This window comes from Arcicella sp. GW822-FHT02H01, assembly GCF_058802005.1.
Genome location: NZ_JBXANT010000001.1, coordinates 2,663,600 through 2,721,270 on the forward strand (window position 1 = coordinate 2,663,600; position 57,671 = coordinate 2,721,270).

At 36.1% G+C, this 57,671-nt stretch carries 42 protein-coding genes (1 of these 42 cut by a window edge); 24 read left to right on the plus strand and 18 right to left on the minus strand.

Translation table 11 applies throughout. The features are described 5' to 3' along the window. The first annotated feature begins 115 nt into the window (after nt 1-115). The 3 genes from AC1RNE_RS11395 to AC1RNE_RS11405 all read left to right on the plus strand — a co-directional run bounded on the left by AC1RNE_RS11395 (nt 116) and on the right by AC1RNE_RS11405 (nt 5,932). Nucleotides 116-1,156, plus strand: a complete 1,041-nt coding sequence (locus AC1RNE_RS11395; protein WP_492801084.1) for a sensor histidine kinase — start codon at nt 116-118, stop codon at nt 1,154-1,156. A gap of 296 nt (nt 1,157-1,452) precedes the next feature. After that, entirely contained in the window at nt 1,453-1,872 is a 420-nt protein-coding gene (locus AC1RNE_RS11400; protein ID WP_492801085.1) for a hypothetical protein, read from the plus strand. 187 nt (nt 1,873-2,059) lie between these two features. Continuing rightward, nucleotides 2,060-5,932, plus strand: coding sequence for a T9SS type A sorting domain-containing protein (locus AC1RNE_RS11405; RefSeq protein WP_492801086.1), 3,873 nt, complete (start codon nt 2,060-2,062; stop codon nt 5,930-5,932). Between the two features lie 94 nt (nt 5,933-6,026). Here AC1RNE_RS11405 and prfA read toward each other — a convergent pair whose 3' ends face one another. Next, nucleotides 6,027-7,103 carry a peptide chain release factor 1 gene (prfA, locus tag AC1RNE_RS11410; RefSeq protein WP_492801087.1) on the minus strand — a complete coding sequence of 359 codons (1,077 nt, stop codon included), beginning with the start codon at nt 7,101-7,103 and terminating at the stop codon, nt 6,027-6,029. Nucleotides 7,104-7,331: 228 nt separating this feature from the next. On the opposite strand from prfA, the gene AC1RNE_RS11415 reads away from it, so the two are divergent. Continuing rightward, on the plus strand, nt 7,332-7,598 hold the full coding sequence (locus AC1RNE_RS11415) for a hypothetical protein (RefSeq protein WP_492801088.1): 267 nt from the start codon (nt 7,332-7,334) through the stop codon (nt 7,596-7,598). Nucleotides 7,599-7,756: 158 nt separating this feature from the next. Next, on the plus strand, nt 7,757-8,335 hold the full coding sequence (locus AC1RNE_RS11420; protein ID WP_492801089.1) for a hypothetical protein: 579 nt from the start codon (nt 7,757-7,759) through the stop codon (nt 8,333-8,335). Between the two features lie 118 nt (nt 8,336-8,453). On the opposite strand, the gene AC1RNE_RS11425 is transcribed toward AC1RNE_RS11420, so the two are convergent. After that, nucleotides 8,454-8,894, minus strand: a complete 441-nt coding sequence (locus AC1RNE_RS11425) for a hypothetical protein (RefSeq protein WP_492801090.1) — start codon at nt 8,892-8,894, stop codon at nt 8,454-8,456. A 291-nt stretch (nt 8,895-9,185) separates the two neighbouring features. Here AC1RNE_RS11425 and AC1RNE_RS11430 point away from each other — a divergent pair, with 291 nt between their 5' ends. Together AC1RNE_RS11430 and cobA are read left to right on the plus strand one after the other, a co-directional pair. After that, nucleotides 9,186-11,291 (plus strand): ferredoxin-like domain-containing protein, encoded by a 2,106-nt coding sequence (locus AC1RNE_RS11430; protein WP_492801091.1) that lies wholly within the window; start codon nt 9,186-9,188, stop codon nt 11,289-11,291. A 90-nt stretch (nt 11,292-11,381) separates the two neighbouring features. Beyond that, complete coding sequence (gene cobA / locus AC1RNE_RS11435; RefSeq protein ID WP_492801092.1) at nt 11,382-12,173, plus strand: uroporphyrinogen-III C-methyltransferase; 792 nt, start codon at nt 11,382-11,384, stop codon at nt 12,171-12,173. A gap of 69 nt (nt 12,174-12,242) precedes the next feature. Here cobA and ruvB read toward each other — a convergent pair whose 3' ends face one another. Continuing rightward, nucleotides 12,243-13,268, minus strand: coding sequence for a Holliday junction branch migration DNA helicase RuvB (gene ruvB, locus AC1RNE_RS11440; RefSeq protein ID WP_492801093.1), 1,026 nt, complete (start codon nt 13,266-13,268; stop codon nt 12,243-12,245). Between the two features lie 239 nt (nt 13,269-13,507). On the opposite strand from ruvB, the gene AC1RNE_RS11445 reads away from it, so the two are divergent. From AC1RNE_RS11445 to AC1RNE_RS11455, 3 genes are all read left to right on the plus strand, one after another. Beyond that, on the plus strand, nt 13,508-14,212 hold the full coding sequence (locus tag AC1RNE_RS11445) for an MIP/aquaporin family protein (protein WP_492801094.1): 705 nt from the start codon (nt 13,508-13,510) through the stop codon (nt 14,210-14,212). A 291-nt stretch (nt 14,213-14,503) separates the two neighbouring features. Further along, nucleotides 14,504-17,626 (plus strand): PAS domain S-box protein, encoded by a 3,123-nt coding sequence (locus tag AC1RNE_RS11450; protein ID WP_492801095.1) that lies wholly within the window; start codon nt 14,504-14,506, stop codon nt 17,624-17,626. 295 nt (nt 17,627-17,921) lie between these two features. Further along, nucleotides 17,922-21,107 carry a PAS domain S-box protein gene (locus AC1RNE_RS11455; protein ID WP_492801096.1) on the plus strand — a complete coding sequence of 1,062 codons (3,186 nt, stop codon included), beginning with the start codon at nt 17,922-17,924 and terminating at the stop codon, nt 21,105-21,107. Nucleotides 21,108-21,134: 27 nt separating this feature from the next. Here AC1RNE_RS11455 and AC1RNE_RS11460 read toward each other — a convergent pair whose 3' ends face one another. Together AC1RNE_RS11460 and AC1RNE_RS11465 are read right to left on the minus strand one after the other, a co-directional pair. Further along, nucleotides 21,135-22,298, minus strand: coding sequence for an acyl-CoA dehydrogenase (locus tag AC1RNE_RS11460; protein WP_492801097.1), 1,164 nt, complete (start codon nt 22,296-22,298; stop codon nt 21,135-21,137). A 155-nt stretch (nt 22,299-22,453) separates the two neighbouring features. Continuing rightward, a complete protein-coding gene (locus AC1RNE_RS11465) occupies nt 22,454-23,575 on the minus strand; it encodes a trans-sulfuration enzyme family protein (protein WP_492801098.1) in 1,122 nt (373 codons plus the stop codon). Between the two features lie 221 nt (nt 23,576-23,796). Between AC1RNE_RS11465 and AC1RNE_RS11470 the strand changes: the two genes are divergently transcribed. The 4 genes from AC1RNE_RS11470 to mazG all read left to right on the plus strand — a co-directional run bounded on the left by AC1RNE_RS11470 (nt 23,797) and on the right by mazG (nt 28,658). Next, on the plus strand, nt 23,797-25,245 hold the full coding sequence (locus tag AC1RNE_RS11470; protein WP_492801099.1) for a Gfo/Idh/MocA family protein: 1,449 nt from the start codon (nt 23,797-23,799) through the stop codon (nt 25,243-25,245). 370 nt (nt 25,246-25,615) lie between these two features. Then, nucleotides 25,616-26,995: an AAA family ATPase gene (locus tag AC1RNE_RS11475; RefSeq protein ID WP_492801100.1), complete on the plus strand. Its 1,380-nt coding sequence runs from the start codon at nt 25,616-25,618 to the stop codon at nt 26,993-26,995. After that, nucleotides 26,967-27,644 (plus strand): RloB family protein, encoded by a 678-nt coding sequence (locus AC1RNE_RS11480; protein ID WP_492801101.1) that lies wholly within the window; start codon nt 26,967-26,969, stop codon nt 27,642-27,644. The genes AC1RNE_RS11475 and AC1RNE_RS11480 overlap by 29 nt, the downstream gene beginning before the upstream one ends. Before the next feature lie 207 nt (nt 27,645-27,851). Beyond that, complete coding sequence (gene mazG, locus AC1RNE_RS11485; protein ID WP_492801102.1) at nt 27,852-28,658, plus strand: nucleoside triphosphate pyrophosphohydrolase; 807 nt, start codon at nt 27,852-27,854, stop codon at nt 28,656-28,658. Between the two features lie 168 nt (nt 28,659-28,826). Here the strand turns inward: mazG and AC1RNE_RS11490 are convergent, their stop codons facing one another. Both AC1RNE_RS11490 and AC1RNE_RS11495 read right to left on the minus strand, forming a co-directional pair. Next, nucleotides 28,827-30,215 (minus strand): alpha-L-fucosidase, encoded by a 1,389-nt coding sequence (locus tag AC1RNE_RS11490; RefSeq protein ID WP_492801103.1) that lies wholly within the window; start codon nt 30,213-30,215, stop codon nt 28,827-28,829. Between the two features lie 276 nt (nt 30,216-30,491). Further along, nucleotides 30,492-31,352: a glycoside hydrolase family 16 protein gene (locus AC1RNE_RS11495; RefSeq protein ID WP_492801104.1), complete on the minus strand. Its 861-nt coding sequence runs from the start codon at nt 31,350-31,352 to the stop codon at nt 30,492-30,494. A gap of 175 nt (nt 31,353-31,527) precedes the next feature. Here AC1RNE_RS11495 and uvrB point away from each other — a divergent pair, with 175 nt between their 5' ends. From uvrB to AC1RNE_RS11530, 7 genes are all read left to right on the plus strand, one after another. Continuing rightward, the gene (gene uvrB, locus AC1RNE_RS11500; protein ID WP_492801105.1) at nt 31,528-33,558 is read left to right on the plus strand and encodes an excinuclease ABC subunit UvrB; all 2,031 of its coding nucleotides are present in this window, start codon (nt 31,528-31,530) and stop codon (nt 33,556-33,558) included. A 196-nt stretch (nt 33,559-33,754) separates the two neighbouring features. Continuing rightward, nucleotides 33,755-35,185, plus strand: a complete 1,431-nt coding sequence (locus AC1RNE_RS11505; RefSeq protein WP_492801106.1) for an amidohydrolase — start codon at nt 33,755-33,757, stop codon at nt 35,183-35,185. A 139-nt stretch (nt 35,186-35,324) separates the two neighbouring features. Next, nucleotides 35,325-35,666 carry an arsenate reductase gene (locus tag AC1RNE_RS11510; protein WP_492801107.1) on the plus strand — a complete coding sequence of 114 codons (342 nt, stop codon included), beginning with the start codon at nt 35,325-35,327 and terminating at the stop codon, nt 35,664-35,666. A 1-nt stretch (nt 35,667) separates the two neighbouring features. Then, entirely contained in the window at nt 35,668-36,162 is a 495-nt protein-coding gene (locus AC1RNE_RS11515) for an MOSC domain-containing protein (RefSeq protein ID WP_492801108.1), read from the plus strand. A gap of 471 nt (nt 36,163-36,633) precedes the next feature. After that, complete coding sequence (locus AC1RNE_RS11520) at nt 36,634-39,201, plus strand: TonB-dependent receptor (RefSeq protein ID WP_492801109.1); 2,568 nt, start codon at nt 36,634-36,636, stop codon at nt 39,199-39,201. Nucleotides 39,202-39,777: 576 nt separating this feature from the next. After that, nucleotides 39,778-40,575 carry a Rossmann-like and DUF2520 domain-containing protein gene (locus AC1RNE_RS11525; protein ID WP_492801110.1) on the plus strand — a complete coding sequence of 266 codons (798 nt, stop codon included), beginning with the start codon at nt 39,778-39,780 and terminating at the stop codon, nt 40,573-40,575. Next, a complete protein-coding gene (locus tag AC1RNE_RS11530; protein ID WP_492801111.1) occupies nt 40,572-41,087 on the plus strand; it encodes a KdsC family phosphatase in 516 nt (171 codons plus the stop codon). Before AC1RNE_RS11525 ends, AC1RNE_RS11530 begins: the two co-directional genes overlap by 4 nt. A gap of 216 nt (nt 41,088-41,303) precedes the next feature. Here AC1RNE_RS11530 and trpB read toward each other — a convergent pair whose 3' ends face one another. The 4 genes from trpB to AC1RNE_RS11550 all read right to left on the minus strand — a co-directional run bounded on the left by trpB (nt 41,304) and on the right by AC1RNE_RS11550 (nt 44,478). Further along, a complete protein-coding gene (gene trpB / locus AC1RNE_RS11535; protein ID WP_492801112.1) occupies nt 41,304-42,494 on the minus strand; it encodes a tryptophan synthase subunit beta in 1,191 nt (396 codons plus the stop codon). After that, nucleotides 42,491-43,138, minus strand: coding sequence for a phosphoribosylanthranilate isomerase (locus AC1RNE_RS11540; RefSeq protein ID WP_492801113.1), 648 nt, complete (start codon nt 43,136-43,138; stop codon nt 42,491-42,493). The genes trpB and AC1RNE_RS11540 overlap by 4 nt, the downstream gene beginning before the upstream one ends. Before the next feature lie 190 nt (nt 43,139-43,328). Continuing rightward, complete coding sequence (locus AC1RNE_RS11545) at nt 43,329-43,787, minus strand: MaoC family dehydratase (RefSeq protein WP_492801114.1); 459 nt, start codon at nt 43,785-43,787, stop codon at nt 43,329-43,331. 310 nt (nt 43,788-44,097) lie between these two features. After that, nucleotides 44,098-44,478, minus strand: coding sequence for a DUF6249 domain-containing protein (locus AC1RNE_RS11550; RefSeq protein WP_492801115.1), 381 nt, complete (start codon nt 44,476-44,478; stop codon nt 44,098-44,100). Nucleotides 44,479-44,607: 129 nt separating this feature from the next. Between AC1RNE_RS11550 and AC1RNE_RS11555 the strand changes: the two genes are divergently transcribed. Together AC1RNE_RS11555 and AC1RNE_RS11560 are read left to right on the plus strand one after the other, a co-directional pair. Next, entirely contained in the window at nt 44,608-45,195 is a 588-nt protein-coding gene (locus tag AC1RNE_RS11555) for an RNA polymerase sigma factor (protein WP_492801116.1), read from the plus strand. A gap of 30 nt (nt 45,196-45,225) precedes the next feature. Then, nucleotides 45,226-45,702 carry a hypothetical protein gene (locus AC1RNE_RS11560; protein WP_492801117.1) on the plus strand — a complete coding sequence of 159 codons (477 nt, stop codon included), beginning with the start codon at nt 45,226-45,228 and terminating at the stop codon, nt 45,700-45,702. 302 nt (nt 45,703-46,004) lie between these two features. Here the strand turns inward: AC1RNE_RS11560 and AC1RNE_RS11565 are convergent, their stop codons facing one another. Further along, nucleotides 46,005-47,453, minus strand: coding sequence for a rubredoxin (locus AC1RNE_RS11565; protein WP_492801118.1), 1,449 nt, complete (start codon nt 47,451-47,453; stop codon nt 46,005-46,007). Nucleotides 47,454-47,909: 456 nt separating this feature from the next. On the opposite strand from AC1RNE_RS11565, the gene AC1RNE_RS11570 reads away from it, so the two are divergent. Continuing rightward, on the plus strand, nt 47,910-48,308 hold the full coding sequence (locus tag AC1RNE_RS11570; RefSeq protein ID WP_492801119.1) for a hypothetical protein: 399 nt from the start codon (nt 47,910-47,912) through the stop codon (nt 48,306-48,308). 102 nt (nt 48,309-48,410) lie between these two features. Here AC1RNE_RS11570 and AC1RNE_RS11575 read toward each other — a convergent pair whose 3' ends face one another. From AC1RNE_RS11575 to AC1RNE_RS11600, 6 genes are all read right to left on the minus strand, one after another. Further along, entirely contained in the window at nt 48,411-52,040 is a 3,630-nt protein-coding gene (locus AC1RNE_RS11575) for a molybdopterin-dependent oxidoreductase (RefSeq protein WP_492801120.1), read from the minus strand. Nucleotides 52,041-52,516: 476 nt separating this feature from the next. After that, nucleotides 52,517-53,374 (minus strand): ABC transporter ATP-binding protein, encoded by an 858-nt coding sequence (locus AC1RNE_RS11580; RefSeq protein WP_492801121.1) that lies wholly within the window; start codon nt 53,372-53,374, stop codon nt 52,517-52,519. A gap of 52 nt (nt 53,375-53,426) precedes the next feature. Continuing rightward, the gene (gene ntrB, locus AC1RNE_RS11585; protein ID WP_309923695.1) at nt 53,427-54,215 is read right to left on the minus strand and encodes a nitrate ABC transporter permease; all 789 of its coding nucleotides are present in this window, start codon (nt 54,213-54,215) and stop codon (nt 53,427-53,429) included. Between the two features lie 73 nt (nt 54,216-54,288). Further along, on the minus strand, nt 54,289-55,497 hold the full coding sequence (locus AC1RNE_RS11590; RefSeq protein ID WP_492801122.1) for a CmpA/NrtA family ABC transporter substrate-binding protein: 1,209 nt from the start codon (nt 55,495-55,497) through the stop codon (nt 54,289-54,291). Nucleotides 55,498-55,726: 229 nt separating this feature from the next. Beyond that, the gene (locus AC1RNE_RS11595) at nt 55,727-57,346 is read right to left on the minus strand and encodes an alginate export family protein (protein WP_492801123.1); all 1,620 of its coding nucleotides are present in this window, start codon (nt 57,344-57,346) and stop codon (nt 55,727-55,729) included. A 234-nt stretch (nt 57,347-57,580) separates the two neighbouring features. Then, a protein-coding gene (locus tag AC1RNE_RS11600; RefSeq protein ID WP_492801124.1) for an MFS transporter crosses the window boundary here: on the minus strand, nt 57,581-57,671 show its 3' end. 1,205 nt of this gene lie beyond the right edge of the window; the window shows 91 of its 1,296 coding nt (coding positions 1,206-1,296); its start codon lies beyond the right edge, outside the window — the gene reads right to left on this strand; it ends in the stop codon at nt 57,581-57,583.

A 57,671-nucleotide genomic window follows, 5' to 3' on the forward strand; every position in this document is an offset into this window, starting at 1 on the left:
TTCATAAATTTAATACGAATTATCGCTAAAAAACACCAAACTTGCATATTGATTGATGCTTTTATTACTTTAATTGAGCACAAATTATATTTTTAAAAACGAATTCGGCTTTGTCATGCTTCTGAATCCCAAATTGTTAGCTACTTTATTGGCTATCGTTATTGCAGCATTTATTACTTCTTTCCTTTCTTTTCTGCCTGAATCGAATGGTAATGTTTTATTTGTCAGTTTTGTTGCTTCGTTGATTGTAGCAGGAATTCTTATCTACTTCGTATTAGATTATTTGGTTTTTCAAGAAATCAACAAGATGTATGATTCTATCAATCGTTTAAAAATCAAAGATTTTGGTGTCACTCGAAAGAAGTTATATAAAAACAATAACCCATTGAAGAAACTGAATGACGAGCTGTTTGTATATGTATCCAAAAAAGAGCAGGAAGTAACCGAACTTAAGCGTCTGGAAAAGTATCGTCGTGAATTTCTGGCGAATGTTTCACATGAATTAAAAACGCCGATTTTTGCTGCACAGGGCTTTGTACACACATTGTTGGATGGTGCGATGGATGATGAAAATGTTCGTGAACGCTTTTTGATAAAGGCGGCTAAAAGTTTAGATGGACTGGATATTCTGGTAAAAGATTTATTGACGCTCTCGCAAATGGAAACAGGCGACATCAAAATGCACCGAGAGCGAGTGGATATTAAACAAATAACCAAAGAAGTATTTGAACAGCTAGAAGGCAAGGCGAAAGCGAAAAACGCTACCTTACAAATTAAATCGCCACAGCCACTCGTTTGGGTAAAAGCCGATTCGCAACGTATTGGGCAAGTGATAACAAATTTGGTAGAAAATGGCATTAAATACGGCAATGAAAACGGAACAGTCATTGTAAATTTTGAAGAAGATAAAAAAGACTGGAAAATATCGATTAAAGACAACGGCCCTGGTATCGCTCCAGAACATTTAAATAGAATTTTTGAGCGATTTTATAGAGTAGACAAAGCCAGAAGCCGTTCGGATGGTTCATCTGGCTTAGGCTTAGCCATTGTAAAGCACATTTTAAATGCCCATAGAACCAAAATTTCAGTAGCCTCAAAGCCTGAAAAAGGCACAACTTTTTCGTTTAAGTTAGAGAAATCAGAGGTTGTGGCTTAGGTATATAAATTTATTATTTTTCAAACAAGAATCCTTTGTTCTGCTCTTAACGAGTAAAGAACATTATCCTTATATTTCAATAAAAAAACACCTAAAAACTTATTTCATAAGCATATTTATTGTATATTAGAGGTAATAATGTAGCTACGTAGTTCACCGACACCAAGATACCTGTTTTGCCTGTCTTTTTATCCCCTTTTAAAAAATTTAATGGATTACTCATCAACAGTTCTATATACTGATGAGGTAAATATCATTATGCTTAAATTTTAACAACCTAAATTTTATCATGTAACATGAAACGAAGAAAATTTCTTGGTATTCTTGCCATATTGCCACCTATACTTTTTTCCTGCGGGAAAGATGAATTCCCCAATCGTCCAACTATTATTACAGGAAAAGTAATTGACGAAAACAATATGCCTGTCGTTGGATTAAAATTTCAATTTGGAGAATATTATTTAAAAGGCATTTCTCCTATTCCTACCTTCTCTACAACTGGAGAAACCAATAAGGATGGCATTTATACTATTTCATATATAGTTCCTAGTGGAGATACCGTATTTAAACCATTAGGTGATATAAACTATGATTTAACAACTCAATATAATATTTACGTTTGGAAAAATAATAAATATGAGCAAGTGGGAAATCCAGTCGGGCCAATAATCTACGGAGAAACAAATACTTTTAACTTTCAGCTTAGAAAAATATAAATTTATGAAAACAAAAATCTACTATTCCCTATTTCTTGTAGGGATAAATATTTTATTACTATTTTTTCTTTCTTTTAATTCCTACGCCCAAAGTGACAAAGAGACAAAAGAAGCCCTAGCAAAAATAGACACCTCAAGTTTTAAAGGGAAAGGATTTCTAAACAAAGCACAGTTCATAAAGTCAATTTTGGCTCCCCTACGGTCTCAATCTAAAGAAAAAGATAAGGACGGCACCTCTATTTTAAATTTAAATACAAGGTATTTTAATCTACTTACTACTATTGTAGCCAATGCTGATCTAAACGATAAACCCAAACCGAAAAAGATTGAGACAATCCAAAAGTTCTCTCGGGACCAAATCACTGAAAGTAATATTATTCCCATTGGTATTATCAATGCTGATGCCCTTTTATTGACAGAGGCTCAGATAAATGATAATATTAAGGCTAAAAGTGAGAATAAGAAAGCCGATTCAAAAGATTATGAAAATGTTGAAATAATTGCAACTGGATTACTTCAGGGAGAAATCTTTCAAGGTAATGTGAATTTTCAGATTAGTCCAGACTTAGTTCAAAGTAATATTAATAATAAAATTGAGCATATAGAAATTGATTTTCAAGATGGCAAAGGATATAGATTTTTTGAATTTAAAGAACAGCTAATTCCTTATCAGTTCACAACGATTGGCGATGTTGCGATTGCAATAAAACTGGTAACCAAGCGAGGGACTTTTTTAACTTATAATATATTAACAATACATCAATTAGAGCGTCCACAGCCCTACATGAGTAAGAAAACTGTAAATGCTATAAAAGTAGTTCAAGAGTCTATCAAAAGTGGACGAGTTGAACAAAATGTGGTAGGAGGAGAATATCAAATATATACAGGTTGCGATGGCGTATTTGATAAACCGATTATTATAGCAGAAGGGTTCGATATCGGCCAAGACGTTAACATTAGTGATTTGGTTGCCAAATATTATCCCTATCTCTATGCTTTTCGTAACCATGGATATGATTTAGTATTTGTTAATTATTCTGATGGTCGTGACTATATGCAGAACAATGCAGAAGTTTTAAAAAGAGTAATAAATGAAGTTAATAGTCAGAAGGTAGGAAATAACAAGCTAGTAGTGATAGGCGAAAGTATGTCTGGATTAATAGCAAGATGGGCATTACGTAGTATGGAAAATGCAGGGCAAACACATAATGTTAGCCATTATATAGCATATGATACCCCTCATCAAGGTGCCAATGTTCCGCCAGGATTAGTTGCTCTTGGACGACAATTTTATGGTCATACAGGAAATTTTTCTCCTTCAGCTTGGTTACTAGCACCAGAAGTACAAGCAATTTACTCCCCAGCAGCAAAACAGCTGTTAATTCATCAAAGTTCAACATTGGAAAAAGACCCATTATTTGACTCTTTCCGACAGGATTTAAACAATTTGGGAAATGGCGGTTATCCAAACCAAGGAGGCATTAGAAATATTGCTTTAGTTAATGGCTCTTTAAGTGGCACTCCTAATGGTAACTATACTAATGGTACTTTAAATCCAGGAGATAAGATTTTAGATGTTGATGTTGTAGGTATTCTCTGTAATAGTTTTATAGATGCTTGGACAAATCAGGTAGGACAAAACACTAAAGTATATGATGGAGATGCTTTTGGAGTTTGTGTCATTTCATTTAGCTCATCTTATGTCAATTTTAATCGGAATCTTGATAGAACTCCTGGTGGGCGTACAGTTATGGGCTTAGGATATGGATTTCCGGTTTATAGTACTACCAATCCAGCTTTTAGTTTTGTCCCAACTTTTAGTTCGATAGATTATCGGGGGTCATTAGTTAATGATAATGATTATACTTTCCCTATTAGAGGTTCTATTGTTAATGCATCAACTTATCAAACAATTAATACAAGCTTGACTCCATTTGCCGCTATTTATGGTAACGATTATAATGACGAGCATACTATAATAAGACGTGATCAAGAAGCATTAAATACGTTAGCACTTAGAGAGAATTTCGGCATTACAAATACTGAGGCAGTATTAGCGAATTGTTCTTTACCTATTCCATCTGTAGTTATGCAGACAGGAACCTATTTTAAGGTAGGCAGAAAAAATAATGTTCTTCCAAGTACGCTATGTAAAGTATCAAGAGGCTATAAATTTACACCACCAATTATGACTATTGATCTTATAATACCAAATAGCAATACAACAAGTAACTACGTACAGTCTATAAGAATTACAGGTGGAAATTTATCCAGTCCACTTATTTTACAAGTAAATTCGTGGAATATGGCAACATTTAATTACACGAATTTATCTACTGGTACTTATACAATTACTACAGTAAGAAGATTTTATGGGAGTAATACTCAAGAGTCAACGAATTCAACTACAATACAAATTTCAGGTGGTTGCAGACTAGAAGCAGGTAATTGTCCTGAAGATAATGAAGAGGGAGCTGAAATAGGAATTTTAAATGATGTAAATCTACCATGCTATGCTAGCAAATATAATGGTATTTGGGTAGCATCACTTGAAGATGGAACATTTATATCCCGAAGTAGACTAATTGCAAATGGAATGAATACCACTGCTGCTAATTGTTTTGCAGAAACTGATCCAAGTAGTAATGTAAATAATTGCAATTATACAGAAGGGCAATTATTAACAGATTGGTTTGGTGAACTTGTAAGAGCCTACAAATGTGGTACAAAATGGTATGCCATGGCTGATGGTGGATTATTTAAACCAAAATCTTGGCTAGAAGCTACTGGTTTTTCAACATCAGCGAGCAGTTGTTTTGAACAAGAAGATCCTCGCCCTGTAGGTTGTGCAGCGGGAACATGTACTTCTCCAACACCAACAATTACAGCAAATCCAACTAGTATAACTACTGGGCAAAGTGTTACATTAACAGCAAGTGGATGTAGTGGAATAATTACTTGGAATAACGGAGCAACAGGCATTTCTAGAGCAGTAAATAGTGCAGGAACTTATACTGCTACCTGTACAAATTCGGGATGTAGTGTTAGTAGCTTAGCTTCTATAACTGTATCATCTGCAACTGTAACTAATTGCAATTACACAGAAGGACAACTCCTAACAGATTGGTTTGGTGAAATTGTTAGAGCATATAAATGTGGCACAAAATGGTATGCTATGGCTGATGGTGGGTTATTTAAACCAAAATCTTGGTTAGAAGCTACTGGGCGATTTTCAACATCAGAGACCAATTGTTTTGAACAAGATGACCCTCGTCCAGCAGGTTGTGCAGCAACATGCACTTCACCAACACCATCAATTACAGCAAATCCAACTAGTATAAGTGCTGGACAAAGTGTTACATTAACAGCAAGTGGATGTAGTGGAACTATTACTTGGAATAACGGAGCAACAGGCATTTCTAGAACAGTGAATAGTGCAGGAACTTATACTGCTACTTGTACCAATTCGGGATGTAGTGTTAGTAGCTCAGCTTCTATAACTGTATCGTCTGCAACTGTTAATTGCAATTATACGGAAGGGCAATTCCTAACAGATTGGTTTGGTGAAATTGTTAGAGCTTATAAATGTGGCACAAAATGGTATGCTAAATCTGACGCAGGGTCATTTAAACCAAAATCTTGGTTAGAGGCTACTGGGCGATTTTCAACCTCAGAAAGCAATTGTTTTGAACAAGATGACCCTCGTCCAGCAGGTTGTGCAACAGGTAATAGTATTTCTATTAATAATCCTAGTAGTAGAAAGGCTATTATTTCAGAAACACTTGACGCTTACCAAAATCAGGAAACTAGTGATAGACTTATTGTGTCTCCTAATCCTACAGATGGAAAAGTAAAAGCTGAATTTAGTATAGCTGAAGCACAAGCTATTCGTTTATCTGTAATTGATATTCAAGGAAAAATTATTAGTATTCACGACAAAGATGCTGATATAGGATACAATGTATTGGAATTAGATTTGCAACATCTGGCCTCTGGTACTTATTTAATTCAACTACATTTAGGAAACAAACAATTGGTAACTAAGATTATTAAATTATAATAGTTGATACGTCATAAATTTCGACCAAATTTATTTTAACAAAAAAATCCACTTAGTCTTAAGTGGATTTTTTTGTTAAATGTAAGCAAGTATTTTACAACGCTCCTGCTCCCTCTTTCAATTTCTCAGCGTTTTCTGCAATTCTTAATTGTTCAATAAAATCACCAATTTCACCATCCATTACCACTGGTAAGTTATAAACAGTATACCCAATACGGTGGTCGGTTACTCTACCTTGTGGATAATTGTAAGTACGGATTTTATCAGAACGGTCACCAGAACCAACCATCGAACGACGGTCGCCAGCAATAGATTCTTGTTGTTTGGCTAATTCAATATCATAAAGTCTCGAACGTAAAACGGTCATAGCCTTTTCAAAGTTTTTAATCTGCGAACGCTCATCTTGACACTGTACCACTAAACCAGACGGTAAGTGAGTAACCCTTACGGCAGAATAAGTAGTGTTTACCGACTGCCCACCTGCACCAGACGAACAGAATGTGTCTTTACGAATATCGTTCATATTAATCTGTACGTCAACTTCATCAACCTCTGGCAAAACAGCTACAGTAGCTGCCGAAGTGTGGATACGCCCTTGAGATTCTGTAGCTGGTACACGTTGCACACGGTGAACACCTGATTCAAATTTCATTTTGCCATATACATCTTCTCCTTGAATGTTAGCAATGATTTCTTTGTACCCTCCCGATGATGCTTGGGTATAGTCCATCAATTGAAATTGCCATCCTTGGTTAGCACAGAAACGTTGGTACATTCTGAATAAGTCTCCTGCAAAAATCCCTGCTTCGTCTCCTCCCGTTCCAGCACGAATCTCCATGATAATGTTTTTAGAATCGTTCGGGTCTCTAGGAATCAACATTTCCTTGATGACTTTCTCGTATTCTTCTTTCTGAGGTAACAATTCTTCTAATTCCATTTTAGCTAAAGCACGAAATTCTTCGTCTTTTTCTGTAGCTATTACGTCTTTTGCCCCTTCAATATTCGAGAGGATATTTTTGTACTCATTATATTTTAAAACGATCTTTTCAAGGTCTTTATATTCCTTACTGATTGTTTTATATTTCTTCATATCCGATACTACTTCGGGTTGCGTCATTTGCTGAGCAACCTCTTCAAATCTTTCACGGATGGCCTCTAATTGTTCTAACATATTTTTTCTTATTTCGGAAAGTTCAACAGCTTGATATTAGCAATTATAACCGAATAATGCGGCTAACTAAAAATCAGGGTGCAAAGATACAAAATTCTTTATATTGAATGGGGGTAAATGTTTATCTGATTGTCTTTTCCTTAGATACCCAAGTAAATAGCGCTACACTTATATTAAACCTTTTTCGTTATTTAATCTCTAAGTACTATAATTTAAACTCCAAACGTCATGAAAAAGCTAAAAATTCATAAAACATTTCAATTGCTTTTTTTGTCATTAGCAATTATTTTGTTGGTAGCGTCTTGTGGGCCATCTTATGTTCGAGTTGATAGTCGCCGCCCTAATCCATACAGGTATGGGTATACATATCCAAATTATCCTAGATACCGTTATGTAGTACCTCCGCCAAGGCGAGTAATAGTAGTACCAAGAAATGTTCCGCAAAGACCATATCATGGTAACGGACGATATAATGGTAGAAGAGGACGAAACTAAAATTATCCAGAGAAATAAAAGGAAGTCGTGATGCTTATCACGACTTTTTTCATGTTTCAGCCTTATCTTTACACAAATTTAGCAGATTACTTTCCAAAGACAATATGAAACACCAACATCCATATTTTACTTTTTTTACAACAACCTTTTGCTTGTTTATGATGGCTAATCTCTTTTTAAGCAGTTGTGATTTTAAGCGAATCGATACTACAGCCGCTGTTAAAGAATTGCATGAACGAGAAGTAAAACGCATTACTCCTGGGCAGTTTACGGCACAAGTAGACGAATGGGGAAGTATAATTGTAAAAAAACTCAATGCTGATTTAGCCAAAAATCTACAAGATGCTACCTTGAAAGACTCGCTAGCGAAAGCATATCGCGTAGAAATTACTTCGGGAAGCCCCTTGAGATTAAAGAATCCTGCTTGGGATAAGAAAATCAATGAAACGCTAGATGCTTATCAATATAATGTAGCACATAACATTGCTCAAATTGATAATATCCAAAAATCTGAAGACGAAGCATTCTTTTATTATACCTCACCCATTAAAGGCAATCAGTCTTTAACAAAACTTAGCAAAAAGCAATTAACTGATATTGGCAAACAAGCTAAATTGGATAGTTTGGAGTTGAAAAAAGAAGGGGATTTTCTGGGATTATGGGTTATTAAATTTTCAAAGAAAGAGGTAGTAAGACTAGCCGACCCAAAACATTTGAAAGTATTAAGTGAAAAATAGCAAAGCCTAATTAACCAAAAGGGGTATCCAAATCGATTTGGATACCCCTTTTGGTTAAATTATTATTTTGGTATGTCGTTAAGCTGTCTAATCACACGTTGCCCTCTCCTGATTTAAATTATCTACGACGACGTCTCTTTGCTTTTACTTTCCTCGTGCTTTTTGTAACTTTCACCACTTTGGGTCTAGTCTTTTCTTCTAACTCCATAATTATCGAAGCTGCATTTTCTTTGCTCGTTTCATAAGCATCATTCAATACTTTATTAGAAGCCTGTAGTTTGGTATAATCTTCTAACAAATGGTTATATTTTAAAACGATTGGCTCTATCACCTCTTTAAAGTCTGTTTGGCATTTCACCAACTCTTCGTCTTTCTTTTTACTTTGACCTTTCAAAGTAAAATTCAAACTACTTAATTCGGCATTCTCTTCATGGAGTTTTGAAAGTTGAATTCCTTGTCGACGATTTTGGTCTTGTAATTCAACAAGCTTCTTTGACTCAGTACAAGCAAAAAGGCTAATCGTTAGAAAAGCCATCATAACAAATAAACTTTTTTTCATTTTTATATTTAGGGTTAATTTGTGTCTAATAGACCTACAAATATAGTATAATTCTCATTAGTATTTTATTGTCTTATTAATAGCTATTGCAACCAAAGACTATTTGTTAATTTTTAGAAAGCCAATAATTATGAATGCTTTAGCCACGAAAACAAACATTTTTTTATAAAAAAACCTTGATTGCCGAACTTTCTTGATTAATTTTGCCTTAAATCTATATAATTAATAGAGTAATAGATGTGCTTTTGACTTCTCCTTTGGAGGGAAAAAAGGCGAAAACGACCAGATATCATGCAAAGTTTCAGAACTGAACTCGAAAATCCACTTGTAGAGAAAGATATTATTGACTTGGCTCGCAAAATAGAATTATTCCGTGAAGGGAAAATTCACGAGGAAAAATTCCGTAGCCTTCGTTTGGCAAGAGGTGTGTATGGCCAACGCCAACAAGGTGTACAGATGGTTCGTATCAAGCTGCCTTATGGAAAAATGACTTTCAAACAGTGGAAACGTATTGCTGATATTTCAGATGAATATTCTACAGGAAATCTTCATTTAACTACTCGTCAAGATATACAAATTCACTTTGTTTCTTTGGATAGAACACCTGAATTATGGTCGAAATTAGAAGAAGATGATATCACGCTTCGTGAGGCTTGTGGAAACACTGTTAGAAACGTAACGGCTTCACCTTCTGCGGGTATTGACCCTAAAGAACCTTTTGATGTTAGCCCTTATGCAGATGCTACTTTCCGTTATTTCTTAAGAAACCCGATTTGTCAGGAAATGGGTAGAAAGTTTAAAATAGCTTTTTCAAATACCGACGAAGATACTGCCTTAACTTATATGCACGACATGGGTTTTATTCCTAAAATCCAAGATGGGCAACGTGGTTTTAAAGTAGTATTAGGTGGAGGATTGGGTGCACAACCAATGTTAGCTAAAACGTCGTTTGACTTTTTGGCTGCTGACCAAATCATTCCTTTCTTAGAAGCAACATTAAGAGTGTTCGACCGTCACGGTGAAAGAAATTCTCGTCATAAAGCACGTATTAAATTTTTGATTCAAAAAATTGGTTTTGAAAAACTAACAGAATTGATTCAAACAGAATGGATAGCTCTAAAAAGTAAATCGGTTGAAGTAGATGTAGAAGCAGGCAAATGGACTGTAACAGCGGATGAAATGCCTTCTAAAACTGCTTCAGAAGTAACGATTACTAATCAAGAAGCTTACGATTTATGGAAAGCAACCAATACTTTTGAACAAAAGCAAGCTGGTTTCTATGGCGTGTATGTAAGAATCCTGAACGGAAATATTCACTCAACGACTTCACGTTCTTTAATCGAACAATTAGACGGATACATTGCTGATGACGTAAGAGTAACCATCAACCAAGGTTTGATGTTGAAATTCGTTCCAGAAGCTAATCTACCTTATGTATATTCAGTATTAGAAGCACATGGTTTTGCAGCGGCAGGTGCTAATTCAATGGCAAACATTACAGCTTGCCCTGGAACAGATACTTGTAATTTAGCGATTTCAGATAGTACCAACATTACTTCTAAACTAGAAGCTGTTATTACTGAAGATTTTCCTGAATTGATTCATAATAGCGATATTAAAATCAAGATTTCTGGTTGTATGAACTCATGCGGACAGCATGGTATGGCCAATATTGGCTTCCACGGCTCGTCTCTGAAAGCGGCTGATAAGCGTGTTTTACCTGCCCTACAAGTATTATTAGGCGGTGGAACAGTAGGTGATGGCGTTGGTCGTGTAGCTGATAAAGTAATTAAAGTGCCTTCAAAACGTGGTCCACAAGTATTAAGAGTAGTATTGAATAATTATGAAGAAAATGCCCTAGAAGGTGAATACTTTAATAATTATTATGACCGCCAAGGTGAAAAATACTTCTATAACTTGTTGAAACCTGTGGCTGATTTAACTACGTTGAAAGAAGATGATTTTATCGACTGGGGTGCATCTGAACAATTCCAAACAGAAATTGGTGTTGGTGAATGTGCCAGCGTAATTATAGATTTAGTAGCAACATTATTGTTGGAGTCTGTTGAGAAAATGGAGTGGACAAGAAATGCTTACGAAGAAAATCGTTTGGCAGATTCAATCTACCACGCCTACAGCGTGTTTGTGAGTGCGGCTAAAGCTTTGTTGTTAGACAAATCAGTAAGTGCATCTACACAAAGTGGTGTAATTGACAAATTTGACGAGCATTTTGTGGCAACAGGTGAAATTTCTTTGAGTGGTCAAACATTTAAAGAATTGGTTTTACAAATCAATCAAAACGAACCTTCACAAGAATTTGCAACCAAATATGTAGAAGATGCTGAGGCGTTCTTGGCATTGGCAAAAGCTTATCGTGACCAATTGACTTTGGCATAATTTACCTTATTTGAAATCAATCATCAATGGTGAGTGGATAGGCGTTATTCTGAGCCCTATTTATTCACCATTGTATTTATATAGATAAAAATGACTGGTTTAGAACATTTCAATACTTTAGACCCCAAGCCTAAGCTAACAGTAGTAGGTGCAGGGCCGGGTGACCCAGATTTGATAACTGTTAAAGCCATCAAGGCTTTGAAGGATGCAGATGTGGTGTTGTATGATGCTTTAATTGCTAATGAATTATTAGATTATTGTAAGCCCGAAGCAGAAAAAATATACGTAGGCAAACGTCCGGGTGAAAGCCATTCCCAAGATGCCATTAACTTTTTGATTGTTGAAAAGGCATATATGTATGGCCATGTTGTACGTTTGAAAGGCGGTGACCCTTTTATTTTTGGGCGTGGCATGGAAGAAATAGAATATGCTAAAGGCTTTGGATTAGAAACGGCATACGTTCCGGGGATTTCATCATCGGTAGCGGCTGCGGGTTATGCCAATATTCCTTTGACTACCAGAGGCGTAAGTGAAAGTTTTTGGGTAGTTACAGGCACTAAAAGTGATGGTTCATTATCAAATGACTTATTGATGGCTTTACAAACAAGTGCTACAATTGTTGTACTGATGGGTATGAATAAGTTGAGCATGATGGCTGAAATTTGCAAGACGATAGGAAAGGGAAATCTCCCAGTTGCCATCGTACAAAACGGTACAAGCAGTCAGCAAAAAATTGGCATTGGCGTAGCAAAAGACTTGAAAGAAATTGCTGAAAGCAATCAATTGTCAAATCCAGCCGTCATTATTTTGGGCGAAGTTGTAAAATATGCCAGCTTGACGGAATTATCGACATTATCAAACAATACTAATAGTAATCTGTAATCATATTATCACAAAAAAATCTCTCAACACGCCAAAAGCATATTGAGAGATTTTTTTTGTGTAATAGTTTTAAAACAATTCGCCAGTGCGGTATTTAGGCACAATGCCCAAATGTACATAGGCTCGTTCTGTGGCTTCTCGTCCACGGGAAGTACGTTTTAAAAATCCTTCTTGAATCAAAAACGGTTCATATACTTCCTCAATGGTTTCAGCTTCTTCTCCACAAGCCGTAGCAATGGTTGATAATCCCACGGGGCCACCTTTGAACTTTTCTACAATCGTTGTTAAAATACGAATATCCATTTCGTCTAGCCCATTTTGGTCAACATCCAACGCTAGCAATGCCATTTCTGCAATTTCTATCGTGATAATACCTTTGCCTTTTACTTGGGCAAAATCGCGTGTTCTACGCAACAGGTTATTGGCAATACGCGGTGTTCCTCGACTACGGCGAGCTATCTCAAAAGCTCCAGCATCATCGATAGGTGTATTTAAAATCTGTGCTGAACGCTTAATGATGCTTGTTAGTAATTTAGCATCATAATACTCTAAGCGACAGTTAATACCAAATCTAGCTCTTAGGGGCGAAGTAAGCATCCCTGCACGGGTGGTCGCACCAATTAACGTAAAAGGATTAAGCGAAATTTGCACACTTCTGGCATTTGGGCCAGAGTCTAACAGGATGTCAATCTTATAATCCTCCATGGCTGAATATAGGTATTCCTCCACGATAGGATTGAGCCTGTGGATTTCATCAATAAACAATACATCAAAGGGCTGTAGGTTAGTTAGCAAACCTGCTAAATCAGAAGGTTTGTCTAATACAGGCCCAGAAGTAATTTTGATATTAGCTTTTAGCTCGTTGGCAACGATATTGGATAAAGTGGTTTTCCCTAACCCTGGAGGGCCATGCAAAAGAACATGGTCGAGGGCTTCTTCTCGTAAACGAGCAGCCGTTACAAATACCTGTAGGTTTTCAAGTACTTTATCCTGTCCAGCAAAGTCATCAAAAGAAAGCGGTCTTAATGCTCTTTCGATTTCTTTTTCCACCGACGAAAGTGTTTCTTTATTTCCTTTTAAATAATCTTCTCTCATATGTTGATGGAAGCTAATTGAAAAACAGTTGGCTATAATCTTATGTTTTTCAATTAATTCCCTTTGATTGATTCATTCCGAATGTTCAAAAATACGCCATTTTCTAATCTGATAAAAACATTCTGAAAAGGCTTTAGCTTTTAACCTTTTTTGAGCATGATATTAGAAAATTTTACCTTAATTTGTACAATTATTTCTTGACAAAAAACCATTAATTATATTAACTTATAAATTTAGCAATGAATTCAGCACTTTTAGGTGAGTTTGTCGGTACGGCAGTATTAATTTTTTTAGGGAATGGTGTTGTCGCCACTGTATTATTAAAAGGCTCGAAAGGTGAGCACGGCGGTTGGATAGTCATTACAGCAGGTTGGGCTTTTGCAGTAACAATGGGTATTTTTGTTTCTACTAAATTTGGAAGCCCAGCAGCTCACTTGAATCCAGCTGTTACGATTGCCGAAGCTGTAAAGTCTGGCGATTGGTCTAATGCCGTTGGGTTCATCATTGCTCAAATTTTAGGCGCATCCCTTGGTGCTACTTTAGTATGGCTACAATATTTACCACATTGGGCTATTACTGAAGACAAAGGCTTGAAACTAGCCTGTTTCAGTACAGCACCAGCTATTAGAAGTGCCTTTCCCAATTTTCTTGCTGAATTGCTTGCTACCGCAGTAGCCATTATTGCCTTGGGGTCATTTGGTACTATTGAAACAGGCTTAGGGCCTTTTGTCGTAGGGATTTTGGTGTGGTCAGTCGGACTTTCTTTAGGTGGAGCAACGGGTTATGCCATCAACCCTGCTAGAGATTTAGGTCCCCGAATAGCCCATGCTATTTTACCCATTGCAGGCAAGGGTTCTTCTGATTGGTCTTATGCGTGGGTACCTATTGCGGGACCTATTGCTGGAGCCATAATAGGTGCTCTAATTTTAAATTGTATAAAATAAACTTTGCTTGGTAATTCTTGTTATTTAATGTGTGGCTCAATTTATGCTATCAATTATTATAGGTTATTTGCTTATGGTAATTTCGTAAAAGATAAAATATTGATTATTAGCTAGAAGGTATTCCAATCAACATATTATATTTTTATATCATTGGTCTTTTGTTTTATGTAAGATTGATAAAAAAGCATTATCTTACTGTAATAATTTTGAATCAACCTATTCTTTCAAATTGAATAAGAAATTATATAGTTTTCTGCTAAAAATTTATTTGCCTGACCATTAATTAGTAAGATGAAAAACATGTTAAAAGACGAAGTACAAAGCAAAAATTTTGAAGAGTTTAGTCATCTTACAAATTTGGCTTCTTTACTTTGTGATGTGCCTTTGGCCTACATAACACTTTTTGATGAAAATTTAGCATACCCTACTAACACGCCTCATATTGATAGTAACGAGCAATCGTTTGCATCAAACTTATTATTACTTTGTAAAGAAGTAATCAAATCAAAATCAAGTATTATTATTGAAGATACCCTAAAGCATCCATCTTTCTTTAGTGGTATATTACCATTTGCCGAAACTGCGATACATTTTTATGCAGGTTTTCCGATAAATAATGCACAAGGGAAAACCTTGGGAGTTCTTTCTTTATTAGGATATGAAGCAAAAACACTAGGTAAGAAGCAGGAGGAAGCCATAGAAAGTTTGTTAGCTGAAATTGCTAATAAACTCACCAATAATACAGTGCTTGATAGTTATCATTCTTTCGTTAAAAGTTCGCCTGATTTAATTGCGACCTTAAATACAGACTTGAAATTCACTAATGTCAATACTTCATTCCATCAGGTATTAGGTTGGCAACATAACGAAATTATAGGAAAATCAATAGATGAGTTAATTCATGCAAACGATAAAATAGCAAGCATCAATAGCTTAAAAAATATTTTATTTACTGATGGTTCTGGTCAGCTCATCAATCAAATTAAAGCGAAAGAAGGTGGCTATAAAACAATTGAATGGCTGGTGCTTTCTAATGCCAATAGCAGTTTAAATATCTTTGGTAAAGACCATAGTAAATTACAACAAAGTGAACTAAACGTTGCTAGACTTACTGAAGTACTGGATGTTACTAATAATGTAGCACGTATTGGTAGATGGGAAATAGATATAGAGAAAAAGACTTTCTTTTGGTCGGCAATTACGCGGGAACTACACGAAGTTGAACCTGATTATGAACCTACTTTTAAAGAATCATTGTATTTCTTTAGAAATGGAAAAAGTAGAAAGGCTATTATAAGAGCCATTATTAAATCCGTTAAATATGGCGATGATTTTGACTTAGAGGTACAAATCATTACACAGAAAGGGTTAAAAAAATGGGTAAGGGTTACAGCAAAAACGATTATTGAACAGCATAGATGCGTTCGGTTGTATGGTACTTTTCAAGATATTCATGAGAAAAAGGTAAAGGATAAACAAATATCTTTGAGCGAAGAAAGGTTCAGACAAACCTTTGATAATGCTGCAACAGGTATGTTTATTGCCGAACTTGCCACGAGTACCTTTATCGAAGTAAACGAAGCTTTTTCGGCTATTACTCAATATGACAAAACAGAACTTTTGTCATTAAATATCAGAGACTTAATACATCCTGATGATTTAAAGATGAGTGATGATTTCTTTTTAAAACTCTTGTCAGGAGTATCGTCCGTTATCTCTTTTCAGAATCGTTACATTACTAAAAATAATACAAACGTTTGGGTTGAGCTAGTAGCAACCATCGTCAGAGACCATAAAGGCAAGCCCCTTAATGTAATTGGGCAAGTACAAGATGTTAGTGCTAAAAGAACGTGGGAACGCAAACTGTTATTAAGTGAGGAAAAACACCGAGGCTTTTTTGAAAACTCACAAGGATTGATGTGTACGCATGACCTTGAAGGAAACTTTCTCACTGTTAACCCCGCTGGGGCAGCACTATTAGGTTATAAGACGGAAGAATTTTTGACTAAAAGTCTATTTGATATTACCCCTGAAAGGACTAAAGATAAAATACAAAGGTATCTTGAAACAATTGCGGTCAATCATTCATATAAAGGATTAGTAAAGGTTGTTCATAAAAATGGGTCGTTTAGAACTTGGCTATCAAATAATGTACTAGCTGAATTATTGGATGGCAGAAAATATGTTATCGGAAACTCTGTCGATATGACAGAACGCATTAAAATGGAGCGTGAGCTAATAGGTGCCAAAGTATCGGCAGAGAGGAATGCCCATGCTAAGGATGTTTTTCTAGCCAATATGAGCCATGAAATACGCACGCCGATGAATGCCATTACAGGTTTTGCTAATCTATTAAAAGAAACCAAATTAGATTCTGAACAAAAAGAGTTTGTATCAAATATTAATACTGCGGCAGAGAATCTTTTAGGAATAATTAATGACATTCTGGATCTTTCTAAAATTGAATCGGGTCATTTAATCATAGAGTCTGTTCCTTTTAATCTCCATGAGTTGATTAAAAACGTAAAAGCAGTACTTACTTATAAAGCACTTGGCAAAGGGTTAGAATTAGATTGCTTTGTTCCTGATAATATTCCAGTAACCGTAATCGGAGACCCTACAAGGCTCAATCAAATTTTTTTAAACCTTACCAATAATGCTATCAAGTTTACCGAAAATGGTTCGGTAAAACTAGTATTGGAATTGCAATCAGAAACGGACGAGGAATATTCAATTTTATTTAAAATCATTGATACGGGTATCGGAATACCTCAAGATAAACAAGTCATCATTTTTGATCGTTTCGCGCAGGCAAATTCAGATACTACCCGAAAATATGGTGGAACAGGCTTGGGATTAAGTATTTCGAAACTATTAATAGAAAAACAGAAAGGCAATATTTTTGTACAAAGTGAGCCAGATAAAGGGTCGACGTTCTATTTTAACCTAACTTTTAAGAAGGTAAACGATACTGTAGTCTTTAAACAAGAAACACATCTCTTGCCGATAGACCCTACTCATAAAGTAAAAATATTATTAGCGGAAGACAACGTATTGAATCAAAAGCTTGCATTGAAAGTATTAGAACGATTTGGTTTTTTTCCTGATTTGGCTGAGAATGGAAAAATAGCGGTGATGAAGGTACAAAAGCAGGAATATGATGTAATTTTGATGGACTTACAAATGCCTGAAATGGACGGGTATCAAGCGACAAGTTATATTAGGAATACCCTTAAAAATAATACGCCCATTATTGCCCTGACGGCACATTCATTAATTGGCGAAAAAGAAAAATGTATGGCTGTTGGTATGAATGATTACATCACTAAACCTTTTTCACCAAAAGATTTGTTCAATAAAATAGTTGGCTTTATTAATGTTAAAGTACATGATAAAGTAAAAGTGTTAGGATAAAATTTTATACTGTGTTTAAATGGCATGAATAATGCTAGTATTGACATAGGTTTTTTATCAAAATTTGACAATCACTAAAATGAAGAGTAGTTAATAAATGATATGAATCTTTGTTCATAATTTTTTAGCGTAAACAGCAAATTAATTTTTGTTTTTTGCATAAATTTCTTTGCAAAATACGAAGTCATACGTTGGAATAGTTACTATTTTTGACTAATTGTTAGCGCAGTTTGATAGTATTTACTAACAATATCCATTGTCGACTCCTTATTATTTTATTAAATATACTTCGATCATGGAGAAAAATGTATTACCCATACCAGCAAATGAAGATTTGCGGTTAAAGGCATTAGATGAGTATAATATACTTGATACTTTGCCCGAAGAAGAGTTTGATAGGCTTACAAAATTAGCATCAGTAATATGCGGAGTACCTATTTCTTTGATTTCGTTAATTGATAAAGATAGACAATGGTTTAAGTCTAATGTAGGTTTAGACGCTAGCCAAACAGCTAGAGATATTTCATTTTGTCAGTACACTATTGTAGGAGATACAATTTTTGAGGTAGAAGATGCTCTTTTAGATGATAGATTTAAAAATAATATATTAGTTAATGAATACCCCAATATTAGATTCTATGCTGGTTATCCCCTGATTGACCCTGATGGATATGCCCTTGGATCGCTCTGTGTCATTGATGATAAAGTAAAAAAACTCAATGAAGATCAGCAATTAGCATTAACAATTCTAGCGAAGGAAGTAGCGGCACAGCTTGTGGCGAGGAAAGAAAGAATGGTGCTTAAAAACTACGAGAAGCTATTCTTAGAGTCGAGAGACATGATTTGTATTGCAAAAATTGAAGGATATTTTAAAAAAATAAATCCTGCATTTTGCAAAACGTTGGGATGGGATGATGTGGATTTAATTGATAAATCATTTTTTGATTTTATACATCCTGCTGATATTGAGGCAACAAAACAGGAAATTGATAAACTAGAAGAAAACACTACTAGCTCATTGAATTTTACCCATCGTTTTAAAACAAAGCTAGGCGGTTATAAATTCTTGGAATGGGTAGCTACACCAGATAGAGAAACAGGAACAATTTATGCCATTGCCAGAGATATTACTGACTATAAAAGACTAGAAGTTGAAGTTGAGAAACTTTCTGAAATTCAGAATATTATTCTGGATGGTACAGAATATTCCATCATTTCTGTTGACCCTCATACTAGCGTCATTAAAACATTCAATCGGGGTGCTGAATTGATGTTGGGCTATAAAGCCGAGGAAGTGATTGGTAAAGTTACCCCTGAAATTATTCATGATAAAAGCGAAGTAGAAAAGCGAGCCAAAACGTTATCAGAAGAGCTACATACCACGATAGAACCAGGGCATGAAGTATTTCATGCGAAGGCTAGATTGGGAGTGGCAGATACTAACGAGTGGACTTATATTAGAAAAGATAAATCTAGATTGACAGTAGAACTTTCGGTTACTTCTTTAAGGGATAACCAAAATGTAATTACTGGTTTCATGGGAATTGGAAAAGATATTACTGAGAAAAAAGTTTGGGAAAACCAACTTTTAATGAGTGAAAACAGACACAGAGGTTTCTTTGAAAATACACAAGGACTAATGTGTACGCATGATATTCATGGTAATTTTCTGACGATAAATCCAGCGGGAGCAGATTTAATAGGCTATACAAAAGAAGAAGTGTTGGAAAGAAGCCTATTTGATATTGTCCCAGAATCTTCTATCAAGGGCGTAAAAATGTATCTTGAAGAGATTACAACTACTGGCAGGAGTAAAGGATTAATGAGGGTAATTCATAAAAATGGTTCGCATAGAACATGGTTATATAATAATGTACTCTCTGAGCTTATTGATGAACAACAATACATAATTGGAAATGCTGTAGATATAACTGATAGAATTCTGATGGAAAAAGAATTAATAAAAGCAAAAGAAACGGCTGAACAGAATGCCCTTGCGAAGGATACGTTTTTGGCTAACATGAGCCATGAAATTCGTACGCCCATGAATGCTATTATTGGCTTTTCTAATTTATTGAAGGATACCGAATTAGAAGAGGAACAACGTGATTATGTATCAAATATCAATATCGCCTCTGAAAACTTGTTGGGAATTATCAATGATATTCTAGATATTTCAAAAATTGAATCAGGGCATATTGTTATTGAAAAAATATCTTTCAATATTAAAGATTTGTTGAAAAATGCCAAAGCTGTTTTAAATCATAAGGCCAAAGAAAAAGGGCTGGAATTAAGCAGTATTATTGACGATAATATTCCTACGTTTGTTATTGGTGACCCTACGCGTTTGAACCAGATTTTACTGAACCTTACGAACAATGCTATTAAATTTACTGAAAAGGGTAGAGTAAAGATTTTGGTTGAGTTAAGTAAAGAGTCTTCTACAGAATGTGTAATTTTGTTTAGTGTCATGGATACAGGTATAGGTATCGCAAGTGATAAACTAGATTCTATTTTTGATAGGTTTACACAGGCTGATAGCGATACTACCCGAAAATATGGGGGAACGGGCTTAGGCTTGAGTATCTCAAAATCATTAGTAGCACTCCAAGAGGGTAAGCTGTGGGTAGAAAGTATCCCAGGAAAAGGGTCAACGTTTTGTTTTAGCTTGCCATTTGGTATTGATGTTAAAGACAAAGCCAATGACAATGATGCTAAAAACTCAGTGTTTAAAAGCGAGCGACCAATAAAAGTACTTTTAGTAGAGGATAATCCTTTGAATCAAAAATTAGCTTTAAAAGTACTCTCTAAGTTTGGTTTTGATGCTGATTTAGCTGAAAATGGAAAAGTTGCTACTGAAAAGGTACAAATAAACGAATATGAAGTAATTTTGATGGATTTGCAAATGCCCGAAATGGATGGGTATCAATCTACTGAATATATTAGATCACAATTACATATAAACACGCCAATTATTGCAATGACTGCACACTCATTGGTTGGAGAAAAGGAAAAATGTATTTCGATTGGTATGAATGACTATATTCCAAAGCCTTTTGTCCCTCAGGAATTATTTGAGAAAATCATAAATTATGCAGAACTAAACGATCAAAACAAAGTTAGTACTATGGAAGAAAATCTAGATGGAATCGTGGATTTATCCTATCTACAGGAATTATCTGATGGGAACAAAGAATTTGAGCAAGAGATTATTGAGTTATATTTAAGCCAAATGCCTATTGAGTTTGATATTCTTAGAAAAGCTATCAGCGAAGTAAATTACCCCGGCATTAAAGCGACAGCTCATAAATTAAAATCTTCTTTCTCGTCAATGGGCGTCAATGAAGGTGGCATTTTAAAGTCACTTGAAAGCAAAGCTTTAGCCAAAGAAGATATTGAAATAATAAGAGCTGAGTTTGCTCAATTAGAAATTATTTTAGCAAAAGCGGTTAAAGTACTTCAGGGAATATTAGCCGAATAAAAAAAGGAGGGCGAAACCCTCCTTTTTTTATTTTAAAATTTCTCTGGCTATCACCATCTTCTGGATTTCAGAAGTGCCTTCATAAATCTGTGTTATTTTAGCATCTCGCATCATTCTTTCTACGTGATATTCTTTTACAAAGCCATATCCTCCATGTATTTGTACGGCCTCGATAGTAGTATCCATTGCTACCTGCGAACAAAATAGTTTCGCCATCGCTGCCGACTCTACGTAACTTCGATGCTGGTCTTTATCAAAGGCGGCCTTGAAACAAAGTAAACGAGCGGCCTCAATACTAGTAGCCATATCAGCAAGTTTAAACTGGATAGCTTGGTGTTCAGCAATGGCTTTACCAAATGATTTTCGCTCTTTTGCATATTTTATGGATAATTCATAAGCCCCAGAGGCAATGCCTAAAGCTTGAGCAGCAATACCGATTCTACCACCATTTAAGGTTGACATGGCGAATTTAAAGCCAAAGCCGTTGTCACCAACCCTGTTTTCTTTCGGTACTTTCACGTCAGTAAACATCAAAGAATGCGTATCTGACCCTCGAATACCTAATTTTTTCTCTTTCTTACCTATCTGAAACCCTTCCATGCCTCGCTCTACAATCAGACAATTGATACCCTTGTGCCCTAATTCTGGATGTGTTTGTGCCATTACTAGATATACGCTAGCTCTACCGCCATTGGTAATCCAGTTTTTAGTCCCATTCAAGAGGTAATAATCACCCATATCTTCTGCAACAGTATGTTGGGAAGTAGCATCAGAACCAGCTTCTGGCTCTGATAAGGCAAATGCTCCGATGATTTCTCCTTTTGCTAAAGGAATAAGGTATTTTTGCTTTTGTGCTTCCGTTCCGAAAGCCTCTAAACCATAACAAACCAAAGAATTATTCACAGAAACCATTACAGAAGCAGAAGCATCTACTTTAGATAATTCTTCCATGGCTAATACATAAGAAATAGTATCCATACCGCCTCCGCCATATTCTGGCGAAACCATCATTCCTAGAAAGCCAAGCTCCCCCATTTTCTTCACTAATTCTTCAGGAAAATATTCTTTTTCATCACGTTCAATTACTCCAGGGAGTAACTCTGTTTGAGCAAAATCACGAGCAGCTTGTTGTACAGCTAGATGTTCTTCAGATAACTGAAGATTAAAGCCTTGAAAGGTTGAATTACTCATGTTAAATAAAGTTTTAAATTTTTGAGATTAATACTCAAATATATAAAATAGTATGCTTGCATAACAATTTGAACGATTTTATTTTTTACTACCTTATCGATGTTCTTAAAATACCACAAAAAAGGGAGCTCTTTTAAGATGCTCCCTTTGAATTATTATGCTAACGCCTGTGTCCAATCCTCTATTAAATCATCTATGCTTTCTAATCCAACGGATACCCTCAAGAGGTTCTCTGGTGTAGGACTATCAATTCCTTCTACAGATTTACGATGCTCTATTAAACTTTCCACACCGCCTAAGCTAGTTGCCGTAGTGAATAGTTTAAGCTTTCCTGTTACTGCCATGGCATTTTGGGCATCCCCTTTTATTTGTACTGACAGCATCGCACCAAAACCATTTATCATTTGCTTTTTAGCGATTTCGTGTTGAGGATGGCTTGCTAATCCTGGATAATGAACAACCTCTACCTGTGGATGTGTGCTTAGAAAATCCGCTAGTTTTTTAGCATTGTCTGTCTGAGCTTTTACTCTTAGAACCAACGTTTTGATACCTCTAGCTACTAGCCAAGATTCAAAAGGAGAGGGTACACCACCCGTTAATCTCTGAATTGTTCGTAGTTTATTCGATAATTCTCCTTCTTCTTTAATGATTAATGCACCACTTAGTACATCGCTATGTCCACCAAAATACTTGGTAGTAGAATGCATCACGATATCAGCGCCTAAATTTATAGGTTGCTGTAAAACAGGTGTTGCCCACGTATTATCTACTGCTACTAAGGCACCTATTTCTTTCGCTATTTTGCTGATGGCTTCAATATCGGTAATTTTTAATTGTGGGTTAGAGGGTGTTTCTATCCAAAATAGTTTTGTATTGGGTTGTATAGCAGCTTTTACGGCTGATAAATCAGTCATATCGACGGTAGTCAATGATAAGCCCCATTGTCCAAATACCTCTGTAATCAATACATTCGTAGCATAATAAGCATCGTCTGGCGTAATGATGTGGTCACCTGATTTTAGGCTTTGAAACAATGCTGTAGTAGCAGCCATCCCCGAAGCAAAAGCCAAACCTACGGCTCCGTTTTCAAGCAATGCCATGCTTTTTTCTAAGAGTTGACGATTGGGATTATCTGCTCGTGAATAAACGTAGCCATGTGCATAAGAGCCGTCTGTTTCACGCTCAAAAGTGGTTGATAGATAAATGGGCGAAATAACAGCTCCTGCATTAGCATCATGCATTTGGGTAGACTGTATCGCTAGTGTTTCGATTTTCATGTGTACAATGAAGTATTTGTAATCCTTTCTTCAAAATAACAAAATCTGTTCATCATATCACAGTACAAAGGCTAATTTAAGCAGTGCTATCTTTCATTATTGATAAATAATACCCTATATTGTTTAGCAATAATTCAGCAAAAACTAAAATCAAACTGATTCATTTTTACCCCTTTGAATCAGTCAATGTTAATAATACTCCTTGGGGAGGAGACTAAACTATGGAAAATAATTCTAGACGGGATTTTCTCAAGAAAAGCTCATTGGCTGTTGCGGGTTTCTATATTGTACCTCGCCACGTATTAGGAGGAAAAGGGTTTATTGCTCCTTCAGATAAACTCAACATTGCGGCGATTGGTTGCGGAGGCAAGGGTTGGTCGGATATTTTAGGAGCTTATGATAGCGGTAGAAATAATATTGCTGCCCTTTGTGATATCGACGACAGGCAAATGAAGCAATCGGTCGAGAAATTCCCTGCTGCCAAAAAGTACAAGGATTTCCGCATCATGTTGGAGAAAGAAAAAGACAATATTGATGCTGTAACGGTTTCTACGCCCGACCATACACACTACGTGTCGGCAATGGCAGCAATGAGTTTGGGCAAGCACGTATATGTACAAAAGCCATTGGCACATAATATTTATGAAGTCAGAAAAATGACTGAGGCTGCTGTACAGCAAAGAGTAGTAACACAAATGGGAAACCAAGGGTCTTCGGGCGATGGTGTGCGAAGAATGATGGAATGGTATAAAGCAGGATTAATTGGTGAAGTATCACGCGTACATGTTTGGACAAACCGTCCTGTATGGCCACAAGGCATTGCTAAATCAACTGCCAAAGTAGAAGTGCCTAAAGAGGTTGATTGGGATTTATGGCTAGGGCCAGCACCTTGGGAAGACTATCAACCAGGCTATCATCCATTCAACTGGCGTGGTTGGGTAAATTACGGCACTGGTTCTTTGGGCGATATGGCTTGCCACATGATGGACCCACCTTATAGAGTATTAGGCTTAGGATACCCTTCAGAAGTAGAATGTAGTATTGCAAATACTGCTTGGACAGAGCCCTTCAAAGAAGGTTATTTCCCTGAGAGTTATCCTGCTGCTTCAATGATTCACTTGAAATTTCCAAGAAAAGGCAAAGCTGATGTAAAAATGACTTGGTATGATGGCGGATTAATGCCTGAGCGTCCCGATGAAATTCCAGCAGATGTGAAGCTAGGCGACTGGAGTGGCGGTGTATTATTGTTAGGAACCAAAGGCGTAATGATGTGTGGCGTTTATGGTTCAAATCCTACATTGTGGGGCAATGATAGTTTAAAAGCAAAAGGTGAAAAGCTACCAATAACCATAGAAAGAGTAGTGGGTGCCGACGGTGCGGGGCATTATCAACAATGGTTACAAGCTTGTAGAGAAGGTTACGGTAAGCATAAACCTTTGAGTTCTTCTTTTGATTATTCAGGACCAATGTCAGAAGCTGTGCTGATGGGTAATTTGGCTATTAGAAGCTACTTCTTCCGTTCTCCTAAAAAAGATAAGCAATGGCTACAAGAATTTGATTATAACGGTAGAAAGAAACTCCTTTGGGATGGTAAAGAAATGAGAATTACCAATTTCGACGAAGCTAATCAGTTTGTGAAAAGAGAATATCGTGAGGGGTGGAAATTGTAGATGTTATTAGCCTCATATAGTTGGTTTTCTAACCCAAAAAAGTTCTATTAAAAGGAGTAAACTAAGTTTTAGTTATGTAATTTGTATACTATCATTTATGATACAAAAGTGCTTAAAATGCCTTTTAATAGGTTGTTTTAAGTGCTTTTTTTATTGAATATTTTTAATAATGGCTTTTGTAGAGGTTTACCTAAGCTCAAAATTCACATAAAATATTGACTAGTTCTTAGAGTTAACTAGAAATTCGTCAGTTAAGCTAGATAAGAAATAAATTTGCCAATAGAAAGTTACTAATATCACATTATCAAATATAAAGTAATAATAGGATAAGAATGTAAAAAAAATTAATTTACGTGAAAATTTCACGAATATGCTAATAAGATTTGTATTAAATAATGTTCTGTCTTTCGGTGAACAGAAAGAGTTTAATCTATTTCCTAATAAACGATTAGGAACTCTGAAAGAACACATATATAAATTTCAAGATTTTGAAGTTTTGAAACTTTCTGCAATATATGGAGCAAATGGTGCTGGTAAATCTAATCTTATTCATGGGTTGGCTATGTTGAAATATTTGGTTTTAGAAGAACATATTCCGTCAAAATTAAAAAATGGACAATTCAAATTCCAAAAAGAAAAATCGAATACTGCTCAGTTAATTGCCATAGAGTTTATGCAAGCAGATACAACTTTTTATTATGGAATAGAAATAAAGAATGGTATCGTTATAACTGAAGAATTATATGAATCTGGATTAGGAGTCAAAGAAGATATTTTAATCTATGAACGAAAAACAGATTCTTTTGAAAAAACAAATATTAAGTTTTCAGAAAAATTTGAGAAAGATGGTAGAAGTCAAATCATAAAAGAAGTTTTAATTCAAGAGTTTGTTAAACCTAATAAGCCTATTTTAAAATTACTTGCCAATAGAGAAAACGAGAACTTGAAAATTGTAAAAAAAGCATTTGAATGGTTTGAAAACTCTTTAACCATCATTAAGCCTGACACTAAAGCAATGGCTTTGCCACAGCGGATAGATTTTGATAATAATTTTAAAAAATTTGCCGATAAAATAATGAGTTCTTTCAATATTGGCATCATAGATTTGTCAATAGAAAAAATAGCAATAGAAGATTATTTTGGAAAAAATGACCAAGCAGAGATTAATGAAGTTAAAGAAAAGATGGATGAAGTTCCAAATGGAATTCTTTCTCGCCGTTTTAATGGTGGTGAAGAATTAAATTTCGTTAAAGAGGGCAATCAGATTTTTATAAAAAGGATACAATTGGATCATAAAGGAGCAGATTCAATGATTGCTACGTTTGATATGAATGAAGAATCTGATGGTACTTCCAGATTATTAGATTTTACCCCTGCTTTTGAAGGGCTAATCAATGCTAATAAAGTATATGTAATTGATGAAATTGAAAGAAGTATCCATCCTTTATTGATAAAAGAATTGGTTAAAAAGTTCTCGTTAGATAAAGAAACAAAAGGGCAACTCATATTCACAACTCATGAATCCAATTTATTAGACCAAGAAATTTTCAGGCAGGACGAAATTTGGTTTGCTGAAAAAGATGATTCAGGAAGTACAGATTTGTATTCTTTGAGTGCTTTTAAAGAGCATAAAACAATTGATATTCAAAAAGGGTATTTAAACGGTAGATACGGCTCTATCCCTTTCTTAGGAAATTTACAAGACTTAAACTGGCATAATAATGTTACTGAGAAACAGACGGTTCAATAGGGAAGAACCCGGAAGAAATGCCACGAAAATCTACATATTTTGTGAAGGTAAAGAAAGAGAATTCAAGTATTTTCAGTATTTCGAAGGTATTGATTCAAGATTGAATCTTATTGTACATGAATTAAATTCAAGGGATGATAATTCGCCTAAAGGTTTATTACTATTGGCACAAAAATCTCTGATAATAAGTAGTGATAATTTAGAACCTAAATATGATTACAGAGAAGGAGATAAAGTATGGATTGTTTTAGATACAGATGAAGACAAAACTAATAGCCGTGAGCCTCAATTGATAGACGTAAGAGCCTATTGTAATGATATAGTAAATTGGAATGTTGCTCAAAGTAATCCATGCTTTGAGGTTTGGTTATATTATCATCAAGAAAATGAAAAACCAAATTTTGAAGGTTTAGAGATATGTAATGAATGGAAACCTTTTGTTGGTCAAACAATTAAAGGAGGGTTCGATTCTCGGAAACACCCGATTCTTATTCAAAATGCAATTACTTACTCTGAACGACATTTTGAAGTAGATGAGGTGGGTTTTCCAATAATAGCAACAACTGAAGTATTTAAACTTGCCAATGACATATTATCTATAGGAAGAATTAGAGACAAAATAGAAAAAGAGTTACAAGATATTGACTAGTCCAAGGCTCTTTTAAACTGACAAAATTCTGACTAAGAGAAAAGTATCTTTTATCATTTTTTAATACTTGAATTTATATATTGGTCTTTCCCTCATAAAATACGAGAAACAATAATACTTTGTATTCTCCTTAAACATTTATTGGTTTTAAAAAGCTTCAAGTTTAATCATCACAATCCCTTACTTTTGTATTCAAAAATATAGCGCATGAATTTTGACACTTTATCAGCAACACGACAAAATCAATTAATAGCTTTCGACCGTATCCTTACTATCATGGACGAACTCAGAGAGCAATGTCCTTGGGATAAAAAACAGACGATTGAATCTCTCAGACATTTAACGATTGAGGAAACTTATGAGCTTTCAGATGCCATTATTGAAGGCGATATGAAGGAAATCAAGAAAGAAATCGGAGATGTGATGCTGCATTTGGTGTTTTATTCAAAAATTGCTTCTGAAACGAATACTTTTGATATTGCCGATGTATTAAATGGGCTTTGTGAAAAACTAATTCATCGCCACCCACATATTTATGGGGATGTAAAGGTTGAAAATGAAGAACAGGTTAAGCAAAATTGGGAGGCTTTAAAACTGAAAGAAGGGAATAAGTCGGTGCTAGAAGGCGTTCCAAAATCATTGCCATCTTTGGTAAAAGCCATGAGGATTCAGGAAAAAGCAAGGGGTGCTGGCTTTGATTGGGAAGAAAAACACCAAGTGTGGGAAAAGGTAGAGGAGGAAATGGATGAATTCAAGAATGAATTTAATGTTATTGACAATCAAGCAATTAACATCGATAAAGCTGAAGCTGAATTTGGAGATTTACTTTTTTCTTTGGTAAATTACGCAAGGTTTATTAACATTAATGTAGAAACTGCTTTGGAGCGAACTAACAAAAAGTTTATCAAGCGTTTTCAACACTTAGAATTAAGAGCAAAAGAACAAGGCAAAGCCTTACAAGATATGACCTTAGCTGAAATGGATGTGTATTGGGAAGAAGCCAAACGCCTATAATCAGCGAAGGACGAAGAGTCAAAATTTAATTTTGAGAGTGAAACAAACAAACCCGTCAGTCTTTGACCGACGGGTTTTTGATTGTTAACGTATATACACCTTAATAAAACAATATGCTATCGATATAAGTATTTTTTCATTTTTGGTCATCAACGTATATATCTTCTTTTATAATACTCCTTCAATTTTATACACCCATGCATAGTCTGAAGGGTTGGTTGCTGGCGAAAGTGCTGGAGGGGTAATGGTTAATTTATCTCCTTTAATACTTGTTTTTATCGCTCCTTTAAAACCTAACATTTGTACTTTCCCTGTTTTCACACCTGCTACAACGATAGGGCTATCTTGCCATTTCGTAGTAATTACATACAAATCTTTTCCTTTTGCCGTAAAATACACTTTTGTATCTTTATCGACCTTTGGGCTATTCGCCCATTTTCTAGTACCATAAATAGCATCTCCATTTACTTTCAGCCATTTACCAATATCACGCAAACGCTGTTGCATAATTACAGGAATTGTACCATCGGCAGCAGGGCCAATGTTTAATAACAAATTACCTCCGCGTGCTACTTTATCTACCAAAATATGAATCAGTTGTTCCGAGGTAGAATAGTCATCCAACATTTCGTTTCTACTAAATCCAAACGACGACCCTATTCCTCTGCATTCCTCCCAAGGATGATTTATTTCCATACCCGTAGCATTTTGGTCATGTACTAAATCATACTCTGTTGTATAAATCCCTCCATGCTTGGCTCTTGTTTCTTTGCCCCAACGGTCGTTTACTACAATATCATTTTTGGCTGGCGATTCATTGTATAGCCATGATAGAAATTCTGTACTTTTCCACGTCTCAGACGGATGATCCCACTCACCATCTGTCCACAATACATCTGGTTTATAGCGAGTCACCAAATCTTTCATTTGTGGTATCATGTGGTCATCAACATATTTATGCACATTCGCTTTATAAAGCGGATTGAACCATTCGTACAAAGAGTAATAATAACCCATGCGTAAGCCTTTATTACGCACAGATTTCATCAAATCTCCTGCTAAATCTCTATGAGGATTCAAATCCACCGAATTCCAATTCCATGATTCTTTACTTGGCCAAAGGGTATATCCTTCATGATGTTTAGATGTCAACACTACATATTTTGCTCCTGCATCTTCAAATACTTTTGCCCATTCGTTAGGGTCAAAAAGCTCGCATTTAAAATCCTTGGTAAAGTCTTGGTACTGAAAGTCTTTACCATAAGTATTATTATGAAATTTTGTAAAGGCCGCATAGCTTTTACGATTGGGGTCAGATATTCCTTTCCAATACCATTCTGAATAACGGTCATAAATACCTACGCCATCTTTGGCAGTTGGTCCCCAAGCGGGTACAGAGAAAAGCCCCCAGTGAATAAAAATGCCGAATTTAGCATCTTCAAACCAAGCAGGAACTGGTCTGGAATCGATGGATTCCCAATTGGCTTCATACTTTTTTTGGGCTGATAAATTGCTAAAAACTAGCGTAAAGATGAGGATAGTAAGTGCTTTTTTCATAGTTTATAAAGAGTTTTTTAGAAGTTTTATTTGGCCTGTGTAACAAAGACTTATTCTTTTTTCGTAAGACCTTACTTTTCTTTCCTTGATGAAAGAAAAGTAACAAAAGAAAATCAAGAAATTCTAATCGCAGTGGCGAACCACCTCGCTCCGCTCAAACAGTAGAATTTCGAAAAATGCTTACGCAATAAAATTGTAAAATATTGATTAATAAGAATCTCTGTTGTTTTAAAGTATATTTTACAATTGCTAAAGCAAGATATGCTTAAAAATACCCTATTTCTTTAAGGCATAAATACGTACATAATCTACTTCCATTCGCTGAGGGAAAATGCTTTCATCTACTCCTTTTGAACCACCCCAATCTCCGCCAACTGCCAGATTGAGCAATAAATGGAATTTTTGGTCAAAGGGGTATTCTGCAAATCCTTTTCCTGTGTTTTCAAAGGTAAAATATAAGGTCGTATCGATGTACATTTCTATTTTACTGGGTGTCCAGTCTAAGCGATATACATGGAAGGCTGTATTGTAGTCATTTACCATCATCTCCGTACCTTTCTGTGTTCCTATTACATGATTAAATGCTTTTGTATGGACTGTAGCATGTACATTGCCTGGGTCATAGCCCACGTGTTCCATAATATCTATTTCGCCATTATCTGGCCAAAACTTATCACTATAGTTTTGTTGTGATGCCAACATCCAGATAGCTGGCCAAGTACCTTTTCCTGTTGGTAGTTTAGCTTTAATTTCAAAGCGACCGTATAAAAAATCGCCCTTGCCTTTCGTTACTAATCGAGCAGAGGTATAACTATTGCCATTAAAGTTTTCTTTGATAGCTTCAATGACTAGCTTTCCGTTTTCTACCCTCGCATTTTTCAGGTTTTCTTTGGTATAATATTCTAGTTCGTGATTTCCCCAGCCACTACCACCGACGTCGTAGTTCCATTTTTTGCTATCGGGCAATCCTTCATAGTTGAATTCATCAAACCAAATAGGAGTGCTTTCAAACTGATAAGTAATGGGAGTAGTTGAAGGTGGGGTAACTGTCGGTACTTGGGCTACCAAGTTTTCTTTAGCGCAAGCTGAAAGCAATAGCATCGTGCTGATACTTATGTTAAGTATTAATTTGTTCATAAAAAGAGTGTTTTTGATTTTGTGGAGTTAATTTACTGATAAACTATCACATTACTATGTGTGTTTGTTTTGTATAGCTATCTTTTGTAGGTGCTTTTTTGTAATTTTATAAATACTTTTTTAAGGGCATTCCTCTTAAAAACTTCATCTAAAATCGTATTATCCTAAATAATATATGGACTTCAAACTTGTTTCAGAGTACAAACCTACTGGCGACCAACCTCAAGCGATTGCGAAATTGGTAGAAGGGATTCAAAATGGCGAACAATCTCAAACATTGCTTGGTGTAACGGGCTCAGGTAAAACATTTACGGTGGCTAATATGATTACACAGCTCAATCGTCCCACCTTGATTTTGAGCCATAATAAAACATTAGCCGCACAGCTTTATGGAGAATTCAAACAGTTTTTCCCAGAAAATGCGGTTGAATATTTCGTTTCTTACTATGACTATTACCAGCCCGAGGCCTTTATTGCTTCTACTAATACTTATATCGAAAAAGACCTCGCCATCAATGAGGAAATTGATAAGCTTCGCTTAGCAACTACTTCTGCCTTGATGTCTGGTCGCAGAGATGTTATCGTCGTCGCTTCGGTTTCTTGTATTTATGGTATGGGTAATCCAGAAGAGTATCGCAAAAGTATTCTTCGTTTCGGTGTGGGTGAAATTATTTCTCGTAATCAGTTTCTATATCGTTTAGTCGAAATCTTGTACGCTCGTACTGAGGTAGAATTTACGCGAGGTACTTTCAGGGTAAAAGGCGATACGGTTGATATTTGTTTGCCTTATGCAGATTTTGGTTATCGAATTATTTTCTTTGGCGATGAAATAGAGGCTATTCAACGCATAAATCCACAAACAGGAAAGAAGATTTCGGATGAAAAAATGATTGCTATTTTCCCTGCCAATCTTTTTGTAACGGGGAGGGATGTACTGATGAATGCTATCAATTATATCCAAGATGATTTAGTATCACAAATCAAGTTTTTTGAAAGTGAAAGTCGACTGCAAGAAGCTGATCGAATTAAACAAAGAACAGAATTTGATTTAGAAATGATGCGAGAATTAGGGTATTGCTCTGGTATCGAAAATTATTCTCGTTATTTCGACCAACGCAAACCTGGGCAAAGACCTTTTTGTCTCTTAGATTTCTTTGCAGACGATTTCTTATTGGTTGTGGATGAAAGCCATGCTACGATGCCACAAATCAGGGCCATGTGGGGTGGTGACCGTTCCAGAAAAGAGGCTTTGGTAGATTATGGTTTCCGTTTGCCTTCGGCGATGGATAACCGTCCGCTTACGTTCCAAGAATTTGAGAATATCACAGGACAAACAGTATTTGTATCAGCAACGCCTGCCGACTATGAATTAAGGCGTTCGGAAGGGGTAGTAGTAGAGCAAATTATTCGTCCGACAGGATTATTGGATCCAGAAATAGAAGTGCGCCCAAGTTTGAACCAGATTGATGATTTACTAGAGGAAATTTATATCAGGATAGAGCGTGAACAAAGGGTTTTAGTAACGACACTGACCAAAAGAATGGCGGAGGAGTTATCTAAATACTTGGATAAAGTAGGGGTAAAATGTCGCTACATTCACTCGGAAATCAAGACGTTAGAGCGTGTTGAGATTCTTAGAGAATTGAGAATGGGTGTGTTTGATGTGTTAGTAGGGGTAAACCTGTTGCGTGAAGGGTTAGACTTACCAGAAGTATCTTTAGTAGCCATTATGGATGCAGATAAAGAGGGTTTCTTACGCGATATTCGCTCATTAATCCAAACAATAGGTCGTGCGGCTAGAAATGACCAAGGCAAAGTATTAATGTATGCCGACCGTATTACGGGTTCGATGGAAAAAGCGATTGATGAAACCAATCGTAGGAGAACCATTCAGATGGAATACAATGCTGTAAATGGCATTACACCAAAAACCATCTTGAAATCGAAAGAGAAAATTATGGAGCAGACTTCTATTGCTGATGTAATGGGTAAATCTACCAAGAAAACCAATTATTATGAAGAATCCAAAGAAGTAGCCATGGCCGCCGACCCTGTAATGGCGTATATGAGTAAAGATGAATTACAAAAGCAGTTGAAAAAAGTAACATCAGATATGGAAAAAGCTGCCAAGGAACTTGATTTCGTTATCGCAGCCAAACTGCGTGATGAAATGCTGGGCTTGAAGAAGATGATAGCGGAGAAATAGTAAGCTTTAATTTTCAAATGATTAATTTTAATAGGTCAAAGACTTATCTTTTCTTAAAGATTTATCTAACACGATAATAAACGTCACCTTACTATTAGGGTGCGACTTAAGTCGCACCCTAATAGTAAGTAAGGCTGTTTTTAATACAAAAGCATAATCTCAAGCATATTTCTCCATCATCAACCAAAACTAAATCATGAAAAAATCTTTACCTCTTTTCCTCATTTGTTTGTTGCTCTGTCGTTTGGGCTTTGCTCAGCAAGAAATCATTGATGAACTCAATCAGAAGTATAAACAATACACTGTTATTTCAGATAAAATCTGGCAATTAGCCGAACCAGGTTATTTAGAGGATAAAACATCTGAATTGTTGATAACTGAATTGACCAATGCAGGCTTCCAAGTAAAAAGAGGCGTTGGGGAAATGAAAACTGCTTTTGTAGCTACTTATGGTTCGGGGTATCCAACCATTGGAATTTTGGCAGAAATGGATGCGCTCCCAGGTTTATCTCAGGAGGCTGTCCCTTTTAGAAAAGCAAAATATGTAAATGCTTATGGACATGGTTGTGGACATAATCTTTTTGGGGTAGGTTCGGTTGCAGCGGCAATTGCGACAAAAAACTGGATGGAAAAAGCCAAAATCAAAGGGGCTATTCGTTTGATAGGTACACCTGCTGAAGAAGGCGCTGGCGGAGGAAAAACTTATTTGGTAAAAGAAGGTGTATTTAAAGACATTGATGCTGTGTTACATTGGCACCCTAGTGATAATAATAATGCAAGTCCAAATTCGTCTTTGGCTTACAGGGTAGCTAATTTTAGTTTTTCTGGTTTAGCAGCACATGCTTCGGCTAGTCCCGAAAAAGGACGTTCGGCTCTAGATGCTGTGGAAGCCATGAACTATATGGTAAACATGATGCGTGAGCATATTTCGCCAGATACAAGGATTCATTATGTCATCAAAAATGGTGGACTTACATCAAATATTGTCCCAGATTATGCCATGGTAGAATATACGGTTAGAAATCCATCAGCCCAAGGGTTAGAAGAAGTATGGAGGAGGGTGATGAAAACTGCTGAAGCAGCCGCTTTAGGTACAGAAACTAGGATGACTTTTGAGGTATTAGCAGGCTTATATAATTTATTGCCTAATGATGTGTTAGCGAAAGAGATGCAAAAAAGTTTAGAAAAGGTAGGTGGCGTAAAATACACTCCTGAGGAAACAGACTTTGCCGAAAAGATACGTTTAACCGTTAATTCACAAAGCCTTGCACCACTAAAGGAGGCTCAAGAAGTTAGACCTTATGCTGCTGGATTGTTTTTCCCTGCTTCAACAGATGTGGGGGATGTTAGTTGGGTAACACCTACCGCGGGTTTATCAACCGCCACTTGGGTAACGGGCATACCTGCACATAGTTGGCAGGCTGTAGCTTGTAATGGCATGAGTATTGGTCACAAAGGAATGATTAATGCCGCAGAAACTATTGCCCTTACTGCCCAAAATCTATTTAAAGACACCAAGCTTATAGAAGAATCAAAAGAGGAATTATATAAAAGAAGAGGAGGGAAGGTTTTTGAATATAAATCATTGGCAGGAGATAGAAAACCTCCTTTAGATTATAGGAAATAAGGTTACTAAATTAACTTTGATATTTCTTCAAGAAACAATTAATGTTTTTTGGGGTTCTATTAAAGTTATTTGTGTGTTATGTGATATTATCGTTAAGAAAATCACTCACTCACAATTCACTAAATCACCATTAAAAAACATGTATAAAATTTACGGTATCGCCAACTGCGATACAATGAAAAAAGCCATGACTTGGCTAAAAGAAAATGATATTCCTTTCGAGTTTCATAATTATAAAAAAGAAGGGCTTACTAAAGAGAAAGTGGAAGAATGGCTTACACAAAAACCTTGGGATGTATTAGTTAACCGTGCAGGCACCACTTGGAAGAAATTAAGCGATGAAGAAAAGGCAACCGATGCTGAAACTGCTACAGCTTTAATGTTAAAGCATACATCTATCATTAAACGACCTATTATTGAAGCAGATAATATCGTTGCGGTAGGCTTTAAACCAGACATGTATCAAGAAATCTTTCAATAAAATGGCTCTTTTATCAGATGAATCTCCTTTAAAAGCATTGATGAACAACTTTGTCCAAGCTGGCGAGGTTGTTTATATAGGTATTCGCCCAGCCTCTCGTCAGCCTGTAATAGGGGTTGAACAAACAATGGCTCGTATCGGAACGGGGCTAGATGGCGACCGCTATAAAGGTAATGCGGATAGCAAAAGACAAGTAACGTTGATTCAAGCAGAACATTTGCAGGCGATAGCCTCTTTCCTTGGAAAATCAGAAATTGACCCTGCTTTAGTCCGCAGAAATATTGTTGTCAAGGGCATTAATCTATTAGCTTTAAAAGAAAAGAGATTCAAAATTGGAGAGGCTGTTTTAGAAATGACTGGACTATGTCATCCTTGCAGTAGAATGGAGACTATACTAGGCGAAGGTGGCTATAATGCCATGCTTGGGCACGGTGGTATTACTTGCAAAGTGATTGAAGAAGGTACTATTAAAATAGGTGATAGGATAGAAGCATAGCAAAGGTTAAAAAGACAAAATTCTTTTTATATGTGTCTATTGTGCATTTTAGGAAATTACATTTTTCTTATAATATACAAAAGCCCTTACAGTAATGTTATATTACTCTAAGGGCTTTATTATGCCCTATAGTGCTAAATAATCAATATTTTAAGCACATTTATCATGATTGACATAGGGAATTATATATAATTTTTCAATTATCTACTAAATCGATAGGATATATTATTTCTATATATTAAATTTGAAACCAAATCATATAAAACCTCCCATTTATGAAAACAAAATGCCTCTTTACAAAGCAATTTTCGACAAATGTAAGTTCGAATATGCTCATTAAAATAACACAAAACGTGCTTTTAGAAAGCTGTTGTTGTTGCTAAATCTATTAATAATTATACCACAAATCATCTGTTTTAGATGAAGATTCTTAAAGATTTTACAAGAAATATTATATAAAAAACAATTACAATGAAACATTTTTTCAAACTAGCTTTATTAATTGGAGTAATTCTTATTCCCAAATTTTTATTCGCCCAAAACGCACCTACAATCAATGCTACTATTTCAGGTAGAGTAATCGATTCACGCACTAATGAAATTTTAGTAGGTGCTACAGTGTCAATTAAAGGAACTACTAATGGTGCGGCGACTGATGCAAATGGAGAGTTTGCGCTTGTTACTGGTCAAAAACTTCCTTTTACTGTTATTGTATCGTTTGTGGGTTATCAGAAAAAAGAAGTAATCGTAAGTGGTGATAAAATAGAAATCAGACTTGACGAAAATACCAATGAACTTACTGACGTTGTAGTGACTTCAAGACGTCGTCAAGAGTCTATCCAAGATATTCCTATTCCTATTTCGGTAATCCGTGGTGCTGTTGCTGAAGATGCTGGTGCTTTCAATCCAAACCGTTTGAAAGAAATGATTCCTTCAGTACAGTTATATTCTTCTAATGGTAGAAATACGACGTTAAATATCCGTGGATTAGGTTCGTCATTCGGTCTTACAAACGATGGTATTGACCCGGGTGTTGGTTTTTATGTTGACGGTGTATATTATGCAAGACCTGCTGCAACTGCGATTGACTTTGTTGATGTTGACCGTATTGAAGTATTGCGTGGGCCACAAGGAACGCTGTTTGGTAAAAACACTACTGCGGGTGCATTTAACATTACAACAAGACCTGCAAGCTTTACTCCAGGAGCAACTTTTGAAACAACTTATGGTAATCTGAACTATATTCAAGCAAAAGCCTCTATTACAGGTCCTATTAGTAAAAAATTAGCAGCGAGAGTTTCATTCTCAGGTACTCAAAGAGATGGAACAATCTTCAATACAACGACATTAAAACCTACCAATGCATTAAATAACTTAGGTTTTAGAGCTCAGTTACTTTATACGCCATCTGAAAATGTAAATATTACTTTCGCAGGAGACAACGCTCGCCAAAGACCAGATGGAAATGCAACGGTTGTGGCTGGTGTAGTAACTACTCAGCGTGCTGCTTATCGTCAATTCAATGCTATTATTGCTGACTTGAATTATAAATTGCCAACTACTAATCCATTCGACAGAATAACAGATGCTGATTCTCCATGGAGAGTTAATAATGATTTCGGTGGTGCTTCGATTAACGTTGATGCTAAAATTGGTAAAGGAACACTTACTTCAACAACAGCATGGCGTTACTGGATTTGGGATCCATCAAACGACAGAGACTTTATTGGTTTACCAGTATTAACAAAATCTCAAGGAAATTCAAGACATGACCAATGGACACAAGAGGTTCGTTATGCAGGACAGTTCTCTGAAAAATTAAGTGGTGTTTTTGGTGTATTCTTGATTGACCAAGTATTAACTTCTGACCCTGTTCAAACGGAAGAATCAGGTTCGGCACAGTGGAGATTTGCACAAAGTTCAACGTCTGCTTTATGGAAAACACCAGGATTATTTGATGGTTTTGGTACAAAAACAACATCACGTCTTCATACGCTAGGTGCGGCTGTGTTTACGCAAGCTGACTGGTCTATTACAGATAAATTGCATTTATTACCAGGTCTTCGTTTTAACTACGATAAAAAAGATGTTGATTACAAACGTGAGACTTACGGTGGATTACAAACAACTGACCCTGCTTTGTTAGCCTTGAAAAATGGTGTTTACACCAATCAAGCTTTCAACTTTAGTGTAAATGAAAATAACGTTTCAGGACAAATAACGTTAGCTTATAAACCAACTAAGTCATTAAACGCATTTGCTACTTATGCTAACAGTTATAAGCCAGTAGGGGTTAATTTAGGAGGCTTACCAACAGCTAATGGTGTAACATTAATTGAATTGGCAAGAGTAAATCCTGAATATGTAACACACTATGAAGTAGGGGTAAAAACAAGACCAACCCCTCAGACTTCTTTAAACGTTACTATTTACAACACTGACATTAAAGATTACCAAACGCAAGTTCAAACAGCTGAAGTTGGTGTAAACAGAGGTTATTTAGCGAATGCTGAGAAAGTAAGAGTAAAAGGTGTTGAAGTAGACGGAAGTATTAGAGTAAGCGAACATTTATCTTTCACTGGTGCGGTTTCTTATACTGACGGAAAGTATATTTCATTCAAAAATGCACCAGTACCTTTGGAAGAAACAGGAGCAGCATCTGCTTTCAAAGATATTTCTGGCGGTGATTTACCAGGGATTTCAAAATGGGCAGGTTCATTGGGTGGTGAACTTACTGGAAATGGTAAATTCTTAGAACTAAAAGGTAAATATTTCCTTGCGCTTGATGCTTATTATCGTTCTTCATTCTCTTCAAGTGCTTCGCCATCAAAATATTTGAATATCGAAGGCTATGGCTTATTGAATGCTCGTGTTGGTTTCCGTGCATCAAATGGTATCTCTGTAATCATTTGGTCTCGTAATTTGACAAATACAGACTATTTTGAACAATTATTACCTGCAGCTGGTAATGCTGGTCAATATGCGGCTGTACTAGGTGACCCACGTACTTTTGGTGTAACCCTTAGATATGCTTTTTAATACAACTGAATAATAAATACTTTAAGTAAAATAGACCTCCTCCTTAGGATTAATTCCAAAAGGTGGAGGTCATTTTATTGTTATCAATATTGCCACAATTTGTTTACCTTACATCTTCAAAAATCCATTAAAATGGACAATATTTTCATTTTACAACATTACGGTGCTTTATAAAGAGTAAATTTATAGTAGGTATTCAAATAGGTTAGACCTTTATATTTCCCTACTATTTTACCATTTTAGGACTCAAATAACACCTTTATAGCTAAAATTTCACATAATTATCTTCCTTAATAAACGCTATCAGTAACGAATCTGTAAGTTATAACTGACAAATATTCTACTAAAGTGAATGCTATAATCTCTTTAAGAAGTTGGCTAAAAGCTTTAAAAATTACAATCCCACATTATTTTCTTCATTAAAATACGAATAGTGATTTCTATTATTTGATAATATTCAAAAGATAAACTTATAAAATTGAGTTTTTTTAGGATTTCCTTGATTAATATTGTGAATAATTATTTAGTAACAGTAGTAAAACCGCCAAAATAACTTTAATCTTATTTCTGAATATTTTGAAAATCTCATTTATCGGTTCTGGAAACGTAGCTTGGCATCTATCTCAAGCACTAGAAAACATTGGTCATAGTGTAGAGGAAGTATATAGTCGCAATCCTAAACACGCTGAAGCACTTACTAAATTGCTTTACAATGCGTCTGCCCATCATTCTCTTGATTTTAGGGATTCAGCTGCACAAATATTTTTCCTTTGTGTTTCAGATGATGCTATCTCTGAAGTAATCAAGCATTTAACACTTCCATTAGATGCTATACTTATCCACACTTCTGGAAGTAAGTCGCTTCATGAAATGGATGAAATGCTTCGGGTATATAGTGATATTCCCATCAAAACAGGCGTATTTTACCCCGTTCAGACCTTTTCCAAAGTGTTCCACGTGAATTTTAGTACAATTCCCATCTGTATTGAGTCAGATAATGAGAGTGTGGAAAACATGTTGATAACTCTTGGGCAAGACCTTTCGGACATTACTTATGCCGTTAATTCAGAAGAAAGAAAAGTACTCCATGTGGCGGCTGTATTTGCTTGTAATTTCACCAATCACTTATTAGGAGTGGCGCAGGAATTGATGGAAGAGAACGACCTTGAGTTTGATTTATTGAAACCGCTAATTCACGAAACCATTAGAAAAGCCTTGGAATCAAAAAATATATTCAATGTTCAGACAGGCCCTGCCGTTAGGGATGATCAAAAAATAATTAATCAACATTTACTCTTCTTGAAACAATTGCCCGATTATCAACATATTTATCGCGCTTTATCAGAAGGAATTTCTCATCAAAAACACAAATGACTTTAGACGCTTTTAAGCAAATCAATACTTTCGTATTTGACATTGATGGTGTAATGACAGACGGCTCTGTACACGTATTAGATACGGGAGAACATTATCGTACTTTTCATATCAGAGATGGCTATGCGATAGAACGCGCCGTGCAAGCGGGCTATCGCCTTTGCGTCATCACAGGAGGCAAACACGAAGGCGTACGCAAAAGATTACAGAACTTAAAAATTCATGATGTATTTATGGGTTCTGGTGGAAAAAGCAAAATCCAGATTTACCAAGATTGGCTGACAACATCTGGTATTCCAGAAGAAAATATCTTGTATATGGGCGACGATTTGCCTGATTATGAAGTAATGATTCGCCCAGCAGTGCTTTCTACTTGTCCTGCTGACGCCTGTGATGAAATTCTAGCTATTGCTAAATATATTTCTTTTCAAAAAGGAGGTAAGGGTGCTGTAAGGGATGTGATAGAACAAGTAATGCGTGCAAAAGGAGAATGGCTAAAATTTGAGCAATAAAGAATAATAATGGTTAACCTTTGGGTTTAAACTGTGGTTTGGAGCAAAAGTCATATAGTCTAAATCCGTGGTTTGTGGCACACAAAACACAAGGCCAAACAAAAAACGGTAACCGCAAGGGTTACCGCTACAAATATTCTAATGTAAAAGTCAAATGAATTTCCTAAAGTCATACAGTCCAAAGTCCTTTAATCTTCCAAGGAAATAACCTCAAAATTATTTCACATGCTTTTGATAAGTCTCTAAATCTTTATCTCCACGACCAGAAAGGTTAATTACTACTACTTCATCTGGCTTTGCGCCTAATTTTGATAATACTGCCAAAGCATGAGCAGATTCCAAGGCAGGGATAATGCCTTCTAATAATGAAAGCTCCATCGCAGCATCAATTGCTTCTTGGTCTGTTACATCAAAGAAAGTAGCTCTTTTACTTTCAAATAAATGCGCATGCATAGGTCCAATACCTGGGTAATCTAACCCTGCTGAAATAGAATGAGGCTCTACTACTTGTCCATCTTCCGTTTGCATCAAAATACTTCTACTGCCATGTAATACCCCTGGCTTACCTAAAAAAGTAGTAGCTGCCGACAATCCAGAATTAACGCCATGTCCTGCTGCTTCTGCCGCAATCAATTTTGTTTCTTCGTCATGCAAGAAATGATAAAAAGCACCTGCTGCATTAGAACCTCCGCCTACACAAGCAATTACGTAGTCTGGATTAGTCTTACCTGTTTTCTCTTTCAATTGTACTTTAATTTCTTCTGAGATAACCGACTGAAAGCGTGCTACCATATCAGGGTAAGGATGTGGCCCCACTACCGACCCAATGATATAATGCGTATCAACAGGATTATTAATCCAGTGACGCATCGCTTCGTTTGTTGCATCTTTCAACGTTTTTGAGCCACTTGTTGCTGGTACTACCTTAGCGCCTAACATTTTCATGCGTGCTACATTGGGTGCCTGACGTTGAATGTCTATTTCACCCATGTAAACTATACATTCTAAGCCCATTAAAGCACACACTGTAGCGGTAGCTACACCATGCTGACCAGCACCTGTTTCTGCCACAATTTTGTGTTTGCCCAAACGCTTTGCCATTAATATCTGACCAATCGTATTGTTTACTTTGTGTGCACCCGTATGACAAAGGTCTTCTCTCTTTAAATAAACTGTTGTATTATATTTTTCAGAAAGACGCTTGGCTAAAAACAAAGGAGTAGGACGCCCCACATAGTCTTTTAAAAGGCCTTCAAATTCTTCTTTAAATGAAGGCTCAGCCATAATGCTGAGGTAGGATACCCTTAATTCTTCAACATTAGGATATAGCATTTCAGGAATAAATGCTCCGCCAAATTGTCCGTAATATCCTTTATCATTTACATTAAATGTTTCTGGTGCTATCATATCGATGTTAAGATTGCTTCTGTTGGTTTTAATATCTTGATTAATTCACTAATTTTTTCGATGTCTTTCAAGCCCGGCGCTAGTTCAAATTTACTGTTTACATCTAAAGAATGAATTTTTAAGCCTGTTAATTCCATGGCTTTAGAGGCGTTGTCTAGGTCTATCCCTCCGGCTAAAAAAAATGGTTTGTCGTTATCATATCGGCGGAGCGCCGACCAATCGAACGTAGTGCCGTTTCCTCCTTTTAAATCCCCTTTGGTATCAAACAAAAAATAATCGCAGTAAGGCTTATAATTCAGGAGTTTCCCAAAATTGAATTGACTATCGATAGAAAAGGCTTTAATGATATTAACACCTTTGAATTTGAGGTTTCTACAAAAATCAGGCATTTCCTCGCCATGCAATTGAACATAGTCTAAGGCATACCTTTTTACTTTATCTAAAATATATGCTTGGGTTGCATTGACAAAAACACCTACTTTCTTTACAGTATGTGGAAATGATTTCAATAACTCTTCATCTAGTTCCTCTCCAACAAAGCGGCTTGATTTTTCGAAAAAAATAAATCCCATATAGTCGGGACCAAGTTCAAGTAACTCTTTGATATTTTCAGCGTTACGCATTCCACAAACTTTTAGTCTCATCTTATCAAGTGGTCAAATACATTTTATTCATTTTGCTTAATTACTTACACAAAGTTAGTGAAAATCAACGATTTTTTATTAATCAATAATGCATAGAATCGCAAGGGTTGCTCTATAAATTAGCATTGTAATATCAAAAATAGGTATATTCAGAAAGTTTTCGTTTTAAGAGCTTAATCGTTTAGCACAATTATTCATAAAAAACTGAAATCAATTCTGCTACACAAGCAGGCTTTTCTTGTCCTTCTATCTCAAAAATACAATTCATCGTTACTTTCAGTCCTTTTGGCTGTACTTCTTCTGCTTCTAATACACTTGCTTTCATGCTTACTTTGCTTCCCGCTGGCACGGCCGTAGTAAACCTTATTTTGTTGGCACCATAATTCAAGCCCATCTTCACCGATTCAACCTTGAAAAGCTCGGCCATAAATTTGGGCGCTAACGATAATGTTAAAAACCCATGCGCTACTGTTTGTTGAAAAGGGGAATATTTCTTAGCCATTGCTTCGTCTACATGAATCCACTGAAAATCGTGCGTAGCTTTGGCAAAATCATTAATCATTGCCTGTGTAACAGTCGTGAAAGATGTTGTGCCGATTGTTGTACCAATACTATTTTTTAATGCGAGAAGGTCTTTAAAAATTATCATTGTGAATAATTGATTTGAAAATGATTGTCACAATTTACGGTTTTTGAACGAACAATAAAAAAGCCTCCGTTCCCGTAGGTTGGAGGCTTCGTATCGCTAGAGGTTAAAAATTCCGTTAGAGTTTTAGGCTATCAGCAACTCTTAAAGTATTGTTGCTGATTTGTTGATTCAAAATAACAACAAAATTCTGAGGCTTTGTCTCAATGAAATGTTAATACTTGTTAATGAAATGTTAACGTTGCTGTTGTTAACAAATAAAGCCTCAGAAATACGATTTTCTGAGGCCTTATTGCTACATAGTTAGGATATTTTAGTCTTTATTATTGATGTTTTTCTTATCAAGGTTCATTTGATAGAAGTATGATGCTAACAAGCCCAAACCTCCGAAAACAAAAATCATTGAGAAATGAGCGGTGTCGTCATCTATGTTAATAAGGCTTTCTAAAAGGCTTCCCATTAACAAGCCTATTCCAAAACCGATTAACACAAATCCCCAACGCAAAGAGTGACTTGGATTTACATTAAAACTTTTAGAGCTTTTTTCGGGTGGAGCAATTCCTTTGGCTATCATTGCCATTTTTTCGTCGTTATCATACTTGCGTAAGAACACAATCATTGTAAAAGTACCAATAATGGCTACAATTGGCACCATAATGCCGATAATGGGTACGAGGCTATCTAAATTTTCCATTGTTATAAAATGTTTTTTTGTTTTTTCGTGAATTTTTAAATCTTGCCGATATGATGTAATAAAATTGATTTAGGTTACAGGTATTTTAAAAAAATAAAAAAAGTTATCTTAGTGTAACCTTTTTAGCGGATGTGGCATCCTATCAATGTGAAAATCAAAGAAACAGATAATTCAATCATTCAGCGCATTTTGTCAGGTGACAAGTCGGGCTATAGAGAGCTCGCCAATCGTCATAAAGACTATGCCTTTACGGTTGCCTACAAAATTGTAGGTACACGTGAGGATGCGGAAGAGGTTGCTCAAGATGCTTTCATTCAAGCTTTTCATGCGTTACCTAATTTTAATCAGGAGGCAAAATTTACTACTTGGTTTTACAGGATTGTATTTAACGCAGCGTTGATGTTTAAGCGAAAGAAAAACATTGTAGCGGAAGACATCACTTTATCTGAAGCTGCCCAAGAGGCTACCGCTGATACTAGCAATGATTTAAAAACGAATGAGCAGAAAAAGTACATTCAACAGGCCTTGAATCAGCTTTCGCCCGACGATGTTACGATGATAACGCTCTTTTATTTGAAGGAACAATCTTTGGAAGAAATAGCTCAAATCGTCGGAATTTCAGCAGAAACAGTGAAAGTAAAACTTTGTAGAGCCCGAAAACGACTAGGAGAAGAAATGAAAAGGATTTTAGGAAATGAAGTAAGAACATTAATCTAAGTTTGGATAGATTTTCAAACGAACAACAATATGAAAGAGGAAGAGATTTTTGATATTCTTGATGGCTTGGCTTCTGAGGAAACAATTATTCGCCATCAAGCTTTACTGATAAACGACGAGGCATATCGCTCGCTTTTTCAGGAATATGCCGATACCCATGCTTTGCTGGAAGCAATGACTATGGAAAAAACTGCTGTTAATTTTACAGATAGGTTAATTGACCAATGGGAGTTGTCGCAAGCACTAGTATTGGAAAGAAAGCCTAGCAAATTGCCGTTTTACTTTTTAATTGGTGCGGGGATTATCTTGATTGCATCTTTGCTTGTTGTGTTCTCTATGAGTAACTTATCAACAGTACAAGTGGATTTGAATCCTACGTTGTCAATATTGAGAAATAAACTATTTATTAATAGCTTATTGACTATCAACTCGATATTAATTTTAAAGTTTCTTGATAAGAAATTCTTGAAGCCCTATTTTGAAAAAAAATATCATGTTAGCTTGTAGATTGGGACATTAAAAGGCTTACTATTAGCTGGTGACTTAAGTCCTACTGATTACCCACATCTTTTTAAAAGTTGAAATAAAGATGAGATTATTGATAAAAATGGGCTTAAATAGCCTTTCAAACCTCATCCCCCAACCCCTTCTCCTTCAGAGAAGGGGAGCAGACTCTAGGTCTTAAAGCTCCCCTCTTTGAAGGAGAGGGGCTGGGGGTGAGGTTGTTATACTTTGATTATCACTCAATTATATACTTGTGGGTAATCGATAAGACTTAAGTCACCAGCTAATAGAAATATTAATTTATTCTACACCAATAACTTATCCGCTTTCACAGCCTCAAATTCACTCTTTTCGCTTTCGCACATTGGACAGCAATAATTGTCTGGTAAGTCAGCAAATTTTATCCCTGCCACAATACCATTTACAGAATCTCCAAAACGATTATCATATATGGTAAAACAGGTTTTACATTGAAATATCTCTACTTCTGCTTCTTTATTTGCTATTGTCTTTTTCACAACAGGAGCTTCTATTTTATGGACTGCATAAAAACGCTTCGATAAGCGTTGTAACATTTCGGGAACGTGTGCTTTGTTTACTCCCTTTTCAAACAATGTCAAGGCACGCGTATTAGGATTAAAATCTACGGTATGATAAATATCAAACACGCTAGAAAGTCCTGCAAAAATCTTTCGTTTTTTGATAACTACCGACCCAAACACTTCTGATTTAGAACGTGTTTGAATGGCGAAGCTCAAACCAAAAGTACGTACGTCTTCATCATCAAATTCGCGAATGATAGCTTTTTTCAAGGCTAATCCTTCAGGTGACAAATCTTCTACCTGCCAGTTTAACTCGTTTGCTGCATGACGAACGTTGATGCCATATTTGCCCAGTAATTTATCCCATAGATTACGGTGTTTGTTCTCAATTGCTTTGATGATTAATGATTTCCAAGGCGTTGTACAAATCTGCCCAACTTTTGTTTCAAGACATAAGTCACAAATTTCTATGAGAAAGTCAAGTGGGAATGTTTCATTCCTACGATAAATGCCCAACCATGTTTTTTCACCGTAGCGATTGAAGCCCTCATAATAGGGTAGAGAGAATTTGGGTAATATTAGTTCTTCACGAATGACTTGTGAAATAATTTCTCCCTTGGCAATTACTTTTTCATACACTTCGTTTTCGTCCATTTCGCCTGCTTCTAGGATTACTTCTTCTATTCGCTGACAAACTTTGGGGATTTCTAAGGTATAAATCAATATCGGAAAGCAAAAAACTTTGTTCGATTGCTTAAAACGCACGTATAAATACCAGAAGTTTTGAATAGGAGAGGCGATGAAATTTAAATTGCCTGTAAAAAATGGCGTGAACGACTGCTGGGAATCAGAAATATTGATTTTTAGCTGTGGTTCGTAATCAAATCCATCAAAAATATCTTTATAAATGCCTTCTGATATCCACTGCCCCGTTGGGAATACTTCTTCTGCACAATACGAAGAAATAATATTAGGTTTTTTATCTGAATCCTCTTCAAAAGCAATATTAGTTTCGTCCAATTTTTTCTTAAATTCTACTATACCACTTCCACGAACGATTTCAGACTTGACATACATCAGTAATTGTTGTCTTGCTCCGAAGCTTACTTCTCTAACTCCCGCAGTTTTAGCTGCTAAAAGAATACTTTGTAAAGTGCCTGGCGATACGATTCCACCAGTTAGATTTATTTTAAGTAATGAGTAATCTTTCATGATTGATATTTTTTAAAAAATAAATCAAATATATAAATATTTAGCACAACATCATAGTTATTTATACTTAATATACTGAAAATCAAAGCTGTATTATAAGTAAAACTTCGTATAACTATTTTTATATTTTATATAAATACGTTTTTTAAAATTGTATTATTTCTATAAATATGATTTTTTTTAGAGGAACTTTCTTGAAAAAGTTAAAAAAGTTATCATTCTATGATTGAGTTATCAAATTCCTTTTATAAGTTTACATCGTCAAACGAATGACACGAATAAAATTCTAAGAGCTGAGTTGAAAATTAAATTCAATTTCATTTTTCTAACAAAAGCATCTTTTATTGAGTGACGTCCAGATAGAAAATACTTTTCGATACTGAAAATAAATCTTAGAAAAATACAAATTATCCTTTTAATAACTTTCATCATTAATAACAATTAAATAATAAAGTCATGAACAAGAACACAGTTAAAGCATTTATCGTAGCAGTTACTATGGTTTGCTTATCAAACGTAAATACATTTGCTTCAAATTTTGACGAGTCTGCTAGCCTAGTAAAAAGCAAAATCGCTCAAGTAAATAACTCATTAAGCTTCAACGTTTGGGTTGATAACGTAGCTAGCAAAAAAGTAGTAGTAGTAGTTACTGATGCTGACAAAAACGAAATTCACCGTGAATATGTTGATACTAAAGGTGGTAAATTCGCAAAAACTTTCGATTTCTCTAGCTTAGCTGACGGTAAATATACTATCGAAGTAATTAGCCAAAATGTTAATGTTGTTGAATCAAAATCTTTTGAGATCAAAACAAACCTTATCACAAACCGTGACGTAGTTGTAGCTATCCGTTAATCTTAAAACATTAACGACTATGGCAAAACAGCATTTTAACCTCTGTACAATGAATTTAGGGAAGTATGTCTAGCGATATCTTCCCTATTTTTATGTCCAACATTATGCTTCTGCCAATACTTCTTTTAATGCATTTTCTAAAATTGCTCTTACTTCGGGTCTACAACTTCCGCAACCCATTCCTGCTCCTGTTTGTGAACATAAGGCTGTAAAATCTTTACATCCACCAGCAATCGTATTTTTCAAATTGCCTTCGCCTACATTATTGCAAGAACAAACTAACTTACCCATTACTGGGTCTGCTTTTTTGCCACTTCTCAATAATTCCAAACGCTTATCCGATAGCTCTATTTCATTAGCAATTAAGCCTTTGAATTCTAAAAATTCAGATTTATCACCAATCAGAATTGCTCCTACCAATTTATCTTTGTGGATAATACATTTTTTGTAATATCGTTTGGCCTTATCTATAAAAATAACTTCCTCATACTCAGACGATTTAGGCGTATCAATCATGCCTAATGAACATAACTGAACTCCTTGAATCTTCATGATATTCATTGAAAGCGAGCCTTTGTAATAACTAGCATAGTCGCCTGCAATGTATTTGGCAATCACATCGGCTTGTTGCTCGGCTGCGGCAGTAATACCCCACATTTGTCCACGCCACTGCGCAATTTCACCAGCAGCAAAAATACTTTCGTCAGAAGTCTGTAGGTAATCGTTTACAACAACGCCACGATTTACTTCAATGCCTGCGGCACGGGCAATCTCAACATTGGGCGAAGTACCAATGGCAAATACTGCCACTTGGGCATCTATTTTTCTACCTGATTTTAATCTTATACCTTCAAATTTCTCGGTACCATACAATGCAGATACTTCGTCATTGAAATAGATGTCTATTCCCAAATTTAGGATTTCTGACGTTAATAACTCAGACCCTAATTGATCTAGCTGCCTATCCATAAAACGACTTGTACGCTGTACAATCGTCACTTTTATATTCATTTCACGCAAAGATGCTGCTAATTCAAGTCCCAACAAACCTCCGCCAACTATTAAAGCGTGGGGATTGTCTTGTTTTAAAAATGGCATTAAACTATCCGCATCTATTCTAGAACGCATATTGAATATTCCAGGAATCCTCGGAATCGACGGTGGCATAAATGCTCTTGAGCCCATGCCTAGAATCAGGCGGTCGTAAGTATGTTCATTTCCTTCCGAATCTACAATTACCTTATTCTTACGGTCGATATTGACTACTTCAATGCCTTTATGAACATGAATGTTTGATTCAACAAACTGGTCTTCACGCAATTTTACTAATTGAGACCAGTCTTGAGCGCCCGAAATATAATCTGGCAACATTACTCTGTTGTAAAAAGGATATATTTCTTTAGAGAAAACATGGATTTCATCGGTCTGATTCAATTCACGATACGACTTTATAAAGCCCAACCCTGCTGAGCCAGCACCGATAATGATAATTTTCTCCTGCGGTTTTACATAAGCACGCACCTCAACAGCCGTAAATTTAAAATCAGGTTCTTTTGACCTTGGGTCATAAAGACTATTGGTTAAATTATTGGTTCGCCCAAAATCATTTCCTAAAATTTTGCCAAAGTGCATTGGCATAAAACAGACTCCCTGCTTTATATCTGTGGTGATTTTTGCTTTTACTTGTGCTTTTCCTCTACGTCCAACTATCTCAACAATTTGATTATCAATAATCTCTCTCGCTAGTGCATCCTCAGGGTGTATTTCCAGATAAGGCTGTGAAATGTGCTGATTTAGTTTATTTACTTTCCCTGTTTTGGTCATGGTATGCCATTGGTCACGAATACGGCCCGTAGTCATAATCAGAGGGAAATCTTCGTTGATGCTTTCAGAATGGTTTTCATCTGGCACTGCATGAATTTTTGCTTTTTGATTTAAGGTGTAGAACTTGCCGTCTGTAAACAAGCGTTTTGTTCCTCGAGCATCAACATTAGGATTATCAAGATTTGAGCTTAGGGTTTTTGGTAAAGCCACAACATCCTTTGGAAAGTCTGCTGTTTCTTCGTTTGTCTCAAACCTATTTTTTCCTGATAGTTGACTCGATGGATAAGGCCACTGAACGCTTCGATTTTCTTTTAAAATCTCGTAATTAAGCCCCGAAATATCAATGTTTGTTCCTTTGGTTGAACGACAATGCTCGTCATAAACATCGGAAAGGGAAGTGTAATTAAAGGCGTCGCCAAAGCCCATTTTTTTAGCGAAAAGATTAATAATTTCTGTATCAGCCATTGCCTCGCCTGGTGCATCCACCATCTTAGGCAAATAAGTAATGCGTCTTTCAGAGTTGGTCATTGTCCCTTCTTTTTCTAACCAAGCTGCCGCAGGCAATACTACATCGGCATATTTTAAGGTATCCGAACGACCAGAAATATCTTGAACAACCACGAATTTGGCTTTTTCTAAAGCCTTTTCAACCAACGTAACATCTGGCATACTTACTAACGGGTTCGTACATACGACCCATATTGCTTTCATTTTGCCCTCTGCCAAAGCATCAAACATTTCTGTAGCAGTAAAGCCAGGTTTATCAGAGATTTTTGTTCCACCCCAAAATGCTTGTACTTCATCTCGATGTGCAGGATTTAATAAATCACGGTGTGCAGGTAGCATATTCGCCAAACCGCCTACTTCACGTCCACCCATGGCATTGGGCTGACCTGTTAATGAAAAAGGACCATTGCCTTCTTTTCCAATTTTACCTGTGATTAAATGTAAATCTATTAAGGATAGGTTTTTATTCACCCCCACAACAGACTGGTTCAAGCCCATTGTCCACATCGACAAAAAGCCTTTTGCTTCGTTAATATATTGTGCTGCTAATTCGATTTCTTCAATAGCAACACCGCAAATTTCAGCCGCTTCTTCCAACGTCCTTTGCATTACCTGTGTTTGGTATGCCTCAAAGCCATCAGTATTGTTCGTAATAAAATCTAGGTCAATCCAGTTTTTTTCAATCAATACTCTTCCAATGGCATTGGTCAGTGTAATATCTGTACCAGGATGAAGTTGCAAATGCAAGTCTGCCTGAGCAGCTGTTTGCGTACGTCTTGGGTCAACCACAATTATTTTCACTTCAGGGTTCGCCAGTTTATGAGCCTCGACCCTACGCCAGATAATGGGATGGCACCAAGCAGGATTAGCACCCGTCACAAAAAAACAATCTGCCAATTCTATATCATCATAACAAACAGGTACGGAGTCTTCACCCAAAGTAAGTTTATAACCTACCACTGCCGACGACATACACAAACGAGAATTGGTATCAATATTATTAGAACCAATAAACCCTTTGATAAGCTTATTGATTACGTAGTATTCTTCGGTAAGACATTGTCCAGAAACATAAAAACCGACAGAGTCGGGACCATATTTTTGGATAAAAGTTTTAAAAATAGCAGCAGTACGGTCTAAGGCAGTATCCCACGAAACTCTTTGCAATGGCATATTTCTATTAAACCTCATTTCTGGATAAAGCAATCTATCCGACTTATCCATTACGGTATAATGTAAATTCATCCCTTTTGAACACAGCATTCCTTTGCTTGAAGGATGGTCTTTGTCTCCTTCAAGGTTCAGCCTACCATTGCCCAAATCAGTTACTTCAACGCCGCATCCAACCCCGCAGTAAGAACAGGTAGATTTATACTTTTTAAGATTCGATTTACTGCTCATTGCTTCTGATGATTTACAATATTTACTTTAATTTTCAATTTTTTCGTCCCTCAAATAATCCTACTTATAAGGTGCTTAACATCCTATAAGTAAGTATTTTAGTCTCAACATTATTGATATAGTTAAATTTTTAATTTTTATAGTTATATTTTTACCTTTTAATATTAATCTAAAAAACTTTGTTTCGGCATCTCAAACATTTTTTCCGAACCAATCATGAATAAAAAGCACTCATTGAAAAGTGAAATGATTTTTATTCTTTTTTATTTGCTAAAATGGCTTATGTTACTTAGATTTGTCTAACGCTAATGAAAAAAGGCTAAACAAATTTGCCTGTGAAAAGGCAATTTTGGAATTCTTAATTAATCATATAATTTGATTGTATTAATACTTAACCATTCCAAAATCTTATCACCTTCACTCCTCCGCCAAGGACTAGGGACAAATCCCGAAGCTAAAACTTCGGGATTTTTTATTTAATCCTCTATAGAAAATTTATCAAACAATAAGCTCAATAACTCATCATGTACTCTGATATATTCAGGGTCATGAGTGATGTCTTTTTTGTTACGGGGTCTTTGCAAATTGATATCTACAATTTTTTTAATCGTAGCGGCTGGCCCATTGTTCATTACTACTACTTTATCAGCTAAGAAAATAGCTTCTTCAATATCGTGCGTAACCATGACAATGGTTTTGTTACGATTATCCAAATTCCAAAGTTTCAATAATTCAATGTGCATTGAACCCTTAGTCAAGGCATCTAACGCTCCGAAGGGTTCATCTAACAAAAGAATACTTGGATTAATAGCAAAAGCACGAGCAATGGCTACACGTTGTTTCATACCGCCTGATAACTGACCCGGTAATTTATCCTTATGTGGTGTTAAATTCACCATTTGGATAAAGTGATCAACTATTTCGTGTTTCTCTTTCGAGTTTTTATCTTTAAAAACAGAGTCTACAGCTTCATAAATGTTTTTGTAAACCGACATCCACGGAAGCAATGAATAGTTTTGAAAAACAATTCCTCTATCTGGTCCAGGCCCTTTTACAATATTTCCATTGGCAATTACCTCGCCAGATGATGGCGTTACCATGCCCGAAATAGTATTCATTAAGGTTGATTTACCACACCCTGAGTGACCAATTAAGGCTACTATTTCTCCTCTTTTTACGGTTAAACTGATGTCTTTTACAGCTGTAAAAGTACCTTTGGCTCCTTTGAAGGCTACTGTTACGTTTTTGATGTCGATAGCAGTCTCACGGTTACTTATTTTATGGAAGTCGTTGGCTGAATCAGCTAACTGACTTGGATTTACGATGTTAGTCATGATAGAATAATGATTTTGACGTTAGAATGAATATTCAAAATGCAATGTCAGATTACTTTTTGTCCCAAGAGAAAGCATTTTGCAATCCATTGAAAGCTTTGTCAAATAATAATCCGACCGTTCCGATAATCAGAATTGCTACCAGAATTTTTTCTAAAGAAAGCCCATTCCAACTATCCCATACAAAAAAGCCAATTCCTACACCACCCGAAAGCATTTCGCCCGCTACAATCACTACCCAAGCAATCCCGATTGACAAACGCAAGCCTGTAATGATATGAGGAATGGCAAAAGGCAACATTATCTTGGTCAAGTATTTCCATTTAGAAAAACCAAAGGCTTTGCCTACATTTTTATGGTCGTCTGGAATACTTGATACCCCAAAAGCAGTATTAATAACTGTTGGCCATAAAGAAGTAATGGCAATGATAAAAATGGTAGCGCCATCTGAAGCTTTGAAGGCTAATAAACCTAATGGAAACCAAGCCAAAGGCGATACTGGACGCAATATTTGAACAATTGGGTTCAATAATTTCATTCCAATTTTTGTTGAGCCCATCAATAAACCCATTGGAATAGCAATTAAGCTTCCCAAAGCAAAACCAGTTGATACTCTTCCTAAAGAGCTTAACAACTGAATGCCGATTCCCTTATCGTTAGGGCCATAATCATAAAAAGGATCTGCAATAAGTTCTTTAAAAACGACCCATGTAGAGGCTGGACTAGGAATTTCGGCCTTGGTAATCACTGAAATAAGATGCCATATTCCTAATAGGATGGTCATACTTGCCAAAAAATAAAGAGTATTGATGGCTATATCTTTGATAGAAATTGATTTCATGATTTTGGTATCTGTTATCACTTATCGGTCAACTATCTATAAATGTTAGTCAACCGATAAGTGCTGACAAACTTTATTTTTTAGTTGCTTTTAAGTAATCGTCGATATTAGCTGGGTCGAAAACAACATCATAAGTAGTTTTGAAAGGCTTCATATCTACCTGAACGGGCACGCTCATTTCTTTGGCTACTTCTGCAAACAAATCATCAAGAATCAATTTTTCAGCAATGGCTTTATAATTAGGTTCAGCTTTTAAATATCCAAAGCGAACATATTGCGCTAAAAACCACATGGCGTGAGACTTATGAGGCGTGTTTACAACACCATTGTTATAAAACGTCATGTAATCTCCTTTGTATTTCTGCACGCCTAACTCACACCCTAAATCGCTTGAGCCTAACAAACGTGCTTCAATTACTTGTAACGGAGCATTTACATAATAAGGCTTCGTTAACCAGCTAGCGGCTTTTTTACGATTGCCCATATTATCCAACCATTTGCAGGCTTCCAAAATGGCTTTCATTACTTTTTTCAAATCTTCTTTTTCTTCAGCAGCAAATTTTGCATTAACTACCAATGCCTTTTCAGGGTGGTGTTGCCAAATATCTTGCGAAGCAATGTGTGTAAAACCTACATTCTGAGCTGCCGCAACACCATTCCATGGTTCGCCAACACTAAAGCCCTCCATGTTATCTACACGCATATTAGCAACCATCTGTGGCGGTGGAATCGTGATGATACCTACCGATTTTTGATTTACGCCAGCGGCTGCTAACCAGTTTCTTAACCAAATGTCATGTGTTCCTCCTGGGAAAGTCATGGCGAAGGTTACTTCTTTTCTAGTCTTAACGTCTTTGATAGCGGCCGCTACTTTGTTCATTTCTTTATAGCCTACTAAACCACAAAAATCTTTAGAAAGCGTAATAGCCTGACCGTTATTATTCAACACCATGGCGATTTTCATTTCTGACCCTGCTTTTCCACCGATGCCTGTATAGACAGAAAGTGGCATCGAGAACAAACAGTGTGCACCGTCCAATTCACCATTCAATACTTTATCACGAATATTAGCCCAAGAGGCTTCTTTTGAAAGTTCTACATCAACGCCATATTTAGCAAACAGCCCTAATTCTTTGGCTGCTACAAGTGGCGCACAGTCGGTAAGTGGAATAAATCCTAACTTAATTTTTCTCGCTGGTGGATTCACTCCTGAAGCTGAAACAGCTACAGAAAGTACCATTAAACACAGTACGGTGATTGATTTTTTTAACAGAGTTTTCATGTTTTTTTGTTTTTATGTAAGACTACTCCTCGTTTCGACCCCCATCGAAACTAGAAGCTATATTATATTATTGAGTGATTTAGCGATTGAGTGAATTAGTGATTATTAAAAATAAATAATTGTGTTCCCCTTTTAAATTAGAACACTACTTATTAATATTTTAAACACAACTCATCACTCACAATTCAAAACTTATAATCACTAATTCACTCAATCACTAACTCACTAATTATTTTATCGCTACTGGTTTAGTATAAAAGAAATCTGGACGGATATTAATCATGGCATAAAACCATGTTCCAGTTTTGTTAAAACTGGCCGCTGCAACATCGGTAGTAGCTTGTCCTTTAACAAATGGCATATTGGCGGTTGCCATCATCACAGAATAGCCTAATTCAAGATTAGTAAACTTGTTCATATTGTAATTCAATGTGAAATCTATTTCGTTACCTAAATCTGTCCCTACCAATGTCCCATCAGCCTTTGTCGTTGCTTTGTTTAGAGCAAATGTGTGAAAATCCGCTCCTAATGTTAAAACATTCGTCGTGTATTTTGCTTTAAAATATCCATTATTCAAACCTCCAGCAGGCGAATTAGTACCTACATAAAAGTAATCCATGTATCCCCAGTGTTTGTGTGGTGTTCCGTATAATGGGTCGAAACGATTATTTTTCCCTGACGAACCTTTATAGTTATTTGTCGCACTTGATCCATCATTGCCCGAAAGCACATCATATCCTAACGTAAAGGCCCATCTACTTTTTTGATAAGTGGCTGCCAACGTATAGTGATAAGCATCCATGTCATTTCCTTCGCGATCTTTACCTGTTTGTCCGTAGTAAGCTCCTTGTAAAGCGATTTTTCCGAAGCCAGAAGCATTACCAATGGTATGATTAATCATCAAACCATAAGTTGTACGGCTGCGTGACTGGCTATAATCGAATACATCGCTAGCACCTGACGAAACAAACCTTCTTCCATATACATATCCTGTTGAGGCACTCCCTACAGAATCTAAGCGATAAGCACTGAAATCGTCTTGAAAGAATAAACCTGAAAACTTCGTTTGGTTAAACTTACGACTGATGTAAACACTTTTGAAAGACTGATAGTCTTGCGAAGCTCCATTGGTTGATGGAGGGTTTACCCATGCCAAAGCACCACCTGTTTTTACTGAATTTGCTCCGATTCCGCCACCTACTGTCAAAGGAATTATTCCCGCTGGTGTTGGTACTAAAACCCCTGTCGATGTTCTTGTCGTAGCACTTAGATTAGCTGGTACATAGCCTGTTCCAGTTACACCAAAAGCATCAGAGTTTTGATTGTAAGCAAGACCAATATCAAATTGCCAGCCATGATGTACTCCTTTCAACAATACCATGTCGTGTCTACGACCTTGTTGTAACCAATCAAGGTTACCAATTAAACGAACATCATCATAAATCAATTCTTGGCGACCAATTTTGATGCTTAATAAATCAACTAGTTTAAATTTAATGGTTGTATCGGCTTTGTTAGCTAATGTTACTTCTGCCCAACCTTCATGAAGCATTAGTTTCAAACCATCTCCATTAGAGATAGAAGAAGCATCTTGCCCCCAAACACGCACATCCTGAATAGCAGCACCAAACGTTACTCTATCCCATTTATAACCAAAGTTTAATCTTGTTCTTTGAGAAGTAAAAGCGGCCGATTTTGAATCATTCGCTACTAAATTTCCCAATCCATTACGTACTTCTGTACGTGTTCTCATTTGCCCTTGCAAAGTGAATTGTGCTTTTGCGACAAATTGGGTATAAACACCCAAAATTAAGACTAATGCAAGCTTAGAAATGTAAGATTTTTTCATACTTTTGTGATTGATTGTGAAAAATTTTAACAGAGTTTACGCAATTTCGCCCGAATCGAGACCCCCATCTCATTCGGGTTTTTCTTTAATTTTAAGTCGATAGCCCCCACCATCGACCCAAAATTGTACTCATTTTAGAATGGTTAATTAATACAATATTTCAAAAAACGTTTCCTCAAAAATTTGAGCGATTGTTTGCAAGCACGTACTGCTTGCAACATTGGTCTAAAGAGGTTAAGCTATTTCTAACTTTTGTTCTGTTACTGGTAAAGTCTTTTTCTCGAATTTAATAAGTGCTGTTAATCCCCCAATCACAGCTACACTT

Bases quoted from the DNA above. Each gene is read 5' to 3' on its own strand.
- AC1RNE_RS11450 (WP_492801095.1), top strand. From the start codon at position 14,504: ATGAAAAACATGTTAAAAGACGAAGTACAAAGCAAAAATTTTGAAGAG.
- AC1RNE_RS11425 (WP_492801090.1), bottom strand. From the start codon at position 8,894: ATGAAAAAAAGTTTATTTGTTATGATGGCTTTTCTAACGATTAGCCTT.
- prfA (WP_492801087.1), bottom strand. From the start codon at position 7,103: ATGTTAGAACAATTAGAGGCCATCCGTGAAAGATTTGAAGAGGTTGCT.
- AC1RNE_RS11475 (WP_492801100.1), top strand. From the start codon at position 25,616: ATGCTAATAAGATTTGTATTAAATAATGTTCTGTCTTTCGGTGAACAG.
- AC1RNE_RS11510 (WP_492801107.1), top strand. From the start codon at position 35,325: ATGTATAAAATTTACGGTATCGCCAACTGCGATACAATGAAAAAAGCC.
- AC1RNE_RS11415 (WP_492801088.1), top strand. From the start codon at position 7,332: ATGAAAAAGCTAAAAATTCATAAAACATTTCAATTGCTTTTTTTGTCA.
- AC1RNE_RS11465 (WP_492801098.1), bottom strand. From the start codon at position 23,575: ATGAAAATCGAAACACTAGCGATACAGTCTACCCAAATGCATGATGCT.
- AC1RNE_RS11495 (WP_492801104.1), bottom strand. From the start codon at position 31,352: ATGAACAAATTAATACTTAACATAAGTATCAGCACGATGCTATTGCTT.
- AC1RNE_RS11455 (WP_492801096.1), top strand. From the start codon at position 17,922: ATGGAGAAAAATGTATTACCCATACCAGCAAATGAAGATTTGCGGTTA.
- trpB (WP_492801112.1), bottom strand. From the start codon at position 42,494: ATGATAGCACCAGAAACATTTAATGTAAATGATAAAGGATATTACGGA.
- AC1RNE_RS11550 (WP_492801115.1), bottom strand. From the start codon at position 44,478: ATGGAAAATTTAGATAGCCTCGTACCCATTATCGGCATTATGGTGCCA.
- AC1RNE_RS11545 (WP_492801114.1), bottom strand. From the start codon at position 43,787: ATGATAATTTTTAAAGACCTTCTCGCATTAAAAAATAGTATTGGTACA.
- uvrB (WP_492801105.1), top strand. From the start codon at position 31,528: ATGGACTTCAAACTTGTTTCAGAGTACAAACCTACTGGCGACCAACCT.
- mazG (WP_492801102.1), top strand. From the start codon at position 27,852: ATGAATTTTGACACTTTATCAGCAACACGACAAAATCAATTAATAGCT.
- AC1RNE_RS11570 (WP_492801119.1), top strand. From the start codon at position 47,910: ATGAACAAGAACACAGTTAAAGCATTTATCGTAGCAGTTACTATGGTT.
- AC1RNE_RS11505 (WP_492801106.1), top strand. From the start codon at position 33,755: ATGAAAAAATCTTTACCTCTTTTCCTCATTTGTTTGTTGCTCTGTCGT.
- AC1RNE_RS11470 (WP_492801099.1), top strand. From the start codon at position 23,797: ATGGAAAATAATTCTAGACGGGATTTTCTCAAGAAAAGCTCATTGGCT.
- AC1RNE_RS11400 (WP_492801085.1), top strand. From the start codon at position 1,453: ATGAAACGAAGAAAATTTCTTGGTATTCTTGCCATATTGCCACCTATA.
- AC1RNE_RS11565 (WP_492801118.1), bottom strand. From the start codon at position 47,453: ATGAAAGATTACTCATTACTTAAAATAAATCTAACTGGTGGAATCGTA.
- AC1RNE_RS11395 (WP_492801084.1), top strand. From the start codon at position 116: ATGCTTCTGAATCCCAAATTGTTAGCTACTTTATTGGCTATCGTTATT.
- AC1RNE_RS11580 (WP_492801121.1), bottom strand. From the start codon at position 53,374: ATGACTAACATCGTAAATCCAAGTCAGTTAGCTGATTCAGCCAACGAC.
- AC1RNE_RS11595 (WP_492801123.1), bottom strand. From the start codon at position 57,346: ATGAAAAAATCTTACATTTCTAAGCTTGCATTAGTCTTAATTTTGGGT.
- AC1RNE_RS11560 (WP_492801117.1), top strand. From the start codon at position 45,226: ATGAAAGAGGAAGAGATTTTTGATATTCTTGATGGCTTGGCTTCTGAG.
- cobA (WP_492801092.1), top strand. From the start codon at position 11,382: ATGACTGGTTTAGAACATTTCAATACTTTAGACCCCAAGCCTAAGCTA.
- AC1RNE_RS11555 (WP_492801116.1), top strand. From the start codon at position 44,608: ATGTGGCATCCTATCAATGTGAAAATCAAAGAAACAGATAATTCAATC.
- AC1RNE_RS11460 (WP_492801097.1), bottom strand. From the start codon at position 22,298: ATGAGTAATTCAACCTTTCAAGGCTTTAATCTTCAGTTATCTGAAGAA.
- AC1RNE_RS11520 (WP_492801109.1), top strand. From the start codon at position 36,634: ATGAAACATTTTTTCAAACTAGCTTTATTAATTGGAGTAATTCTTATT.
- AC1RNE_RS11445 (WP_492801094.1), top strand. From the start codon at position 13,508: ATGAATTCAGCACTTTTAGGTGAGTTTGTCGGTACGGCAGTATTAATT.
- AC1RNE_RS11480 (WP_492801101.1), top strand. From the start codon at position 26,967: ATGTTACTGAGAAACAGACGGTTCAATAGGGAAGAACCCGGAAGAAAT.
- ntrB (WP_309923695.1), bottom strand. From the start codon at position 54,215: ATGAAATCAATTTCTATCAAAGATATAGCCATCAATACTCTTTATTTT.
- AC1RNE_RS11590 (WP_492801122.1), bottom strand. From the start codon at position 55,497: ATGAAAACTCTGTTAAAAAAATCAATCACCGTACTGTGTTTAATGGTA.
- AC1RNE_RS11575 (WP_492801120.1), bottom strand. From the start codon at position 52,040: ATGAGCAGTAAATCGAATCTTAAAAAGTATAAATCTACCTGTTCTTAC.
- AC1RNE_RS11490 (WP_492801103.1), bottom strand. From the start codon at position 30,215: ATGAAAAAAGCACTTACTATCCTCATCTTTACGCTAGTTTTTAGCAAT.
- AC1RNE_RS11530 (WP_492801111.1), top strand. From the start codon at position 40,572: ATGACTTTAGACGCTTTTAAGCAAATCAATACTTTCGTATTTGACATT.
- AC1RNE_RS11540 (WP_492801113.1), bottom strand. From the start codon at position 43,138: ATGAGACTAAAAGTTTGTGGAATGCGTAACGCTGAAAATATCAAAGAG.
- ruvB (WP_492801093.1), bottom strand. From the start codon at position 13,268: ATGAGAGAAGATTATTTAAAAGGAAATAAAGAAACACTTTCGTCGGTG.
- AC1RNE_RS11515 (WP_492801108.1), top strand. From the start codon at position 35,668: ATGGCTCTTTTATCAGATGAATCTCCTTTAAAAGCATTGATGAACAAC.
- AC1RNE_RS11420 (WP_492801089.1), top strand. From the start codon at position 7,757: ATGATGGCTAATCTCTTTTTAAGCAGTTGTGATTTTAAGCGAATCGAT.
- AC1RNE_RS11430 (WP_492801091.1), top strand. From the start codon at position 9,186: ATGCAAAGTTTCAGAACTGAACTCGAAAATCCACTTGTAGAGAAAGAT.